Annotated in this window: 51 protein-coding genes and 1 pseudogene (2 of these 52 only partly in view); 20 read left to right on the forward strand and 32 right to left on the reverse strand. The window is 51.5% G+C overall.

Annotation, left to right across the window (positions count from 1 at the left end; translation table 11 throughout):
* The 6 genes from rpoN to yrbL form a co-directional block, all read left to right on the forward strand.
* Window positions 1–309: the 3' end of an RNA polymerase factor sigma-54 gene (gene rpoN, locus BGE37_RS02320; RefSeq protein WP_000809051.1), read on the forward strand. The gene continues 1125 nt to the left of window position 1, outside the view; only the last 309 of its 1434 coding nucleotides appear in the window; its start codon lies beyond the left edge, outside the window; it ends in the stop codon at window positions 307–309.
* A 22-nt stretch (window positions 310–331) separates the two neighbouring features.
* Complete coding sequence (hpf, locus tag BGE37_RS02325; protein ID WP_001176599.1) at window positions 332–619, forward strand: ribosome hibernation promoting factor; 288 nt, start codon at window positions 332–334, stop codon at window positions 617–619.
* 117 nt (window positions 620–736) lie between these two features.
* Window positions 737–1228 carry a PTS IIA-like nitrogen regulatory protein PtsN gene (gene ptsN / locus BGE37_RS02330; RefSeq protein ID WP_000183679.1) on the forward strand — a complete coding sequence of 164 codons (492 nt, stop codon included), beginning with the start codon at window positions 737–739 and terminating at the stop codon, window positions 1226–1228.
* A 45-nt stretch (window positions 1229–1273) separates the two neighbouring features.
* The gene (gene rapZ, locus BGE37_RS02335; protein ID WP_000243741.1) at window positions 1274–2128 is read left to right on the forward strand and encodes an RNase adapter RapZ; all 855 of its coding nucleotides are present in this window, start codon (window positions 1274–1276) and stop codon (window positions 2126–2128) included.
* Complete coding sequence (npr, locus tag BGE37_RS02340) at window positions 2125–2397, forward strand: PTS phosphocarrier protein NPr (RefSeq protein ID WP_000216791.1); 273 nt, start codon at window positions 2125–2127, stop codon at window positions 2395–2397. Before rapZ ends, npr begins: the two co-directional genes overlap by 4 nt.
* A gap of 212 nt (window positions 2398–2609) precedes the next feature.
* Complete coding sequence (gene yrbL / locus BGE37_RS02345) at window positions 2610–3242, forward strand: PhoP regulatory network protein YrbL (RefSeq protein ID WP_032185196.1); 633 nt, start codon at window positions 2610–2612, stop codon at window positions 3240–3242.
* Here the strand turns inward: yrbL and mtgA are convergent.
* From mtgA to BGE37_RS02365, 4 genes are all read right to left on the reverse strand, one after another.
* The gene (gene mtgA / locus BGE37_RS02350; RefSeq protein ID WP_032185197.1) at window positions 3239–3967 is read right to left on the reverse strand and encodes a monofunctional biosynthetic peptidoglycan transglycosylase; all 729 of its coding nucleotides are present in this window, start codon (window positions 3965–3967) and stop codon (window positions 3239–3241) included. The two genes, yrbL and mtgA, sit on opposite strands and share 4 nt — an antisense overlap.
* Window positions 3964–4617, reverse strand: a complete 654-nt coding sequence (gene elbB, locus BGE37_RS02355; protein WP_001352908.1) for an isoprenoid biosynthesis glyoxalase ElbB — start codon at window positions 4615–4617, stop codon at window positions 3964–3966. Before elbB ends, mtgA begins: the two co-directional genes overlap by 4 nt.
* Before the next feature lie 229 nt (window positions 4618–4846).
* Entirely contained in the window at window positions 4847–7183 is a 2337-nt protein-coding gene (arcB, locus tag BGE37_RS02360) for an aerobic respiration two-component sensor histidine kinase ArcB (protein ID WP_032185198.1), read from the reverse strand.
* Between the two features lie 95 nt (window positions 7184–7278).
* Window positions 7279–8208: a TIGR01212 family radical SAM protein gene (locus BGE37_RS02365; RefSeq protein ID WP_032185237.1), complete on the reverse strand. Its 930-nt coding sequence runs from the start codon at window positions 8206–8208 to the stop codon at window positions 7279–7281.
* Between the two features lie 674 nt (window positions 8209–8882).
* Between BGE37_RS02365 and gltB the strand changes: the two genes are divergently transcribed.
* The 3 genes from gltB (at window position 8883) to BGE37_RS02390 (ending at window position 16085) form a co-directional block, all read left to right on the forward strand.
* Window positions 8883–13343 (forward strand): glutamate synthase large subunit, encoded by a 4461-nt coding sequence (gene gltB, locus BGE37_RS02380; protein ID WP_032185238.1) that lies wholly within the window; start codon window positions 8883–8885, stop codon window positions 13341–13343.
* A gap of 12 nt (window positions 13344–13355) precedes the next feature.
* The gene (gene gltD / locus BGE37_RS02385) at window positions 13356–14774 is read left to right on the forward strand and encodes a glutamate synthase subunit GltD (RefSeq protein ID WP_000081681.1); all 1419 of its coding nucleotides are present in this window, start codon (window positions 13356–13358) and stop codon (window positions 14772–14774) included.
* A 183-nt stretch (window positions 14775–14957) separates the two neighbouring features.
* Window positions 14958–16085: a PDDEXK nuclease domain-containing protein gene (locus tag BGE37_RS02390; protein WP_000445121.1), complete on the forward strand. Its 1128-nt coding sequence runs from the start codon at window positions 14958–14960 to the stop codon at window positions 16083–16085.
* 59 nt (window positions 16086–16144) lie between these two features.
* Here the strand turns inward: BGE37_RS02390 and nanQ are convergent, their stop codons facing one another.
* The 6 genes from nanQ to nanR all read right to left on the reverse strand — a co-directional run bounded on the left by nanQ (window position 16145) and on the right by nanR (window position 21619).
* A complete protein-coding gene (gene nanQ / locus BGE37_RS02395) occupies window positions 16145–16609 on the reverse strand; it encodes an N-acetylneuraminate anomerase (RefSeq protein ID WP_000979880.1) in 465 nt (154 codons plus the stop codon).
* Window positions 16606–17481, reverse strand: a complete 876-nt coding sequence (gene nanK, locus BGE37_RS02400; protein ID WP_001559999.1) for an N-acetylmannosamine kinase — start codon at window positions 17479–17481, stop codon at window positions 16606–16608. The genes nanQ and nanK overlap by 4 nt, the downstream gene beginning before the upstream one ends.
* Window positions 17478–18167, reverse strand: coding sequence for an N-acetylmannosamine-6-phosphate 2-epimerase (locus BGE37_RS02405; RefSeq protein ID WP_032185202.1), 690 nt, complete (start codon window positions 18165–18167; stop codon window positions 17478–17480). The genes nanK and BGE37_RS02405 overlap by 4 nt, the downstream gene beginning before the upstream one ends.
* Window positions 18168–18213: 46 nt before the next feature.
* Window positions 18214–19704 carry a sialic acid transporter NanT gene (nanT, locus tag BGE37_RS02410; protein WP_000108455.1) on the reverse strand — a complete coding sequence of 497 codons (1491 nt, stop codon included), beginning with the start codon at window positions 19702–19704 and terminating at the stop codon, window positions 18214–18216.
* 108 nt (window positions 19705–19812) lie between these two features.
* Window positions 19813–20706, reverse strand: coding sequence for an N-acetylneuraminate lyase (gene nanA, locus BGE37_RS02415; protein ID WP_000224714.1), 894 nt, complete (start codon window positions 20704–20706; stop codon window positions 19813–19815).
* Between the two features lie 121 nt (window positions 20707–20827).
* Entirely contained in the window at window positions 20828–21619 is a 792-nt protein-coding gene (gene nanR / locus BGE37_RS02420) for a transcriptional regulator NanR (RefSeq protein ID WP_000523844.1), read from the reverse strand.
* A 379-nt stretch (window positions 21620–21998) separates the two neighbouring features.
* On the opposite strand from nanR, the gene dcuC reads away from it, so the two are divergent.
* Window positions 21999–23366 carry an anaerobic C4-dicarboxylate transporter DcuC gene (gene dcuC, locus BGE37_RS02430; protein ID WP_105287728.1) on the forward strand — a complete coding sequence of 456 codons (1368 nt, stop codon included), beginning with the start codon at window positions 21999–22001 and terminating at the stop codon, window positions 23364–23366.
* Window positions 23367–23409: 43 nt separating this feature from the next.
* Here the strand turns inward: dcuC and sspB are convergent, their stop codons facing one another.
* The 6 genes from sspB to zapE all read right to left on the reverse strand — a co-directional run bounded on the left by sspB (window position 23410) and on the right by zapE (window position 27953).
* Entirely contained in the window at window positions 23410–23907 is a 498-nt protein-coding gene (gene sspB, locus BGE37_RS02435; RefSeq protein ID WP_000366126.1) for a ClpXP protease specificity-enhancing factor, read from the reverse strand.
* 5 nt (window positions 23908–23912) lie between these two features.
* Entirely contained in the window at window positions 23913–24551 is a 639-nt protein-coding gene (gene sspA, locus BGE37_RS02440) for a stringent starvation protein SspA (RefSeq protein WP_000257293.1), read from the reverse strand.
* A 269-nt stretch (window positions 24552–24820) separates the two neighbouring features.
* The gene (locus BGE37_RS02450) at window positions 24821–25615 is read right to left on the reverse strand and encodes a DUF695 domain-containing protein (RefSeq protein WP_105287729.1); all 795 of its coding nucleotides are present in this window, start codon (window positions 25613–25615) and stop codon (window positions 24821–24823) included.
* Window positions 25616–25770: 155 nt separating this feature from the next.
* A complete protein-coding gene (rpsI, locus tag BGE37_RS02455) occupies window positions 25771–26163 on the reverse strand; it encodes a 30S ribosomal protein S9 (protein WP_105287730.1) in 393 nt (130 codons plus the stop codon).
* 15 nt (window positions 26164–26178) lie between these two features.
* Complete coding sequence (gene rplM / locus BGE37_RS02460) at window positions 26179–26607, reverse strand: 50S ribosomal protein L13 (RefSeq protein WP_000847559.1); 429 nt, start codon at window positions 26605–26607, stop codon at window positions 26179–26181.
* Window positions 26608–26825: 218 nt separating this feature from the next.
* Window positions 26826–27953 (reverse strand): cell division protein ZapE, encoded by a 1128-nt coding sequence (zapE, locus tag BGE37_RS02465; protein ID WP_001192355.1) that lies wholly within the window; start codon window positions 27951–27953, stop codon window positions 26826–26828.
* Window positions 27954–28146: 193 nt separating this feature from the next.
* Between zapE and zapG the strand changes: the two genes are divergently transcribed.
* From zapG to degS, 3 genes are all read left to right on the forward strand, one after another.
* Window positions 28147–28545, forward strand: a complete 399-nt coding sequence (zapG, locus tag BGE37_RS02470) for a Z-ring associated protein ZapG (RefSeq protein WP_001295270.1) — start codon at window positions 28147–28149, stop codon at window positions 28543–28545.
* A 153-nt stretch (window positions 28546–28698) separates the two neighbouring features.
* A complete protein-coding gene (gene degQ / locus BGE37_RS02475) occupies window positions 28699–30066 on the forward strand; it encodes a serine endoprotease DegQ (protein ID WP_001316675.1) in 1368 nt (455 codons plus the stop codon).
* Between the two features lie 89 nt (window positions 30067–30155).
* A complete protein-coding gene (degS, locus tag BGE37_RS02480) occupies window positions 30156–31223 on the forward strand; it encodes an outer membrane-stress sensor serine endopeptidase DegS (protein WP_000497723.1) in 1068 nt (355 codons plus the stop codon).
* A 62-nt stretch (window positions 31224–31285) separates the two neighbouring features.
* Here degS and mdh read toward each other — a convergent pair whose 3' ends face one another.
* Window positions 31286–32224: a malate dehydrogenase gene (gene mdh / locus BGE37_RS02485; protein ID WP_001352905.1), complete on the reverse strand. Its 939-nt coding sequence runs from the start codon at window positions 32222–32224 to the stop codon at window positions 31286–31288.
* Window positions 32225–32658: 434 nt separating this feature from the next.
* On the opposite strand from mdh, the gene argR reads away from it, so the two are divergent.
* Window positions 32659–33129, forward strand: a complete 471-nt coding sequence (argR, locus tag BGE37_RS02490; protein ID WP_001257846.1) for a transcriptional regulator ArgR — start codon at window positions 32659–32661, stop codon at window positions 33127–33129.
* A 364-nt stretch (window positions 33130–33493) separates the two neighbouring features.
* On the forward strand, window positions 33494–33757 hold the full coding sequence (gene yhcN, locus BGE37_RS02495; protein ID WP_000695690.1) for a peroxide/acid stress response protein YhcN: 264 nt from the start codon (window positions 33494–33496) through the stop codon (window positions 33755–33757).
* A 55-nt stretch (window positions 33758–33812) separates the two neighbouring features.
* On the opposite strand, the gene BGE37_RS02500 is transcribed toward yhcN, so the two are convergent.
* The 4 genes from BGE37_RS02500 to aaeX form a co-directional block, all read right to left on the reverse strand.
* Entirely contained in the window at window positions 33813–34085 is a 273-nt protein-coding gene (locus tag BGE37_RS02500; protein ID WP_001029013.1) for a barstar family protein, read from the reverse strand.
* A 91-nt stretch (window positions 34086–34176) separates the two neighbouring features.
* Entirely contained in the window at window positions 34177–36144 is a 1968-nt protein-coding gene (gene aaeB / locus BGE37_RS02505; protein WP_105287731.1) for a p-hydroxybenzoic acid efflux pump subunit AaeB, read from the reverse strand.
* 5 nt (window positions 36145–36149) lie between these two features.
* Complete coding sequence (gene aaeA, locus BGE37_RS02510) at window positions 36150–37082, reverse strand: p-hydroxybenzoic acid efflux pump subunit AaeA (RefSeq protein WP_000854033.1); 933 nt, start codon at window positions 37080–37082, stop codon at window positions 36150–36152.
* 7 nt (window positions 37083–37089) lie between these two features.
* Window positions 37090–37293, reverse strand: a complete 204-nt coding sequence (aaeX, locus tag BGE37_RS02515) for a p-hydroxybenzoic acid efflux pump operon protein AaeX (protein WP_000051841.1) — start codon at window positions 37291–37293, stop codon at window positions 37090–37092.
* A gap of 182 nt (window positions 37294–37475) precedes the next feature.
* Here aaeX and aaeR point away from each other — a divergent pair, with 182 nt between their 5' ends.
* Window positions 37476–38405 carry an HTH-type transcriptional activator AaeR gene (gene aaeR / locus BGE37_RS02520; protein WP_000440317.1) on the forward strand — a complete coding sequence of 310 codons (930 nt, stop codon included), beginning with the start codon at window positions 37476–37478 and terminating at the stop codon, window positions 38403–38405.
* Window positions 38406–38532: 127 nt separating this feature from the next.
* Here aaeR and tldD read toward each other — a convergent pair whose 3' ends face one another.
* From tldD to csrD, 8 genes are all read right to left on the reverse strand, one after another.
* The gene (gene tldD / locus BGE37_RS02525; RefSeq protein WP_105287732.1) at window positions 38533–39978 is read right to left on the reverse strand and encodes a metalloprotease TldD; all 1446 of its coding nucleotides are present in this window, start codon (window positions 39976–39978) and stop codon (window positions 38533–38535) included.
* A gap of 155 nt (window positions 39979–40133) precedes the next feature.
* Window positions 40134–43934 carry an AsmA2 domain-containing protein YhdP gene (gene yhdP / locus BGE37_RS02530; protein WP_105287733.1) on the reverse strand — a complete coding sequence of 1267 codons (3801 nt, stop codon included), beginning with the start codon at window positions 43932–43934 and terminating at the stop codon, window positions 40134–40136.
* Between the two features lie 67 nt (window positions 43935–44001).
* Window positions 44002–45471 carry a ribonuclease G gene (rng, locus tag BGE37_RS02535; RefSeq protein WP_000123197.1) on the reverse strand — a complete coding sequence of 490 codons (1470 nt, stop codon included), beginning with the start codon at window positions 45469–45471 and terminating at the stop codon, window positions 44002–44004.
* Window positions 45461–46054 (reverse strand): nucleoside triphosphate pyrophosphatase YhdE, encoded by a 594-nt coding sequence (gene yhdE / locus BGE37_RS02540; RefSeq protein ID WP_105287734.1) that lies wholly within the window; start codon window positions 46052–46054, stop codon window positions 45461–45463. The genes rng and yhdE overlap by 11 nt, the downstream gene beginning before the upstream one ends.
* 8 nt (window positions 46055–46062) lie before the next feature.
* Complete coding sequence (mreD, locus tag BGE37_RS02545) at window positions 46063–46551, reverse strand: rod shape-determining protein MreD (protein ID WP_000179409.1); 489 nt, start codon at window positions 46549–46551, stop codon at window positions 46063–46065.
* Complete coding sequence (gene mreC / locus BGE37_RS02550; protein WP_000802511.1) at window positions 46551–47654, reverse strand: rod shape-determining protein MreC; 1104 nt, start codon at window positions 47652–47654, stop codon at window positions 46551–46553. The genes mreD and mreC overlap by 1 nt, the downstream gene beginning before the upstream one ends.
* A gap of 65 nt (window positions 47655–47719) precedes the next feature.
* Complete coding sequence (gene mreB, locus BGE37_RS02555; protein ID WP_000913396.1) at window positions 47720–48763, reverse strand: rod shape-determining protein MreB; 1044 nt, start codon at window positions 48761–48763, stop codon at window positions 47720–47722.
* A 304-nt stretch (window positions 48764–49067) separates the two neighbouring features.
* Window positions 49068–51008, reverse strand: a complete 1941-nt coding sequence (gene csrD, locus BGE37_RS02570; RefSeq protein ID WP_105287735.1) for an RNase E specificity factor CsrD — start codon at window positions 51006–51008, stop codon at window positions 49068–49070.
* Window positions 51009–51159: 151 nt separating this feature from the next.
* On the opposite strand from csrD, the gene acuI reads away from it, so the two are divergent.
* The 4 genes from acuI to accC all read left to right on the forward strand — a co-directional run bounded on the left by acuI (window position 51160) and on the right by accC (window position 54973).
* The gene (acuI, locus tag BGE37_RS02575; protein ID WP_001148460.1) at window positions 51160–52134 is read left to right on the forward strand and encodes an acrylyl-CoA reductase (NADPH); all 975 of its coding nucleotides are present in this window, start codon (window positions 51160–51162) and stop codon (window positions 52132–52134) included.
* Between the two features lie 36 nt (window positions 52135–52170).
* Window positions 52171–52368, forward strand: coding sequence for a hypothetical protein (locus BGE37_RS02580; RefSeq protein ID WP_000838298.1), 198 nt, complete (start codon window positions 52171–52173; stop codon window positions 52366–52368).
* Between the two features lie 774 nt (window positions 52369–53142).
* Window positions 53143–53613 carry an acetyl-CoA carboxylase biotin carboxyl carrier protein gene (gene accB, locus BGE37_RS02590; protein ID WP_000354622.1) on the forward strand — a complete coding sequence of 157 codons (471 nt, stop codon included), beginning with the start codon at window positions 53143–53145 and terminating at the stop codon, window positions 53611–53613.
* A 10-nt stretch (window positions 53614–53623) separates the two neighbouring features.
* Window positions 53624–54973, forward strand: coding sequence for an acetyl-CoA carboxylase biotin carboxylase subunit (accC, locus tag BGE37_RS02595; protein WP_000884620.1), 1350 nt, complete (start codon window positions 53624–53626; stop codon window positions 54971–54973).
* Between the two features lie 91 nt (window positions 54974–55064).
* Here the strand turns inward: accC and BGE37_RS02600 are convergent.
* The 3 genes and pseudogenes from BGE37_RS02600 to BGE37_RS02610 form a co-directional block, all read right to left on the reverse strand.
* Window positions 55065–56116: pseudogene (locus tag BGE37_RS02600) on the reverse strand (aldose 1-epimerase family protein).
* On the reverse strand, window positions 56113–57075 hold the full coding sequence (locus BGE37_RS02605; protein WP_105287736.1) for a sugar kinase: 963 nt from the start codon (window positions 57073–57075) through the stop codon (window positions 56113–56115). Before BGE37_RS02605 ends, BGE37_RS02600 begins: the two are co-directional and overlap by 4 nt.
* A 21-nt stretch (window positions 57076–57096) precedes the next feature.
* On the reverse strand, window positions 57097–57671 hold the 3' portion of the coding sequence (locus BGE37_RS02610) for an ABC transporter permease (RefSeq protein WP_105287737.1). 415 nt of this gene lie beyond the right edge of the window; the window shows 575 of its 990 coding nt (coding positions 416–990); its start codon lies beyond the right edge, outside the window; the stop codon is at window positions 57097–57099.

Genomic DNA, 57671 nt, shown 5'->3' on the forward strand with positions numbered 1-57671 from the left:
ATGCATGAATCGACGATATCTCGCGTGACCACGCAAAAATACCTGCATAGTCCACGAGGCATTTTTGAACTGAAGTATTTCTTTTCCAGTCACGTCAATACCGAGGGCGGCGGCGAAGCTTCCTCAACGGCAATTCGTGCGCTGGTGAAGAAATTAATCGCGGCGGAAAACCCAGCGAAACCGCTAAGCGACAGCAAGTTAACCTCTTTGCTGTCAGAACAAGGTATCATGGTGGCACGCCGCACTGTTGCGAAGTACCGAGAGTCTTTATCCATTCCGCCGTCAAACCAGCGTAAACAGCTCGTTTGACCCAACCGATAAGGAAGACACTATGCAGCTCAACATTACCGGAAATAACGTCGAGATCACCGAGGCACTGCGCGAATTTGTTACTGCTAAATTTGCCAAACTTGAGCAATATTTTGACCGAATCAACCAGGTCTATGTTGTTCTGAAAGTGGAGAAAGTCACCCATACCTCAGATGCAACACTGCATGTAAACGGTGGTGAAATTCATGCCAGCGCGGAAGGTCAGGACATGTACGCTGCCATTGATGGCTTAATTGATAAGCTGGCACGCCAGTTGACCAAACATAAAGATAAACTGAAACAACACTAATTGTCCGGGCAATTAGCATGTGCATGGCGGCCTGTTGTGCGGCACAACGGGCCATTTGTACAGTTAATGCTCCGAACCTGTTCCACCGTTTGAGTGAGCAGGTTCTTAGGTGAAATTATGACAAATAATGATACAACTCTACAGCTTAGCACTGTTCTTAACAGGGAATGTACGCGAAGCCGCGTCCACTGTCAGAGCAAAAAACGCGCCCTGGAAATCATCAGCGAGCTGGCGGCGAAACAACTTAGCCTGCCGCCTCAGGTGGTTTTTGAAGCTATCCTGACGCGGGAAAAAATGGGCAGTACCGGTATCGGCAATGGTATAGCCATTCCGCATGGCAAACTGGAAGAAGATACTCTGCGCGCCGTTGGCGTTTTCGTTCAGCTCGAAACGCCCATAGCTTTCGATGCCATTGACAACCAACCAGTAGATTTACTGTTTGCGTTGCTGGTTCCGGCTGACCAAACCAAAACGCACCTGCATACTCTGTCGCTGGTGGCGAAACGTCTGGCGGATAAAACCATCTGCCGCCGTTTACGCGCAGCCCAGAGCGATGAAGAGCTGTATCAAATCATTACGGATACCGAAGGTACTCCGGATGAAGCGTAGTTATTCGGTAATGTCTCTTTTAGACGTTGTGAGGAGAAACAGTACATGGTACTGATGATCGTCAGCGGACGTTCAGGTTCAGGTAAATCTGTCGCCCTTCGTGCGCTGGAAGATATGGGTTTTTACTGCGTGGATAACCTCCCCGTAGTGTTGTTACCCGATCTGGCTCGAACTCTGGCCGATCGCGAGATTTCTGCCGCCGTCAGCATTGATGTTCGTAATATGCCGGAGTCACCAGAAATATTCGAACAGGCGATGAGTAACCTACCTGACGCTTTCTCACCGCAACTCCTGTTCCTGGATGCCGACCGTAATACCTTAATTCGTCGTTACAGTGACACGCGCCGCCTGCATCCGCTTTCCAGCAAAAACCTGTCGCTGGAAAGTGCTATCGACAAAGAAAGCGATCTACTGGAACCACTGCGTTCGCGAGCGGATCTGATTGTCGATACCTCAGAAATGTCCGTTCACGAGCTGGCAGAAATGTTGCGTACCCGTTTACTGGGTAAACGTGAACGCGAACTGACCATGGTCTTTGAGTCTTTCGGCTTCAAACACGGTATCCCTATCGATGCAGATTACGTCTTTGACGTGCGCTTCTTGCCGAACCCGCACTGGGATCCAAAACTGCGTCCGATGACAGGTCTTGATAAGCCTGTCGCCGCGTTCCTCGACCGCCACACAGAAGTACACAATTTTATTTACCAGACGCGAAGCTATCTTGAGCTATGGTTACCTATGCTGGAAACCAACAACCGTAGCTACCTGACGGTCGCCATTGGTTGTACTGGCGGGAAGCACCGTTCGGTGTATATTGCAGAGCAGTTGGCAGACTACTTCCGTTCACGCGGTAAAAACGTCCAGTCACGCCATCGTACGCTGGAAAAACGTAAACCATGACCGTCAAGCAAACTGTTGAAATCACAAACAAGCTGGGCATGCATGCCCGGCCTGCAATGAAGCTGTTTGAATTAATGCAGGGTTTTGACGCTGAAGTGCTGTTACGTAACGATGAAGGCACTGAAGCTGAAGCCAACAGCGTTATTGCGCTGCTGATGCTGGATTCTGCCAAAGGACGGCAGATTGAAGTCGAAGCGACCGGTCCACAGGAAGAGGAAGCACTGGCCGCCGTTATCGCTCTCTTTAACTCTGGTTTTGATGAAGATTAATTTTCATCACTTTGACATACAAATCCCTTCAAGCTCCCCCCGACAATAAAAAAAGCGCGTACTGAAATCGTTATTAATGACGGAAATTGTACATTTTGTGCGCTTTTCACTTTCAGAAGAACCTTAAGAAAACCTTAAGAGGCATTGTTTAGGTTTTGTTTAAGTTATTCGACCATACTGGAGATCGTCAGAAAATATTTCCAGGAGATGGTATGATTCGCTTATCTGAAAAAAATCCCCTGGGCACCGGAAGACATCGGAAATGTTATGCGCATCCGGAAGATGCCCAACGCTGTATCAAGATTGTCTACCACCGTGGTGATGGTGGTGATAAAGAGATCCGCCGTGAGTTAAAGTATTACGCGCATCTTGGTCGCCGGTTAAAAGACTGGAGTGGAATACCGCGCTATCACGGTACCGTGGAGACGGATTGCGGAACGGGTTATGTCTACGATGTGATTGCCGATTTCGACGGTAAGCCCTCCGTTACGCTGACCGAATTTGCAGAACAATGCCGTTACGAAGAAGACGTTGCACAGCTGCGCCAGTTACTGAAACAGCTGAAACGTTATTTGCAGGATAACCATATCGTGACGATGTCGTTGAAGCCGCAGAATATCCTCTGTCACCGCATCAGTGAGTCAGAGGTTATCCCCGTCGTCTGCGACAACATTGGTGAAAGCACGTTGATTCCACTGGCGACCTGGTCAAAGTGGTGTTGTCAGCGAAAGCAAGAGCGGTTATGGAAACGGTTTATCGCCCAGCCGGCACTGGCTATTGCCCTACAGAAAGATCTGCAACCACGTGAGAGCAAAACGCTGGCCCTCACTTCGCGCGAAGCTTAATTCAGCTGGTGTTGTTGCATAAACGACTCACCGCCTAACTGATACATCTGCCGTAAAATCCACGCCTGACGGCTACGCACATAGCCCGATGGCGCGGAGACTTTGAAACGCAGTGGATTAGGTAATACGGCAGCCAGTAACGCAGCTTCCGACCGGGTAAGTTTGCTCGCGGGTTTGTGGAAATAACGTTGTGCCGCAGCTTCGACGCCAAACACACCGTCGCCAAATTCGGCGATATTCAGATAAACCGTCAGGATACGCTTTTTGCTCCAGACTGTTTCTATCCCCAGCGTTAATCCAGCTTCCAGCCCTTTTCGAACCCAGCTACGCCCATCCCATAAAAAGAGATTTTTGGCTGTCTGCTGAGAAATCGTTGAAGCACCGCGAATACGGTTTTCATTGCGCTCGTTGTGCGCCAGGGCTTGCTCAATGGAAGCGACATCAAAGCCCCAGTGCTCAGGAAACTTCTGATCTTCTGCGGCAATCACCGCCAGTCCCATCCACGGCGAGATTTGATCCATACTGACCCAGTCAGAATGTGCCACGTAACGAAAATTGCCATTCAGCCAGGCGCTGACTTGTCGCTCGGCCATTACCGCTGAGAAAGGAACAGGCGCAACGCTAAACAACGCGATGCCCCCGCCCCAGAAAATGGCGAGGACAACCATTAACCGTAGAAGAAAACGGCGAACGAAACTAAACACCGTTAAGCGGCTTTTACTCATTCAGTCAGAACCAGCACGCGGGAAACCAGCTTATCAATGCCGCTCGCCGCTTCTGCAATGTTCTGCGCCAGCATATATGCCGGGGTGGTGACAATCTTATTGTCTTCATCAACCACGATATCATCGACAGGACACGGCACATGCTCCGCGCCCATCTCTTCCAGCACTTCTGCGGTATCGATATCAGTACCAATGGTCAAACGCAGCGGGAAATCGAAAATTTTCGGCAGCATCGCCGGGGCAATACACATAAAACCAAGCGGTTTTCCGGCCTGATGCATCGCTTGTGCCAGCGCCTTTAATTCACGGTCAACGGTGCATTCGCTACCAAGACTGGCAAAATTGCTTAAATTCTTCGCCGCGCCAAACCCCCCCGGCACAATCAACGCATCCAGTTCAGCGGCATCGGCCTGAGCCAGAGGACGGATTTCACCGCGCGTTATTCGTGCCGCTTCAATCAGCACATTGCGCGTTTCCGTCATCGCTTCGCCAGTTAAATGGTTGATAACATCAACCTGCTGCTTATCCGGTGCAAAGCAGACCGCCTGCGCACCGCTGCGTGAAATAGCTAACAACGTCAACACCGCTTCATGAATTTCAGAACCGTCATAGACGCCGCATCCGCTCAGAATTACGCCAATTTTCTTCATTGTGATCATCCTTTCGCAATTGACTGAAACACATTAATTTTTTTAATAAAAATGCTACGCATCACACATTTAACTGATTCATGTAACAAATCATTTAAGTTTTGCTATCTTAACTGCGTGCGGCCTGAAAAAAAGTGCTGTGCCCTTGTAACTCATCATAAAAATTTACGGCGCAGCCAAGATTTCCCTGGTGTTGGCGCAGTATTCGCGCACCCCGGTCTAGCCGGGGTCATTTTTTTGTGGCTTTTGCCACCCACGCTTTCAACACGTCTACGTCGTGACGCCACTCTTCTTTCATCTCTTCAATCCATTCACCGACGTTATCTTCCCACGCAGGAAGGTCAGGAGACTGAATTTGCTGACCCAGCTGTTGCAGATGGCGTAACCCCACTGAACCCGCCGCGCCTTTAATTTTATGCCCTTCCTCGACGATGCCTTTTTTATCCTGCGCCGTCAGGTTCGACTCCAGTACACTCACATAGCCCGGCATCATCTTCTCAAACACCGCTAACCCGTCGGTAATCAGCTTCGGTCCTACAAGTTCGAGATATTGTTCCAGCATGGGAATATCGAGTAATGCTTCAGATTTGCTGTTCTCTTCTGTCGTCACCGTGCTCTCCTCATCATCCTGGGTATCCCAGAATTTCTTGATCATCGCGGTTAGCGCCGGAACAGAAAGCGGCTTACTCAGCACATCATCCATTCCAGCATTGAGGTACTCTTGTTTGTCTTTCAGTACGTTAGCGGTTAAGGCTACCAGCGGTGGTAAATCCTCGCGCGGATAACGCTTCGTCAGTTCACGAGAGATATCCAGCCCGGTCATATCTGGCAACTGAATATCCAGCAACACCAGGTCGTATTCGCCCGGTTTAAACATCTCCAGCGCCGTCTTGCCGGTCATGGCGACATCAACGCTGTTACCTAATTTTTCCAGCACAGAGCGTGCGACAATCACGTTCAGTTCAATGTCTTCCACCAGCAGCACATTCAGCGCCGGTAAAGGCATATCGTCTTCATCAAACGCATCATCAACCTCTTCTGCTACCGACGGTGCGTGGATCGTCAACGTAAAGGTGGAACCTTTGCCCTGTTCGCTGGTAACCGTAATATCGCCGCCCATATTTTTCGCCAGACGACGAGAAACGGCCAGACCAATACCGGTGCCAGTGGCGGGCTTACCGCCGTGACTGTCTTTCACCTGGTAATACATGGCGAAGATTTTATCCAGCTCATCCTGCGGAATGCCGATACCAGAGTCTTCCACTTCAAAATGCAGCATATCGCCTTCATCGTAGCGCACGCGCACGGTAACCTGGCCTTGCTGGGTGAATTTGACGGCGTTACTGATGAGATTCCACAGGATCTGCCGTAAACGCGTCCCGTCGGTAATGACCTGATGCGGTAATGGCAGCGTCGGCTCCAGATTAAAGCGCAATCCTTTCTGTTGCGCCTGCAATGCGGAGAGATTTTCCAGATCGGCAAGGAAGCTGGTGAAATCAACCGGCTGATTATCAAGCTGGACCTTGCGCCGTTCCATCTTATCCATGTCGATAATATCGTTGAAGATATTCCCCAGCGTGACGGCAGAAACATGGATGGTTTTGAGATATTTTTCCTGCTCGGCGGTGAGTTCGGTATCCAGCAGAATGCGGCTCAGGCCGACGATACCGTTCAGCGGTGTACGCAATTCGTGACTGATGGTGGAAATAAACGTCGTTTTGTCGCGGCTGGCGCGTTCAAGTGCATCCTGATACCGCTTACGCTCGGTAATGTCGCGACCAAAGCCCATCAAACCGTGACGTTTACCCACGCGGTCGTAGTACGGCACTTTACGGATTTCAAAGCAGGCTTTGCGTCCGTCGGGATAATCCAGCCACTGCTCATAGGTCAGTGACACATTATGACGGAACACTTTTTCATCGGTTTCAATGACTTTCGCAGCGGCTTCCGGTGAGTAAACATCAGCAGGTTTCAGGTGAACCAGTTGTTTTTCGCTTTTTCCGGTCAGCAGCTCCATCGCGCGGTTACAGCCGGAAAACTCTTTATCTTCGTTACGATAAAAAACCAGGTCGGGTGAAGCATCAAGGAAGGAACGTAAGAATGAGGATTGCTGCTCGAGCTGAATTTGTGTCTCTTCGCGCTCTTTAATTTCAATTTTCAGTTGTTCAAAGGTTTCCTGCAGTTCGGCTTCTGCTTTTTCACGAACGGCAATTTCCTGATTTAGCTGGGCAATATTATCTTTTAACTGAACGTTGAGGCTCAAATCGCGCTCGCGCATCTCCTCCAGTTTTTGCACCAGCCGTGACAGACGTTGTCGTGACTCCTCCAGTTGCTCGACGACCACCGATAGAAAGTAGACCGCCCACGGCGTAATCAGCAGACCAAAGAAGATAGAACGAATAACATCAATGCTTTCGACCTGACCATGCAGCACCATGGTCACTGCCATTTGTACCACAATGGCAAGAACGACGAGGGCCAGCGCCAGCAACATTGAGAAGCGCACCAGACCTAACTTCATCATCAGGTCAACATAATACTGCGCCAGCAGACGAATTTGCTTCATTAGGGAATTCCTTCACGACAACCTGCCCCAATAATACCCAATTCTGACAGTTACGTTATAAATTGTGTGAGAAATGCGGAATTCCCCTCAATGGCCTACGCCGTTGGAGGTAGCCACGGACGTCCCAGCGCCGATCCCTGTACGCCATGTTCATTCAGATAGCGATCCAGCTCGACCATTCCCGTCCATCGATTTTCGCACCACAGCGGAGCAAGCAACGTTGGGCGACGGGCGCTGGCGGAAATGCGGTGGTAGATCACTTCCGGTGGCGTATGGCGAATCATTTCTCCGGCAGTGAGCGTGTAATCGTACAGTTCAATACCGTTCAAACGCCCCGCTTCCCAGGCTTTCGCCATAATGCTGCCTTTTACTATATGTAGCGGATGCAGCTTTATGCCGTCCACGCCGGTTTCAACCACTCGCTCCAGCGTTTGCAAACATTCAGTCTGCCCTTCGCCAGGCAGGCCGACAATTAAGTGAGAACACACCTTCAGCCCGCGCTCACGCGCCAGCTGCGTCGTGCGCTGATAGCAGGCAAAATTATGACCGCGATTGATGCGATGCAGCGTTTTGTCGTGGGCGGTTTGTAGCCCCAGCTCCAGCCACACTTCGTAGCCCTGGTCCTTATATTCGCAAAGCAGATCCAGCACCGCATCCGGCACGCAGTCCGGGCGGGTACCAACACACAAACCGACAATATTGGCCTGGCTCACCGCCTGCTGATACATAGAACGCAGCACCTGAACTTCCGCAAAGGTGCTGGTATACGCCTGAAAGTAGGCCAGATAGCGTTTAGCGCGGTTAACTAAATTCGCCTGGTGCGCCAGTTGCTCGGCAATGGAATGATGCTGCTGCGCTTCATCGGCAAACGAGGCAACATTACAGAATGTGCAGCCACCACGCCCGATGGTACCGTCACGGTTAGGGCAGCTAAAACCGCCGTGCAGCGTCAGCTTATGCACCTTTTGCCCATAACGACGGGTGAGATCACCACCAAACATATTGACTAATTTCTGTAACTGCATAATCTGATAGACCGCGCCTTGAAAAGAGGCCAAAGCCTGCCATTTTTAGCTCAATTCGGCGATGACCTGGATCAATCGTCCCAGCCTGCTTTTATCAATTGCATAATAAATCAAAATTACCGAAATTTCATGCATAATCACATAAATCACTTTTGCTTATCTTGTGTCAGATTTTTTTATCTCCTTATGGATTTTAGGCAAAAACAGTAGCATGAAACGTCATTACCAATTAATGCAGTATAAAATACTGCCTTTCTCGTCAGTTCAAGGCAGGATAAGGGTTAACACGCCTTTATGACAGTCAGGAATTGACTGCTTCCCTAACGACGCCTCTTTTCAACTTAATTAACAAATCCTTTTTAATTTCAATAAATTAGTAAAGAATTTTGCGCTAAAGCACATTTCTGTACCAATAAGCTTGCCATTTGACCTGTATCAGCTTTCCCGATAAGTTGGAAATCCGCTGGAAGCTTTCTGGATGAGCAGCCTGCTCATCATATTTATGCAGTAATTGAGATCCCCTCTTCACCGTATTAATCGATGCGAAAAGGACAACAAGGGGGCGAATGCGAGGCGCGCGTATGAAACGCAAACCCCGTCGCCACGCTCTTTCTGTGCCCGTGCGCAGCGGTTCGGAAGTGGGGTTCCCGCAGAGCCTGGGGGAGGTTCACGATATGTTGTACGATAAATCCCTTGAGAGGGATAACTGTGGTTTCGGCCTGATCGCCCACATAGAAGGCGAACCTAGCCACAAGGTAGTGCGTACTGCAATACACGCACTGGCCCGCATGCAGCACCGTGGCGCGATTCTCGCCGATGGTAAAACCGGTGACGGTTGCGGCTTGCTGTTACAAAAACCGGATCGCTTTTTTCGCATTGTTGCGCAGGAGCGAGGCTGGCGTTTAGCGAAAAACTACGCCGTCGGGATGCTTTTCCTGAATAAAGATCCTGAACTCGCCGCGACCGCACGCCGCATCGTTGAAGAAGAGCTGCAACGCGAAACGTTGTCGATTGTCGGCTGGCGTGATGTCCCCACTAACGAAGGCGTGCTGGGTGAAATCGCCCTCTCCTCTCTGCCACGCATTGAGCAAATTTTTGTGAACGCCCCGGCAGGTTGGCGTCCGCGCGATATGGAGCGCCGTCTGTTTATCGCCCGCCGCCGTATTGAAAAGCGTCTCGAAGCTGACAAAGACTTCTACGTCTGTAGCCTGTCGAATCTGGTGAACATCTATAAAGGTCTGTGTATGCCGGCGGATCTGCCGCGCTTCTACCTGGACCTCGCGGACCTGCGTCTGGAATCGGCCATCTGCCTGTTCCACCAGCGCTTCTCCACTAATACCGTACCGCGCTGGCCGCTGGCGCAGCCGTTCCGCTACCTGGCGCATAACGGTGAAATCAACACCATCACCGGTAACCGCCAATGGGCGCGAGCGCGTACCTATAAATTCCAGACACCGCTGATCCCTGACCTGCACGACGCCGCGCCGTTCGTCAACGAAACCGGCTCTGACTCCAGTTCCATGGATAACATGCTGGAACTGCTGCTGGCGGGCGGGATGGATATCATCCGCGCCATGCGTCTGTTAGTGCCACCCGCCTGGCAGAACAACCCGGATATGGACCCGGAGCTGCGCGCGTTCTTCGACTTTAACTCCATGCATATGGAGCCGTGGGATGGCCCGGCGGGCATCGTAATGTCCGATGGTCGTTTTGCTGCCTGTAACCTCGACCGTAACGGTCTGCGTCCGGCGCGCTACGTCATCACCAAAGATAAGCTCATCACCTGCGCCTCTGAAGTCGGTATCTGGGATTATCAGCCTGACGAAGTAGTCGAAAAAGGCCGCGTGGGGCCAGGCGAACTAATGGTTATCGACACCCGCAGTGGGCGTATTCTGCACTCGGCAGAAACCGATGACGATCTGAAAAGCCGCCATCCATATAAAGAGTGGATGGAGAAAAACGTCCGCCGTCTGGTACCGTTTGAAGATCTGCCCGATGAAGAAGTGGGTAGCCGCGAACTGGACGACGACACACTTGCCAGCTACCAGAAACAGTTTAACTACAGCGCGGAAGAGCTGGACTCCGTAATTCGCGTACTGGGTGAAAACGGTCAGGAAGCCGTCGGTTCGATGGGCGATGATACCCCATTCGCCGTGCTCTCCAGCCAGCCGCGCATTATTTACGACTACTTCCGCCAGCAGTTTGCGCAGGTCACTAACCCGCCAATCGACCCGCTACGTGAAGCGCATGTTATGTCGCTCGCCACCAGCATCGGGCGTGAAATGAACGTCTTCTGTGAAGCAGAAGGCCAGGCGCACCGTTTAAGCTTTAAATCGCCGATTCTGCTCTACTCCGATTTCAAACAGCTCACGACGATGAAAGAGGAGCACTACCGCGCAAATACGCTGGATATCACCTTTGACGTCACTAAAACCACGCTCGAAGCGACGGTCAAAGAGCTGTGCGACAAAGCAGAGCAGATGGTGCGTAGCGGCACCGTGCTGCTGGTGCTTTCTGACCGGAATATCGCTAAAGATCGCCTGCCGGTTCCGGCTCCGATGGCGGTTGGCGCGATCCAGACTCGTCTGGTCGATCAAAGCCTGCGTTGCGATGCCAATATCATCGTCGAAACCGCCAGCGCCCGCGACCCGCACCACTTCGCCGTGTTGCTGGGCTTCGGCGCGACGGCTATTTATCCGTACCTGGCCTATGAAACGCTGGGCCGCCTGGTAGACACCCACGCGATTGCCAAAGATTATCGTACCGTGATGCTCAACTACCGTAACGGCATCAACAAAGGCTTGTACAAAATCATGTCCAAAATGGGCATCTCCACCATCGCGTCTTACCGCTGCTCGAAACTGTTTGAAGCGGTCGGTCTGCACGATGATGTAGTGGGCCTGTGCTTCCAGGGCGCGGTTAGCCGCATTGGTGGGGCAAGCTTTGAAGACTTCCAGCAGGATCTGCTGAATCTGTCGAAACGTGCCTGGCTGGCGCGTAAGCCCATCAGCCAGGGCGGCTTGCTGAAATACGTGCACGGTGGCGAATACCACGCCTACAACCCGGACGTCGTGCGCACACTGCAACAGGCGGTACAAAGCGGCGAGTACAGCGACTATCAGGAATACGCGAAGCTGGTTAATGAGCGTCCGGCAACCACGCTGCGCGATCTGCTGGCAATTACGCCGGGTGAAAACGCAGTCAACATTGCCGATGTTGAACCGGCAAGCGAACTGTTTAAACGCTTCGATACCGCTGCGATGTCTATCGGCGCGTTAAGCCCGGAAGCCCACGAGGCGCTGGCGGAAGCGATGAATAGCATCGGCGGTAACTCGAACTCCGGTGAAGGTGGTGAAGATCCGGCGCGCTACGGCACTAACAAAGTGTCGCGCATCAAGCAGGTGGCTTCTGGTCGCTTCGGCGTTACTCCGGCGTACCTGGTCAATGCTGACGTCATTCAGATTAAAGTCGCCCAGGGCGCGAAACCGGGCGAAGGCGGTCAGTTGCCGGGCGATAAAGTCACTCCTTACATCGCCAAACTGCGCTATTCGGTGCCCGGAGTGACGCTGATCTCTCCGCCGCCGCACCATGATATCTACTCTATCGAGGACTTAGCGCAGCTCATTTTCGACCTCAAGCAGGTTAACCCGAAAGCGATGATCTCCGTGAAGCTGGTTTCTGAACCGGGCGTTGGCACCATCGCGACTGGCGTGGCGAAAGCTTATGCGGACTTGATCACCATCGCAGGCTATGACGGCGGCACCGGCGCAAGTCCGCTTTCATCGGTGAAATACGCAGGCTGCCCGTGGGAACTGGGGCTTGTTGAAACACAACAGGCGCTGGTTGCCAACGGCTTGCGTCATAAGATCCGTTTGCAGGTCGATGGCGGCCTGAAAACAGGTGTCGATATCATCAAAGCGGCGATTCTCGGCGCAGAAAGCTTCGGCTTCGGCACTGGCCCGATGGTGGCGCTCGGCTGTAAATACCTGCGAATCTGCCACCTGAACAACTGCGCCACCGGTGTAGCAACTCAGGATGACAAACTGCGTAAGAACCACTATCACGGCTTGCCGTTCAAAGTGACCAACTACTTTGAATTTATCGCCCGTGAAACCCGCGAGCTGATGGCGCAACTGGGCGTAACGCGCCTGGTGGATCTGATTGGCCGTACCGACCTGCTCAAAGAGCTGGACGGTTTCACCGCCAAACAGCAGAAACTGGCGCTGTCGAAGCTGCTGGAGACTGCCGAGCCGCATCCAGGTAAGGCGCTCTACTGCACCGAAAACAACCCGCCGTTTGATAATGGCCTGCTAAACGCGCAGTTGCTGCAACAGGCGAAACCGTTTGTCGATGAGCGTCAGAGCAAAACCTTCTGGTTCGATATTCGCAACACCGACCGTTCCGTGGGTGCATCGCTTTCGGGCTATATCGCCCAGACGCACGGCGATCAGGGGCTGGCAGCCGATCCGATTAAAGCGTACTTCAACGGCACCGCAGGCCAGAGCTTCGGTGTGTGGAACGCGGGCGGCGTGGAACTGTACCTGACCGGTGATGCCAACGACTATGTCGGTAAAGGCATGGCGGGCGGCTTAATCGCCATTCGCCCTCCGGTTGGCTCAGCCTTCCGCAGCCATGAAGCAAGTATTATCGGCAACACCTGCCTGTATGGCGCGACCGGTGGTCGTCTGTATGCCGCAGGCCGCGCGGGTGAACGTTTCGGCGTGCGTAACTCCGGTGCGATTACCGTGGTTGAAGGTATTGGCGACAACGGGTGTGAATATATGACGGGCGGTATTGTCTGTATTCTGGGTAAAACCGGCGTTAACTTCGGCGCGGGCATGACCGGCGGCTTCGCTTACGTTCTCGATGAAAGCGGCGATTTCCGCAAACGCGTTAACCCGGAACTGGTCGAGGTCTTAAGCGTTGACTCCCTGGCGATCCATGAAGAGCATCTGCGTGGTCTTATCACCGAGCATGTTCAGCATACCGGTTCCCAGCGTGGTGAAGAGATTCTGGCGAACTGGTCAACCTTCGCCACGAAATTTGCGCTGGTTAAACCGAAGTCCAGTGATGTAAAAGCACTGCTGGGTCACCGTAGTCGTAGCGCAGCAGAGTTGCGCGTGCAGGCGCAGTAAGGGGTAGTAACAATGAGTCAGAATGTTTATCAATTTATCGACCTGCAGCGCGTTGATCCGCCAAAGAAACCGCTGAAGATCCGCAAAATTGAGTTTGTTGAAATTTACGAGCCGTTTTCCGAAGGCCAGGCCAAAGCGCAGGCTGACCGCTGCCTATCGTGCGGCAACCCATACTGCGAGTGGAAATGCCCGGTACACAACTACATCCCGAACTGGCTGAAGCTCGCCAACGAGGGGCGTATTTTTGAAGCGGCAGAACTGTCGCATCAGACCAATACCCTGCCGGAAGTTTGCGGACGTGTCTGCCCGCAAGACCGTCTGTGCGAAGGTTCCTGCACCCTGAACGATGAGTTTGGTGCGGTGACCATCGGCAACATTGAGCGTTATATCAATGATAAAGCGTTCGAAATGGGCTGGCGTCCGGATATGTCTGGCGTGAAACAGACCGGTAAAAAAGTGGCGATTATCGGTGCAGGCCCGGCGGGTCTGGCGTGTGCGGATGTCCTGACGCGCAACGGCGTAAAAGCGGTCGTCTTCGACCGTCACCCGGAAATTGGCGGCCTGCTAACCTTCGGTATTCCGGCTTTCAAGCTGGAAAAAGAGGTAATGACGCGCCGCCGTGAAATCTTCACCGGCATGGGTATTGAATTCAAACTCAATACCGAAGTGGGCCGCGACGTGCAGCTGGACGATCTGCTGAGTGATTACGATGCGGTGTTCCTTGGCGTCGGGACTTATCAGTCAATGCGCGGCGGACTGGAAAACGAAGACGCCGATGGCGTGTACGCAGCGCTGCCGTTCCTTATCGCCAACACCAAACAGTTAATGGGCTTTGGTGAAACCCGCGAAGAACCGTTCGTCAGCATGGAAGGCAAACGCGTGGTGGTACTTGGCGGTGGCGATACCGCGATGGACTGCGTACGCACGTCTGTGCGCCAGGGGGCGAAACACGTCACCTGTGCCTATCGTCGTGATGAAGAGAACATGCCGGGTTCCCGCCGCGAAGTGAAAAACGCGCGGGAAGAAGGTGTTGAGTTTAAATTCAACGTCCAGCCACTGGGTATAGAAGTGAACGGCAACGGCAAAGTCAGCGGCGTAAAAATGGTGCGTACCGAAATGGGCGAACCGGATGCCAAAGGTCGTCGCCGCGCGGAGATCGTTGCAGGTTCCGAACATATCGTTCCGGCAGATGCGGTGATCATGGCGTTTGGTTTTCGCCCACACAGCATGGAATGGCTGGCAAAACACAGCGTCGAGCTGGATTCGCAGGGGCGCATTATCGCCCCGGAAGGTAACGAAAATGCCTTCCAGACCAGCAATCCGAAAATCTTTGCTGGCGGCGATATCGTCCGTGGTTCTGATCTGGTGGTAACCGCCATCGCCGAAGGCCGTAAAGCGGCAGACGGTATTATGAACTGGCTGGAAGTTTAAGCTCTGTCCCAGCGCCGCCTCCTCAGAAAAGAGTCGGCGCTGAAATTCTCCTTTCGTTCTGGAAAGCGCCTCGCATAATCTGAAGAAAACCAATGTAATACGCACATCTGGATTGTTACCGGCAGATGCCCGGCGTATAGCTGATTCCATTATTCAACACTGCGCCATATAAAGGGAAAGATAATGGAATCGCTCTCAGAAGGAACCACAGCAGGCTACCAGCAAATCCACGACGGCATTATTCATCTGGTCGATAGCGCCCGAACGGAAACGGTACGTAGCGTTAACGCGCTGATGACCGCGACATACTGGGAAATTGGCCGACGAATTGTCGAATTTGAACAAGGTGGCGAGGCCAGAGCTGCGTATGGTGCGCAGCTAATCAAGCGACTATCAAAGGATTTAAGTCTAAGGTATAAGCGTGGGTTCTCTGCAAAAAACTTACGCCAAATGAGGCTTTTTTACCTCTTTTTTCAACATGTTGAAATTCGCCAGACAGTGTCTGGCGAATTAACACCATTGGGAATTCCGCAGACACCGTCTGCAGAATTCCCATCGGCAAAGATTTGGCAGACGCTGTCTGCCAAATCTTTCCCACTGCCCTGGTCCACCTACGTCCGTCTACTTTCCGTTAAAAACGCTGACGCCCGCAGCTTTTATGAAAAAGAGGCGCTCCGCTGTGGTTGGTCTGTCCGCCAGCTAGAGCGGCAAATTGCGACCCAATTTTATGAGCGGACACTACTGTCATATGACAAATCAGCCATGCTGCAACAACACGCCCCTGCCGAGACGCATATTCTTCCGCAACAGGCGATACGCGATCCCTTTGTGCTCGAATTTTTGGAATTGAAAGATGAATACTCAGAATCCGATTTTGAGGAGGCGCTGATCAACCACCTGATGGATTTCATGCTGGAACTTGGGGATGATTTTGCCTTTGTTGGTCGGCAGCGAAGGTTACGCATTGATGACAACTGGTTTCGTGTCGATCTGCTGTTTTTCCACCGCCGTTTACGCTGCCTGCTAATCGTCGATCTAAAAGTGGGCAAATTCAGCTATAGCGATGCCGGACAGATGAATATGTATCTCAACTACGCCAAAGAGCACTGGACGCTACCGGATGAAAATCCGCCCATCGGTCTGGTTCTCTGTGCAGAAAAAGGAGTCGGAGAAGCACATTATGCACTGGCTGGTTTGCCTAACACCGTTCTGGCAAGCGAATATAAGATGCAACTACCTGATGAAAAACGACTCGCGGATGAACTCGTTCGAACACAGGCGGTGCTAGAGGAAGGCTATAGACGCCGTTAATTTCAGCGGTTTCGAATTCTGCAGACAGTGTCTGCAGAATCTTTAAAACGAACTAAGTTTTAAGCCATTAAATCAGCCTTAACCTTCACGACCACCTTTTTAATCTCACCAGGTTCGCCGACAACGCATCCCGGCTTATGCGGTTCTCCAGGCATAAACACGGCGAACATTCCCGGTTTCAGGATGATGGTTTGCTCATTCTCAATGGCGCTGCAAAGCTGGTAATCATCTTCATGGTGGAACTCTTCACACTGACGCGCAGTGCCTGCCATGCCAAACAGGATCCGTTCCTCACCGTTTAATAACAGCTGGATATCAATGTACTGCTCGTGCAATTCCGCTTTTTTCTCGACGGGCGATTGAGTGTTAAACGTCATGACATTCATAAAGATATTATCGCCCTGTAATTCGTAACGACCCGGCGCTTTTTCTTGCGGTCTGGCAGCTAATGCCAGCGTTAACGCGTCCTGTAACGCAGGATGTAATCCGGCAGACGGTAATGACTGTACTTCACCCATCATCATAATTTTTCTCCCTGGGCCAACAGCGCAGCCCCAAGTAAACCTGCATCATGGCGGTAGTGCGCCGCCAGTAAATCAACATGAAATGCCGCTGGCTCCTGCGCCAGATACGTTTCCACCAACGCCAGATACCCTTCTGCCAGACCAACGCTGCCACCGACCACTACGCACTGACAATCAGTTGTGGCTTTAATATCAGCGATCAGCCTTGCCAGCACATGTGCGGAGCGGTGAATCAGTTGCTGCGCCTGCTCATCGCCCTGCCCGGCGTGCGTGAAAATAGTTTTCGCATTCGCACCAGCCAACTCTCCTTGCGCTGCCGCCGCAATGCCGCGACCAGAAGCAATCGCCTCCACGCAACCTGTGCGTCCACAGCCGCAGACTGGACCATGCGGATCGGCAAGCGTATGCCCGATGTGCCCCGCCAGACCTCCAGGGCCGGTAAGCAGTTTGCCGCCGCTCACTACACCGCCGCCGACGCCAGTGGAAACAGTGATAAATACCATCTCGGTTATATCGCCTTCCAGCGCCTGATACTCTGCCCATGCTGCGGCCTGCGCGTCGTTAATGGCAATGGTCGGCAAATCAGTAAGCTGCTCCAGTGTTTTGACTAACGGAAAGTGTAGTAATCCACCAAGATTATGCGGATTTAGCGCCAATAAGCTGCCGTCGCGAATAATTCCGGTTGAAGCGATAGCAACCCTCTGCGCATGCGCTTGCAACGGAGAGACTAATGCGGATAAGGCATCACGCAAGGCTTCTGGTGTCTGGCTGGCTGGCGTAGGAAGTTCACGACGATCGCGGATCTGCCCGTCAGCGCCAATCAGCGCGGCGGCAAGTTTAGTACCGCCGATATCAATCGCCAGTGTAGTCATAGCACCGCCTTTTTCATCGCTGTGTTGTACCACTGACAAATGTGTTCAAGACGCGTGATAGCAGAACCGACCGTTACCGCCCATGCACCGTGGCGCATCGCATCCGCCGCCTGAGCAGGCGAGTTGTAACGCCCTTCGGCAATCACCCGACATCCGGCGTCGCTCAACGTTTTCACCAGCGCCAGATCCGGCTCTTCTGGCGTTTCAGGTGTGGTATAGCCAGAAAGCGTAGTGCCAATAATTTCGGCTCCCAGCTTTTGGCATGCCAGGCCGTCTTCCGGCGTTGAGCAGTCGGTCATCGCCAGTAAACCGTGATGGTGGATACGTGCCAGTAGCGTTTCAACAGGCACCGGACGCGGTCGGTCGGTGCCGTCAATCGCGATGATATCCGCGCCTGCCTGCGCCAGCGCATCGACATCTTCAATATATGCCGTGATGCGTACCGGAGAATCCTCTAGATCGCGTTTCACAATCCCGATAATCGGCACACTCACCACCGCACGCGTGGCTTGCAGATTTGTCACACCTTCAATACGAATGGCAACCGCTCCCGCCTGCTCTGCCGCTAATGCCATGGCGGCGACGATTTCAGGTTTATCGAGTGGGCTGTCCGGAACCGGCTGGCAGGAGACAATCAGGCCACCGTTAGCAGCGATTTTTTGATCCAGTTGTGCAAGTAACGACATACATCTTCCCTTAGCGAAAGGCCCGGTAGAAGACCGGGCAACAGGATTAACTTTTGGTTTTGACTAAATCGTTTTTAGCGCTGCCAAACGGCACGGCACCGCTAAATGGTTTGCCGTCGATAGCGTCATGAGTACGCAACGCTTCCGGGCGCAACCAACGCTGAACGCGAGAAGGCATATCCAGCCCAATCAGCAGGATCACCACGAACGTCAGGCTAAACGAAAGCGATGCCAGCGCAGTACCCAGATCCAGACGTTGAGCGATCAACGCGCCGATGATTGGGGCCAGTGCGCCGCCCAATGCGCCAACGTTGTAGGTAAAGCCCAGGCCCGCTGCACGCTGGTCGGTATCGAAATAACCGCCAATCAGTTTCGGTAAGATCCCGGCGATCCCTTGTCCAAGCATTTGCTGGAAGAACAGTAACAGACCGAGCACCCAGACGTTTGCGCCACCAATCGCAAATACCGGAATAATCAGCAGCTGTGAGGCCAGCAGACTGCAAACGTACGCTTTGCGGGTTCCCAGCCAGTCACCGAGGAAGCCACCGACGCAGCACCCCACCGCCGCACCAAAGCCACTAAAGAACAGCACATTGGCGACAGTATGCGGGTCATAAGCAAGATCGGTTTTCAGATACGTTGGCAGCAGTGCCTGAATCGGCCATGAGTAGAGGAAAGCAAATAACACAACCACCATCAGCATTACGCCCGTTGGCCAGCGTTTGCCCGTACTCTGAACCATAAAGCTGATAAAGATTGCGGCACATAACAGCCCGAGAACAGCGACGATTGCGGCATTTTGCAGGTTACCAGCGAAGCAGAACCACAGCGCAGTAGCCGCCGCCAGCGTCATTACGATATTGGCAATGCGATGTTCACCACGGTAAAGAATGTCTACCATCGTGCGTACTGGTGCTTTACCTGCGTGTTTCTCTTTCCAGTCTTCCGCTTCCGGAATGTTTTTACGCAGCCAGAGAGCAAAGATGATTGGCAAAATGCCGATAAAGAACAGCGCTCGCCAGCCCCAGACCGGAACCACCAGGCTGTAGACCTGAGCGGCAACGACGGCACCCACCGAGAAGCCGGAAATCAGAAAGCCACTGGCTTTGTTACGCAGATGTTTTGGCCAGCTTTCAATGACATAGGTGGCGCTGGAGCCGTATTCTCCCGCCATCCCCATGCCGATGACCAGACGAGCAATAAACATGGTGATGTAGCCTGGCGCAAAGCCGCAGGCCAGCGTCCCGGCCGAGAAGAGAACGATACTGGTAACCATTGCCAGACGACGCCCGTAGCGGTCGCCCATAGCGCCAAGCATCAGGCCGCCGAACCAGCGAGAGATAAAGGCTGCGGAGATCAGACTTGCCGCCTGTACCGTCGTCAGCCCGAATTCACCTTGTACTTCGGTGAGTACCAGGGCGATTAAAACGAAATCAAAACCGTCAAGCAGATATCCCAACCAGGCAGCGGAAAATGCGCGCCATTGTGCGCGGTTGAGATGGCGATACCACGGGATATTCTGGGTTGTAGTACTCATTGTGAGTCTCCCGCGGTGGGCGATGCCCACACGCTTTGGTATAAAAATTGTAGGGTACAGATGCGTTTATTTCCCCTCACCCGGTAGGGGCGAGCGAGGGGAAACAACTCACCCGCGCTCTTGCATCAACTGCTGGGCTAGCGCCTTCAGTTCTGGCAGATATTTTTCATCGACCGGACCAAACGGTTTGCGGCACAGCGGCACAGAAACGACATCCATATAGTGCAGGACCGTTTTCAGGCCGCGGAATACGCCCGTTTTGATCAGTAAATCAATGACTTTATTACATTCGGTTTGCAGCTTCTGCGCGGTCTGGATATCGCCTTCTTTCAGCGCCTTCACGATACCCTGATAACGCCAGCCCATAATGTTGTAAGTACTACCGATACCACCATCAGCGCCCGCCAACAAACCAGAAGCAAAGATTTCGTCGTAACCGTTATAGAGCACCAGATCCGGATGTTCACGACGGATCTGCTCCATCTGATAGAGATCGCCAGAGGTCTGTTTCAGCGCGCCGACACCAGGCAACGTAACCAGAGTGTTAATCTGATCCAGGGTCAGTTTAACGCCGCTTAACGCCGGAATGTTGTACACCACCATCGGCAACCCATCCGCCGAATCAATAATTGCCCGATAGTGATCGCAGTGTTCTTCAAAACTGAAAGGATAGTAGAACGGCGTGACAGCGGAGACGGCATCGAAGCCATAACGTTTAGCCGATGCCGCAAGTTGTTGGCTTTCAGCAGTGCTGACGCAACCTACATGAGCGATGAGTTTAATCTTGCCTTTCGCCTCTTCGGCGACGATTTCCAGTACCTGTTCACGCTCGGAAAGGCTTTGTACAAAGGCTTCGCCGGTCGACCCCCCGACATATAAGCCGTCAATGCCCTGCTGAATATTGAACTGAACCAGGCGACGCAGACTCGCTTTATCCAGTGCTTGTTGTTGATCAAAAGGAGTCAGGAGTGCAGCCATTACGCCACGTAAATTCGTTGCCATAAATACCTCTGAAGTGATGCTTGTCTGATAAACGATATACCTTTATACCTGTTATACCAGATCAATTAAGCAACACCCCATACAGAAAGCTTATAATGCGATCTGCTTCACTAAAGTGGCATTATTTCTTTTTGTTTGTGGTCTGACCGAAGGCGTGCCAGGTAGCAGAGACGCTGTTGAGATGCGATTGCAACGCGCGATCGGCTTCGTCAGGATCATGACGACGGATCGCGTCAACGATCGCAATATGCTGTTGATAGCTAACGTTGTTATGCTCGTGCAGAGCCTGATCAGCCACGGTTGGACGTGCGGCGATCAGCCAGTCGAGCAGGGCAACGTGGATCGCCATGAAGATTGGGTTACCGGGGATCTCCGCCAGCACGCGGTGGAAATCAACGTCTGAACGAATGAATGCCGCGTTGTTATCAAGCGACTGACTGTTGATTTCCAGTGCTTTTGCCAGCAAATCAATTTGCTCATCGGTGGCATGTTCAGCCGCATAGCGCACCAGGCTGGATTCAAAGAACAGACGTAATTGTTCGAAATGGGCAATTCCGCCAGGATGAGAAAGGAAATCTTTCGCCATGCCGGAAAGCTCGCCGATGATGGTGTCCGCAGAAGGACGTGAGACGCGAGCGCGTTCGCCGTTGTTTATTTGCACCAGACCTTTACGTTTTAACGCTGCCAGCGCTTCACGCACCGAAGGACGCCCGACGTTAAAGAACGCCATCAGTTCGCGTTCAGACGGTAATTGTTCACCTTCGCCAAATTCACGACGGCGGATCATCTGTTCCAGCTCTTCTTCCACCATTTCGGAGAGTTTTTTACGCGCCAGCGGGCGGCTGCGCAAGTTGCGACCAATTGCAGGTGAAGAATCTTCGGTTTGCGAATCAAATGCGTTCATAAGGCCCATTCTGTAAGGTCAGTGTGATTAACATCATCAGTGACATCCTATCACAGGATTGAAAGTAGGGGGAAATGGCGGGGTTTTCTCTTTGTGCCTCATCATTACTATAATTAACTGAATAATTAACCATTGCGAAAAATTAATGTAACACAGATAAAAACATCCCGATTGAATTATTCATAAGACTATTAACAAGTATTATGAATATTATGAATGTGTTCTTACAAAATAATCATAAGCGCATATTTTTTAATGAAAAATCACCTCATCCACAATTAAAAACACGACATCCGCACCATAAATAGCCTTGTAAAAAATATAACATCATTGTTTTCAATCTGCCGTTTATGGGATTGACCGTTTTCTTTTGACACGGAGTTCAACAATGTTCGGCATAATTATATCTGTCATCGTATTAATTACGATGGGCTATTTGATCCTGAAAAACTACAAACCTCAAGTGGTGCTGGCTGCCGCAGGTATCTTCCTGATGATGTGCGGTGTCTGGTTAGGGTTCGGTGGAGTACTCGATCCCGCCAAAAGCAGCGGCTACTTGATCGTCGATATTTATAATGAAATCCTACGCATGCTGTCCAACCGCATTGCCGGGTTAGGGTTGTCGATTATGGCGGTGGGCGGGTATGCCCGCTACATGGAGCGCATAGGAGCCAGTCGGGCGATGGTGAGCTTGTTAAGCCGCCCGTTAAAACTCATTCGCTCGCCGTATCTTATTCTGTCGGCAACTTACGTTATCGGCCAAATCATGGCGCAGTTTATTACCAGCGCCTCCGGTCTGGGTATGTTGCTGATGGTCACCTTATTTCCAACACTAGTGAGTCTGGGAGTAAGTCGCCTCTCTGCGGTGGCAGTTATCGCAACCACGATGTCCATTGAGTGGGGGATTCTGGAAACGAACTCCATTTTTGCTGCCCAGGTAGCAGGAATGAAAATTGCCACTTACTTCTTCCACTACCAGCTTCCGGTCGCCTCTTGCGTCATTATCTCGGTGGCGATCTCCCACTTTTTCGTGCAACGCGCTTTCGACAAAAAAGATAAAAATATCAATCACGAACAGGCAGAGCAAAAAGCTCTCGATAATGTCCCGCCGCTCTATTACGCCATTTTACCGGTGATGCCGTTAATCCTGATGCTCGGCTCGCTGTTCCTCGCCCACGCTGGACTGATGCAGTCAGAACTGCATCTGGTGGTGGTGATGTTACTGAGTTTGACGGTGACGATGTTTGTTGAGTTTTTCCGCAAGCATAACTTGCGCGAAACAATGGACGATGTGCAGGCGTTTTTTGACGGCATGGGTACGCAGTTTGCCAACGTGGTAACGCTGGTGGTCGCGGGTGAAATATTTGCGAAAGGCTTAACGACGATTGGCACTGTCGATGCGGTTATCAGGGGTGCGGAGCATTCTGGTCTGGGCGGTATTGGCGTGATGATTATTATGGCGCTGGTCATTGCCATTTGTGCCATTGTGATGGGCTCAGGCAATGCGCCATTTATGTCATTTGCCAGTCTTATTCCGAATATCGCAGCCGGACTACATGTACCAGCGGTTGTAATGATTATGCCGATGCATTTTGCCACGACGCTAGCGCGCGCTGTTTCGCCGATTACTGCGGTGGTGGTCGTTACATCAGGAATTGCAGGCGTTTCGCCTTTTGCAGTGGTGAAGCGGACAGCGATCCCCATGGCAGTCGGTTTCGTGGTGAATATGATTGCCACAATCACGCTATTTTATTAAGCGATAAAGAAGACAAAACAGGCCGCCAGGGCCTGTTTTCATTTTACTTCACAACGCGTAATGCCGGTCGACCACCGCGTGGTGGCTGCGGTGGTTCATCGTCAGGATGAGTGTCATCATCGTGATCTGGCTTGTCGCCATCAATAACCGACATAACGGTTTCGTTGTCTGCCGATGCCTCTTCATCATTCATGATGCTGGCATCTTCATCGTAGGCAGCTTCAGGTTCAAACATCGTGCCTGCGCCATTTTCACGGGCGTAGATAGCCAGCACGGCAGCCAGCGGCACAGAAACCTGACGCGGAATGCCACCAAAGCGCGCGTTAAAGCGCACCTCATCATTCGCCAGTTCCAGATTGCCGACAGCACGCGGCGCAATGTTGAGTACGATTTGCCCGTCACGCGCATATTCCATAGGAACCTGCACGCCAGGGAGCGTCACATCCACCACCAGGTGCGGCGTGAGCTGGTTATCCAGCAACCACTCATAGAATGCACGCAGCAGATAGGGACGACGTGGTGTTAGCTGTGACAAATCCATACAGATTAACTCCGGCCCAGACGCATTTCACGTTCTGCTTCAGTTAAAGAAGCAAGGAAAGAGTCACGTTCAAAGACGCGGGTCATATAGCCTTTCAGCTCTTTCGCACCCGGACCGCTGAACTCGATGCCCAGTTGCGGCAGACGCCACAGCAGCGGAGCAAGGTAGCAATCGACCAGGCTGAACTCATCGCTCAGGAAATACGGCTTCTGACCGAAGACCGGCGCAATCGCCAGCAGTTCTTCGCGCAGTTGCTTACGTGCGGCATCTGCTTCAGAAGCTGAACCGTTGATGATGGTGTTCATCAGCGTGTACCAGTCTTTTTCGATGCGATGCATGTACAGACGGCTTTCACCGCGAGCTACCGGGTAAACAGGCATCAGTGGCGGATGCGGGAAACGCTCATCCAGATATTCCATAATGATGCGAGATTCCCACAGGGTCAGCTCACGATCCACCAGGGTCGGAACGCTCTGATTCGGGTTGAGGTCAATCAGATCCTGAGGCGGATTGTCCTTTTCCACGTGTTCGATCTCGAAACTTACACCTTTCTCAGCCAGCACAATGCGGACCTGATGGCTATAGATGTCAGTAGGACCGGAAAACAGCGTCATTACCGAACGTTTGTTGGCAGCGACAGCCATGAAAACCTCCAGGTATAGTCAGAATTTTTACTGCTACCAGCCACCAGGTGGCCAGTCAGAAGTTGTGTTACCCAGTAAGGAACGACTCTCTTTGTTCGAAAATCAAACAAAAAATGAGCAATACCCGACATTTGGGCAGAAAATTGGATGATAGTTTACCAGATTTTGTGACCTTTGTGGTGAGTCGATGCCGGAAATGGGGAAAAAGAGATGCGCTTTAGTCTGAAATGCTTGACTTAATCCCCCACCGGGAATGTTGTTTTAAACCATTATGCCGTTGCTATCGGTGCGCCCCAGCCATCAAAACTACCTCCATGCTTTTCCGCCAAATCGGTAAGCTGACATGTGATATCGGTCATATGCCATTGTTCCGGAGCATCAGTGTTAACCAATGACGCCATATACTCCAGTTGTTGGTCGTTCATCCGAATGCTCACCAGCGTGATGCCATATGGCAATTTCGTCACGTCCTCCACAAAGGCGTGGGCCGCAATTTCTGTCGGCAATGTCGCGTAATAATCGATGGTGCGTGGGAGAGTCAAATCGTCACCATGCTCCAGTAACCCGCGGCATACTCGGGAATCGTGTATCCAGTTCCAGTCGTATTTGGTTGGATACAAAAACTGGCGGTAGTAATTTCCGTGGTCGTTTTTACTCTCATTAAAGCTGCAAGCTAGCTCCGGGCCACCTGGCAACAATTTATCCAATGTCTTTTCCCAGTCCAGGTCTTTTTCTGACTGGAAAACAAAATCGCGTGAACCTTGTTGCGTAACCACACCCACTAGCCAGATCGGTAGTGTTTTACCCTGCGCCTCAAGCCAGTCCTCAATACGATTTAAGCGCTGTGTTTCATCAGGTTGCGGAAAACCGTTTTCATAACAGTGAGTATAACGGACACGTAAAAACCATGTGTGGATAAGGCGATCAAATTTTTCGTCCTCAATTGCGCCAATATCTACACGTATGCCCGTTACATTATCTTCCACCGTGGTAATAAAGAATTCCCATTTATTCGACAGCGTTAATGATTCTTTCTTATTAAACAATGTATTAAAAAATCCCATCGCGATATCCTTTTCTATAGTGCGAGGAAAATACCGTTTACAGAGAATAATGCTGTAGTGAGAAGGAAAAGAGGCTGGATTCGGACTTAGGCCATAAAAAAACCCGCCGAAGCGGGTTTTTTTCGCAAATTGTTTTCTGCCGGAGCAGAAGCCAATTAACGTTTGGAGAGCTGCGGACGACGACGTGCTTTACGCAGACCGACTTTCTTACGTTCAACCTGACGAGCGTCACGAGTAACGAAGCCAGCTTTACGCAGTTCAGAACGCAGGGACTCGTCGTATTCCATCAGAGCGCGGGTGATACCGTGACGGATCGCACCAGCCTGACCAGAGATACCACCACCTTTAACGGTGATGTACAGGTCCAGTTTCTCAACCATGTCGACCAGTTCCAGCGGCTGACGAACTACCATGCGGGCAGTTTCACGACCGAAGTACTGTTCCAGAGAACGTTGGTTGATTACGATTTTACCGTTGCCCGGTTTGATGAAAACGCGAGCTGCGGAACTTTTGCGGCGACCAGTGCCGTAGTATTGATTTTCAGCCATTGCCTATAATCCCGATTAGATGTCAAGAACTTGCGGTTGCTGTGCCGCGTGGTTGTGCTCGTTACCCGCGTAAACTTTCAGTTTACGGAACATAGCACGACCCAGCGGGCCTTTTGGCAACATGCCTTTAACCGCGATTTCAATCACACGCTCAGGACGGCGAGCAATCATCTCTTCAAAGGTCGCTTGTTTGATACCACCGATGTGGCCGGTGTGGTGATAGTACACTTTGTCAGTACGCTTGTTGCCGGTTACAGCAACTTTGTCAGCGTTCAGAACGATGATGTAATCACCGGTATCTACGTGCGGAGTGTATTCCGCTTTGTGCTTACCGCGCAGGCGACGAGCCAGTTCAGTAGCCAGACGGCCCAGAGTTTTACCGGTCGCGTCAACAACATACCAGTCGCGTTTTACGGTTTCTGGTTTAGCTGTAAAAGTTTTCATTAAAAGCTTACCCAATAAATAGTTACACGTTGGTGAACACCCAAACGTCTTCAATTGTTGAGGTTCACACGACAAAGTCCGGCAAACCTACCCCTTCGAATAGCCTATGCCAGCACACAAAAAGTTTTGGGAAAAAAACTTTCTTGTAACGTGGGGTCGCAGGATTATAGAGAAGTCGGGGTCAAAGATCGACCCCTTTTTGTGATTTGTGGCAGGTTTTAACCCGCTAAATGCTCGCGCTTCAGATACTCTTCGCTTTGCATCTCTTGCAGACGTGACAGGCAACGCTGGAACTCAAACTTCAGCCGATCGCCCTGATAAATTTCATACAGCGGCACTTCTGCACTCACCACTAATTTGACATGGCGCTCGTAAAACTCATCCACCAGCGCAATAAAGCGCCGCGCCTCGCTCTCCATCAACCGCGTCATGACCGGCACATCAAACAACATGACCGTGTGAAAGAGACGTGAGAGCGCAATATAGTCATGCTGACTGCGGGCGTCGACGCACAGCGTAGTAAAAGAGACCGCCAGCGTCTGGTTCTCGACGCCCATTGTCGCCAACGGCCGATGGTTGATTTCTAACGTCGGTGAATTTTCTCGTTTCGCCCCCGCCAGCGCCAACCATAGTTTGTCCATTTGCGTCCGGGTTTCATCGTTGAGTGGCGAAAGCCACAGGTGCGCCTGAGTGAGCGTACGCAGTCGATAATCAACACCGGCGTCCACGTTCATTACATCACAATGCTGTTTAATGGCATCGATTGCAGGCAAAAAACGCGCACGTTGCAGGCCATTTCGATAAAGTTCGTCCGGCGGAATATTTGACGTCGCTACCAGGGTAATACCGCGGGCGAACAGGGCTTTCATCAGGCCGCCAAGTAGCATGGCATCGGTAATATCAGAAACAAAAAATTCGTCAAAACAGAGCACGTCAGTTTCTGCTTTAAAGCGATCGGCAATGATTTCCAGCGGATCGGTCTGCCCCTGCAAAGCAGTTAGCTCTTCATGTACCCGCAGCATAAAACGGTGAAAGTGCAGACGCTGTTTCCGCTCTCCCGGCAGGCTTTGATAGAAAAGGTCCATCAGCCAGGTTTTCCCGCGTCCTACCCCGCCCCACATATATAAGCCACGCACTGGCGTATGCTGTGTGTCTTCGCGTTTACCCCACAGCTTACCGACCCGCGCCATTAGCCCACTCGTCCTGGGGGCTGGAGGCGTACTATTGATGAGTTCCTGATAAATAATTTCCAGGCGGCTGACGGCCTCTTTTTGAACGTCGTCGGGTTGATGGCTGCCTTCATTGAGCGCCTTCAGGTATTGCGATGTTGGGGTAACGCTTTGCATGATCTTATTGTTATTCCTTGAATAATCGGTGCGCCGTTGTTCACGGTTGACGAAAAAAAGGCCGTTCTACACTACGCGATATGCAGTCGGGATTCCACTTCTGTGGAATTAACGGTTATAGTGGCATAATCAGCCGCAGGCATGGAGCCTGAAGCCAACACCCTACGGAAACAAAAGACAACGGGAGATGTTCATGACCTGGGAATATGCGCTAATTGGGTTAGTCGTCGGCATCATTATTGGTGCTGTGGCCATGCGTTTTGGTAATCGTAAACTACGCCAGCAACAGGCGTTGCAGTACGAACTGGAAAAGAATAAAGCTGAACTGGACGAGTATCGCGAAGAGCTGGTTAGCCACTTTGCCCGCAGCGCGGAATTACTGGATACCATGGCGCACGACTATCGCCAGCTGTATCAACACATGGCGAAAAGCTCCAGCAGCCTGCTGCCGGAACTGTCTGCTGAAGCAAACCCGTTCCGTAATCGTCTGGCAGAGTCTGAAGCCAGCAACGATCAGGCACCGGTGCAAATGCCACGCGACTATTCTGAAGGCGCGTCAGGCCTGCTGCGTACTGGCGCGAAGCGCGACTAATTTATTTTTCGGGCGCAGCCATTGCGCCCTCCTCTTCTTTCCCTCCCCGACTATCATTTAATCTGGTGTCTCATTGTTAGCCGTCTGAAAATTCAATAACATCAAACTGTTTTGAATCTCTTTTCTTATCATTCAGGTACGAGAGCAGGAATAATGAAAAAACAAACCCAGCTGTTGAGTGCATTAGCGTTAAGTGTCGGGTTAACTCTCTCGGCGTCATTTCAGGCCGTTGCGTCGATTCCAGGCCAGGTTGCCGATCAGGCCCCTCTCCCCAGTCTGGCCCCAATGCTGGAAAAAGTGCTTCCGGCAGTGGTGAGCGTACGAGTGGAAGGAACGGCCAGTCAGGGACAGAAAATTCCGGAAGAATTCAAAAAGTTTTTTGGTGATGATTTACCGGATCAACCTGCACAACCTTTCGAAGGTTTAGGCTCCGGTGTCATCATCAACGCCAGTAAAGGCTATGTGCTGACTAACAACCATGTGATTAATCAGGCACAGAAAATCAGTATTCAGCTCAATGATGGGCGCGAGTTTGATGCAAAACTGATTGGTAGCGATGACCAGAGCGATATCGCCCTGTTGCAAATTCAAAACCCGAGCAAATTAACGCAAATCGCTATTGCCGACTCCGATAAATTGCGCGTCGGTGATTTTGCCGTGGCGGTCGGTAACCCATTTGGCCTTGGGCAAACCGCCACCTCTGGCATTGTTTCCGCATTAGGCCGCAGCGGGTTGAATCTTGAAGGTCTTGAAAACTTTATCCAGACAGATGCTTCCATTAACCGCGGTAACTCCGGCGGTGCACTGTTAAACCTTAACGGTGAGTTAATTGGCATCAACACTGCAATCCTTGCGCCTGGCGGTGGGAGCGTCGGGATTGGATTTGCCATCCCCAGTAATATGGCGCGAACACTGGCGCAGCAGCTTATCGACTTTGGTGAAATCAAACGCGGTCTGTTAGGCATCAAAGGCACCGAGATGAGTGCCGATATCGCCAAAGCCTTCAACCTTGACGTGCAGCGTGGCGCGTTTGTCAGCGAAGTGTTGCCAGGTTCTGGCTCGGCAAAAGCGGGCATCAAAGCGGGCGATATTATTACCAGCCTCAACGGCAAACCGCTGAATAGCTTTGCTGAGTTGCGCTCTCGTATCGCAACCACCGAGCCGGGCACGAAAGTGAAGCTTGGCCTGCTGCGTAACGGCAAACCACTGGAAGTAGAAGTGACGCTCGATACCAGCACCTCTTCGTCGGCCAGCGCTGAAATGATCACGCCAGCGCTTGAAGGTGCAACGTTGAGCGATGGTCAGCTAAAAGATGGCGGCAAAGGTATTAAGATCGATGAGGTTGTCAAAGGAAGCCCAGCTGCTCAGGCAGGCTTGCAAAAAGACGATGTGATCATTGGCGTCAACCGCGATCGGGTGAACTCGATCGCTGAAATGCGTAAAGTGCTGGCGGCAAAACCGGCCATCATCGCCCTGCAAATTGTACGCGGCAATGAAAGCATCTATTTGCTGATGCGTTAATGTCGTAAACCGGGCATCAGGCTGACGTGTGATGTCCGGTTAACTCGTGGTATGCTGCTGCCGTTCCCTTTTTTAATGACGCCTCCATCATGTTTGTGAAGCTCTTACGTTCCGTTGCGATTGGATTAATTGTCGGCGCTATTCTGCTGGTTGCCATGCCTTCGCTGCGCAGCCTTAACCCGCTTTCCACTCCGCAATTTGACAGTACCGATGAGACGCCTGCCAGCTATAATCTGGCGGTTCGCCGCGCCGCGCCAGCGGTGGTTAACGTTTACAACCGTGGTTTGAACACCAACTCTCACAACCAGCTTGAGATCCGCACCCTGGGATCCGGTGTAATCATGGATCAACGCGGTTATATCATCACCAATAAACACGTCATCAACGACGCCGATCAGATCATCGTCGCCTTACAAGATGGACGTGTATTTGAAGCATTGCTGGTGGGATCTGACTCTCTAACCGATCTGGCGGTACTTAAAATTAATGCCACTGGCGGTTTACCTACCATTCCAATCAATGCACGTCGCGTACCGCACATTGGTGACGTGGTACTGGCGATCGGTAACCCGTACAACCTCGGACAGACCATTACCCAGGGGATTATTAGTGCCACGGGTCGAATTGGTCTGAACCCGACCGGGCGGCAAAACTTCCTGCAAACCGATGCTTCCATTAACCACGGTAACTCTGGCGGCGCACTGGTGAACTCGCTGGGCGAACTGATGGGCATTAACACGCTGTCGTTTGATAAGAGTAACGATGGCGAAACGCCGGAAGGTATCGGCTTTGCGATTCCTTTCCAGTTAGCAACCAAAATTATGGATAAGCTGATCCGCGATGGTCGCGTGATCCGCGGCTACATTGGTATCGGCGGACGTGAGATCGCACCACTGCATGCGCAGGGCGGTGGCATAGATCAACTGCAAGGGATCGTGGTTAATGAAGTGTCACCTGACGGCCCGGCGGCGAATGCGGGTATTCAGGTCAATGATTTGATTATTTCGGTGGATAACAAACCGGCCATCTCTGCTCTGGAGACGATGGATCAGGTGGCGGAAATTCGCCCTGGCTCGGTGATCCCGGTTGTAGTGATGCGTGATGATAAGCAGTTAACGCTGCAGGTCACCATTCAGGAATATCCGGCAACCAATTAAGTCGTGCGCTCAAAACAAAAAACCGGAGTCTGTGCTCCGGTTTTTTATTATCCGCTAATCAATTACTTATTAACGAACTCTTCGCCCAGGGCGATATCTTTCTTCAGCGTATCCAGCATACCTTCCAGCGCGTTCTGTTCAAATGCGCTCAGGGTGCCGATAGATTTACGCTCTTCCACGCCGTTTTTACCCAGCAGCAGCGGTTGAGAGAAGAAACGTGCGTACTGACCGTCGCCTTCAACGTAGGCACATTCGACAACGCCTTGTTCGCCCTGTAGTGCGCGAACCAGAGACAGACCAAAACGTGCGGCTGCCTGGCCCATAGACAGGGTTGCAGACCCGCCACCGGCTTTCGCTTCAACCACCTCAGTACCCGCGTTCTGGATACGTTTGGTCAGTTCAGCCACTTCCTGCTCGGTAAAGCTAACGCCAGGAACCTGTGACAGCAGCGGCAGAATGGTAACACCAGAGTGACCGCCAATTACCGGCACTTCAACTTCGCCCGGCTGTTTGCCTTTCAGTTCCGCAACAAAGGTGTTGGAACGAATGATATCCAGCGTGGTAACGCCGAACAGTTTGTTTTTGTCATAAACACCGGCTTTTTTCAGCACTTCAGCAGCAATCGCAACTGTGGTGTTAACCGGGTTAGTGATAATACCAATGCACGCTTTTGGGCAGGTTTTCGCAACTTGCTGTACCAGATTTTTCACGATGCCGGCGTTAACGTTAAACAGGTCGGAACGATCCATACCCGGTTTACGCGCTACACCTGCAGAGATAAGAACGACATCTGCGCCTTCCAGCGCCGGAGTCGCATCTTCACCAGAAAAACCTTTGATTTTCACAGCAGTAGGGATATGGCTCAGATCGACAGCCACACCGGGAGTCACTGGAGCGATATCATACAGAGAGAGTTCTGAACCTGAAGGCAGTTGGGTTTTTAACAGTAGTGCAAGCGCCTGGCCAATACCGCCAGCAGCGCCGAGGACTGCGACTTTCATCCTAAACTCCTTATTATATTGATAAACTAAGATATGTTGCTCCGCTGCCGCGACCTTAATCCACAAAATTGCCGTTTACAATGACCACATCTCAAGAATGTGTAGTCACGCAAGTTTAGCGTTTATGCATTTAATTGCCGTAATCAGGAACCTAACTTACGTAATTAACAGTCGCTTATGCATTAGCGCAACATTCCAACAGGTGGTGACAATATACCCTACCGTTCAGCCAAAACAACATCAATTTGATAACAATTAATTTACTTTTAAGCAGAATTTGCATGCCGTGACGCAGGCATGTTTCTCAATAACGAAATTTGATAAAATCCCGCTCTTTCATAACATTATTTCAGTCATCTTCAGGGCTGACTGTTTGCATAAAAATTCATCTGTATGCACAATAATGTTGTATCAACCACCATATCGGGTGACTTATGCGAAGCTCGGCTAAGCAAGAAGAACTAGTTAAAGCATTTAAAGCATTACTTAAAGAAGAGAAATTTAGCTCCCAGGGCGAAATCGTCGCCGCGTTGCAGGAGCAAGGCTTTGACAATATTAATCAGTCTAAAGTCTCGCGGATGTTGACCAAGTTTGGTGCTGTACGTACACGCAATGCCAAAATGGAAATGGTTTACTGCCTGCCAGCTGAACTGGGTGTACCAACCACCTCCAGTCCATTGAAGAATCTGGTGCTGGATATAGACTACAACGATGCAGTTGTCGTGATTCATACCAGCCCTGGCGCGGCGCAGTTAATTGCTCGCCTGCTGGACTCACTGGGCAAAGCAGAAGGTATTCTGGGCACCATCGCTGGCGATGACACCATCTTTACTACCCCTGCTAACGGTTTCACCGTCAAAGACCTGTACGAAGCGATTTTAGAGCTGTTCGACCAGGAGCTTTAATCTCTGCCCCGTCGCTTCTGGCGGCGGGGAAAATGTTGCTTTTCCCTCTCATCCCCCTGCTTTCTTCTACGATTAATTTAACGAATAGTGCGTTTTAGCGCGACATATCATTCACATAATGAATACATGAGTTAAAAAAAGCACATTATGCAAAATTCATTATCTAATTGAAAATAATAGAATTAATAATAAATAACCGTGTTTTTAATTCTTTTTTGTTATTAAAACTCACACTTTTAACACTTAGTATCAACTGAAACAGTTAGCGTGGTATTAATTAGTTCAATAATTAGTGTATACTTGATTTTGTGATATGGGTCACGAAACAAAGGCCCAGCTAAAAGATTATGTCGAGGTAAAAATCATGAAAATCAAAACCACTGTTGCTGCATTAAGCGTACTTTCTGTTCTCTCTTTCGGTGCATTCGCTGCCGACTCCATTGATGCTGCACAAGCACAAAATCGTGAAGCAATCGGGACCGTATCCGTAAGTGGTGTGGCGTCTTCGCCAATGGATATGCGTGAAATGCTGAACAAAAAAGCGGAAGAGAAAGGCGCAACGGCCTACCAGATTACTGAAGCTCGTAGCGGTGACACCTGGCACGCTACGGCTGAACTGTACAAATAAACCCTCATCGTCTTGTCCGACGATATTGCCCCCGGTTCGGGGGCTTTTTTTTGCGCTAATGACGAACATTAAAACGCAAATGCCCTTCCAGCTCTTCCTCTGCCTCATCAAACAGCAATATTAATGCGCCAAAACGCCGACGCGTTTTCTCTCCCAGATGAACAAATTCAATCTCAAGTGGTAGCGGCAGGACATCGTTCATTAACACATCCCATAGAGAGTCGAGATCGCGTACTTTATCTTTTGCCAGACCAAAGGTTTGGCTAAAGTCGCGATAAAAATCCTCCTGACTCTCAATCTCATCAAAATCAAAGGTATAAATATTCATCTGTTGCCACCGTCACGTTTCGCGGCGAGTTCTGCCGTTCATTGCTAAGTATAGCCATGAAAAAACCGACGCTTTTGGCGTCGGTTTTGACTTAACTATCGGTCAACGCATGTTGATACTTATGGAGCATACCCGTAAGCCGATGTACTGGTTCCGTCACCTGCGGTGGCGCTTGCCAGATGCGTAGCTTTTCCTGGTAGATTTCCAGTTCTTCCAGCAACTGGCCAAAGTACCGACGACGTTTATCATCGCTACGGGCAGATATCACATGGTCTGCTGTGCGGCGCATTTGCCGGTGAAACGCCGATAAATCCTCGTTAACCGGGATCGGCGCATCACGCAGGCGCTGGTGCGCGATAATCATCGTCAGTGCCAGGCGAAATTTCGGCAAATCCCCTGGGAACTTATTCATCAGCAAAAACAGCTGCTGATAAAGTGCCGGGAGGTGATTCTCTTTACGACGTGCCACATTGGTAGTCATCGCGGAAACAGCGGCAGAAACAAACTGATTAAGCAGTACACGTCCAGTCCTGTCGCGCGATTTATCCCGCACCAGCAAAATAACGGTGAACGCGAGCACACAGCCGACGATTTGCCCTAATGCGCTGTCGAGAAACTGACTGAAATGGAAAGTCATCGGGTTATCCAGCACGATAATGTTTATGGTGCTGGCCAGCGCCCCCATCGAGCCCAATCGCCGTTTCTGTACTTCAATGCCAAGGAAGAATCCCAGCACTGCCAGGCTAATACACAGCAATAACATGCTTTGTTGGGTATTAGGGATAATCACCAAAAAGTAGAGTAGCCCTAACGGCAGCGCCGCCAGCGTCCCATAAATAAAGTCGATCGCCACCATGCGTGGATTCGGCAAACGCATTGCCAGTGACGTCACTACCGCAATCATCACCATTGCACCACTGCCGGAAGTCCAGCCCGTCCACAGCCAGAAAAGCGTCCCCAGAATGCAGGAAAGTGTGGTTCGCCAGAAGTTAACCATCGCATGATGACGTTCGGCTGACTCTACTTTGACTTCCGGTTCGCCTTGCAGGATCTCTTCTTCAGTAGCGTTGATTTTTGTGTTACTGATAACGCCGCGCTTGAGAAGCTGATAACGCGTTGCCGCCGCGACCCAGCTATAAATGGTGACAGGCGTTTCCCGTTCCCCGGTCCAGGCGATAACTCTCCGCAGGCGTTTGAGCTGCTTGTGGACGTCCTGCGCGGTTTCTACCGGCATGTCAAAAAATTCGCGGAAAGTATCAGTGATCAATTCCGGGCGCGTATTCTGAATAAGATAAGTTTCGCAGGATTGGGTAATCAGCGTCAGCGATAGCGTATTGATCGCTTTTAAACGTCGATTGGCCCGCGCCCAGCGGGAAGATTCCATATTCAGGTTGCTGCGCATACCTTGTAACGCCGTGGTGCGTCGCACCAGATCGCCCCAGGCTTTATCGACAACTTCACCATCGCCATGCTTGATACAGAGTTGCATTAATTGATATTGCGCAACCAGCAAACTTTCCAGCTCTCGATCCACTTCTTGTTTGATCGATCGCGGAGAAAAGAGCAAATCCGCCATAATTGCACACACAATACCGATAACGATCTCGCTACAACGTTCGACGGCAAACTGCGGCGTAAGCAATGGTTCCGGCTGAATGGTGATCACAATGATCAGCGCGGTATAACCGGCCAGCCCCCACGCATACGAGTTTTCTATTCGTACCAGCGAGGATATCCAGGTACAAAAACCGGCCCAGATACAGCACACCAGAATCATCAATAATGGTGCGCGGATCATCGCAATGATGATCACCAGTCCGGCAATACAGCCAATAAATGTGCCGATGATGCGCAAAAAGCCACGATAGCGAATAGCGCCAGAATACGGTTCACCTCCCGCAGCAAAGGCCGGACCGGCGGCAACAATCGCCGCTGTCAGTACCGCCCAGCGTGGCGTTTCCAGCTGGAAGTGAAAGCCAACAAACAGCGCCAGTACAATGGCGGTCGCCAGTTTTACCGCAAAGCGAATATGTTGGTTAGCAATGGAGAAAATACCCATCGTGATTAACCAAACTCACGCAGGCGATGGGCCATTTTACGGAAGAACGAATCCTGGCTTTCGTCGCGATCTTGTTTGCCAGTGACCACCACTGTAGCAGTGGTGCCCGCAGGCCAGATGTTCTCTTGCTGGTTGTCGAGACGAATACGAACCGGAACACGTTGCGCCAAACGCACCCATTCAAGGTTAGAGTCGATGGTCGCCATCCCTTTGTCGTCACGCGTGCTGCTGGCGTTGGTGACCCCAGCGGCAACACTATCAACAGTCCCTTTCAGCACTTTGTTACTGCCAAGCGGCGTGATCTCTGCACGATACCCAGGGCGCACCCCTTCCAGCTTAGTTTCTTCCATATAGGCCAGTACATAGAAGGAGTTCTGTTTCACCAGCGCAACCGCCGTTGATCCACGGGTAATAAACTCACCGGTATAGACGTTGAGGTTGGTCACCCAGCCATCTGCTGGCGCGCGGATCACCGTGCGTTCAAGATCCAGTTTTGCCAGATCGCGGGTCGCCTGCGCTTTCGCTAACTGATGCAGAACCGTTTGTAGTACGTTGTTGGCCTGATCGATCTCTTCGCGAGACATCGCCTGCACACCGAGACGGTTACGACGTCCGGCCTCCTGGCGTTTCTCCTGTGCCAGTACCTGATAATAAGCAACATCGGCTTGCGCTTCCTCAAGCGCCTTTTGATAACGCGGCTGGTCGATGGTGAACAGTACCTGTCCTTTTTTCACCAGCTGGTTATCATGAACATTCACCTGGGTAATGAGTCCAGAAACGTCCGGCGCGATCGCAACGACGTCAGCGCTAAAGCGCGCGTCACGCGTCCACGGGGATTCGGTGTAATAGACCCAGGCATTAAAAATTGCGATGAAGGCCAGAATGACTAATACGACCGTGATGGCCGTACGGGAGAATTTTCTTATTAGTGTTTTCACTTCAACCTCAAACGAACAGTCGCGATATCAAATAAAACAAGCAGCAATAGAGCGCGGTGTTGAACAACGCCGGATGCCAGACAAAGTCGTAGATACCTGTTGGCACAAGTACCCGGCGCACCAGCCAGAAAATCGCCAGTGATAAAAGCAATTCGAAAAATATCGGTGGGAAGGACAGCCCAAACACCACGATAACGGGAAACAGACTCATGTTGACCTTGGTTGTATAGAGAGAGCAGGCGTTATTATTTTCAGCATCTGTCGCCGCAGAGAAAGGCATGGAAAGCCGGGCGAGAGCAACATTGCTGTAGATTGATATTTAATATATTAACGTAACTGTTATGCTGTTATCTATATTATGTGATCTAAATCACTTTTAAGTCAGAGTGAATAATGGAACGACTAAAACGCATGTCGGTGTTTGCCAAAGTAGTTGAATTTGGCTCTTTTACCGCCGCCGCCAGACAGCTACAGATGAGCGTTTCGTCCATCAGTCAGACGGTGTCAAAACTGGAAGATGAGTTGCAGGTAAAGCTGTTAAACCGTAGCACACGCAGCATTGGCCTGACCGAAGCCGGTAGAATTTACTACCAGGGCTGCCGTCGGATGCTTCATGAAGTGCAGGATGTTCATGAGCAACTGTATGCCTTCAATAACACCCCCATCGGGACGCTGCGCATTGGCTGTTCTTCAACTATGGCACAAAATGTTCTCGCCGGGCTAACAGCCAAAATGCTGAAAGAATACCCAGGTTTGAGCGTTAATCTGGTTACCGGAATTCCTGCCCCCGACCTGATTGCCGACGGTCTGGATGTGGTGATCCGCGTCGGCGCGTTGCAAGATTCCAGCCTGTTTTCCCGCCGTCTGGGCGCGATGCCAATGGTGGTGTGCGCCGCAAAAAGCTATCTCACACAATACGGCATACCGGAAAAACCCGCCGATTTAAGTAGCCATTCATGGCTTGAATACAGCGTGCGGCCCGACAATGAATTTGAACTGATCGCACCGGAAGGGATCTCGACTCGCCTGATCCCGCAAGGGAGATTTGTGACTAATGATCCGATGACGCTGGTGCGCTGGCTGACTGCAGGCGCTGGGATCGCCTACGTGCCGCTGATGTGGGTGATCAACGAGATTAATCGCGGGGAACTCGAGATCCTGCTGCCGCGTTACCAGTCAGATCCACGCCCGGTTTATGCGTTGTATACCGAAAAAGATAAGCTGCCGCTGAAGGTACAGGTCGTGATCAACTCACTGACGGATTATTTTGTTGAGGTCGGTAAATTGTTTCAGGAAATGCACGGGCGCGGGAAAGAGAAGTAATTCATATTGTACTGTTACGTTGTACAAACCTGTGCCAACGGGTTCCCCTAACCTTCTCCACAGAGGGGCAAGGGGACCGTTCGTACACGGAGAAGGATTAATTATCCTTCTGAAAATACTGAAATTATTACGCGGTACCGCCAACAGTCAGGTTATCAACTTTCAGCGTTGGCTGACCCACGCCAACCGGTAAACTTTGCCCTTCTTTACCGCAGACACCCACGCCGTTATCCAGTTTCAGGTCGTTGCCCACCATCGAAATCTGCTGCATGGTTTCGATACCGGAACCAATCAACGTTGCGCCTTTCACCGGTTTAGTTACTTTACCGTTTTCAATCAGATACGCTTCTGAGGTGGAGAAAACGAATTTGCCGGAGGTGATATCCACCTGACCGCCACCAAAGTTCGGTGCATAGATACCGTACTCAACGGATTCAATAATTTCCTGCGGGGTCGATTTACCCGGCAGCATATAGGTATTGGTCATACGCGGCATCGGCAGATGAGCGTAGGATTCACGGCGACCGTTGCCAGTCGGCGTCATCCCCATCAAACGCGCGTTGAGTTTATCCTGCATGTAGCCTTTCAGGATGCCATTCTCAATCAGCACGTTGTACTGTCCTGGCGTACCTTCGTCATCAATCGCCACCGAACCACGGCGATCGACCATCGTGCCGTCATCAACCACGGTACACAGTTCAGAAGCCACCAGCTCCCCGACCTGACCACTAAAGACCGAAGTACCACGGCGGTTGAAGTCGCCTTCCAGACCGTGACCCACCGCCTCATGTAACAGTACGCCCGGCCAACCTGCGCCCAGAACCACCGGCATGGTGCCCGCAGGCGCTGCTACGGCTGAAAGATTGATCAGCGCCATACGCACCGCTTCTTTCGCCCATGCGTCCGCACGGACTTCACCGTCGAGATCGGCAAGGAAGAACTCATAACCAAAACGACCGCCGCCGCCACTGGCACCGCGTTCGCGTTTGCCATCTTCTTCGACCAGAACGCTCACGGAAAGACGCACCAGCGGACGAACATCCGCCGCTAGTGTGCCGTCGGTGGCCGCAACCAGAATTAATTCATAGACACCACTGAGGCTGGCAGTCACTTCCTGTACGCGCTTGTCCGCTTCGCGGGCAACCTTATCGACGCGACGCAGGATATCCAGCTTCTCTTCACGGCTCATGCTTTGCAGCGGATCTACCGAGGTATATAACGGGCTATGCTCTACCGCGCCCAGCGTCTGTACTTTGCCATCACCACTATCACGGACGATGGTGCGCGCCGCTTGTGCACTCTGTTCCAGCGCCAGCAGGCTGATTTGGTCTGCGTAAGCAAATCCGGTTTTTTCACCGCTGATTGCACGCACACCAACACCCTGATCGATGTTGTAAGAACCATCTTTAATAATGCGGTCTTCTAAAACCCAGGATTCGTGATAGCTCGACTGAAAATAGAGATCGCCATAATCAAGGCGACGTTCGGCCAGTTGACCGAGGATCGCGAACAAGTCCTGATGTTTCAGGCCGTTCGCCGCTAGCAATTGTTCACTTACCAGGTTCAGACTCATCGTTTTTGCTACTCGTTAGTTACTGCAGTAGAGGATTTTTTACGGCTGCCGGATGCGGCGTGAACGCCCTATCCGGCCTACGGTTATGTTCCGGCTCGTTGGCCTTTGGCAACGATTATCATATGAGATTGGGGCAATTACGCGCCCTCGTCAAATCATTGCGCTTTTTCTTTACGCGGTTGGCGCAACACTTCGTTGATTTGCGGATCGTCCAGCGGACCCGAAATGTGATAGCGCAAAATGGAGACTTTGCTCCACAGCGGCCCCAGCACTTTACTGGCTGCAAATACTGCCGCTCCAACAATGGGGTTAACCGCAAAAGCCGCAGCCACGCCCACCGTCGCAGAAATCTCTGGTGCGACAACCGCTTCCATATTCAGGTCGCGACGTACCAGATTTACCGACCCTTTCATGGCGATATCCGCCTCCAGGCCATCCACCAGCGTGTCGTCGGTGTGCATAACGCCGTCTTTAATCCACGCGGTGCTGCGAATGGAGTCAAAATAGAACCCTTCGCCAAAAGTGTCTCTGAAATCAAAACGCAGCTTACGCATCAGGGCATCTACGCTCAATAAGCGCAGCAATTGCCCGGCATGTCCGGTATTGATTTCGGTAATTTCGCCTTTACCCAGTTGAGTATGAATGATGCCATTCAACGTCGCCTCATCTGGCTGCCACGGTGCTTTACGCCAGTGTAAATCGTAATCCACATTAAATGACGACTGGCGTATGGGCGTCGTGACACCAAAAAATTCTGCGGCGGCATCAATTTTCTGCCCGCGCAGTTTTCCTTTCAGCGAGGTACGTTCATTCCCCGGATTATTAACCCATTCACCATCGGCAGTGAGCCGCGAGAAACCGGTATCAATCAGTCCATTGGTCAGCGTTAATGTATCGCCAGAAATGGTGAGATCACTGTCAATACGACCGAATTTTTGCCCCCAGAACCAGCACTCTGCGCATCGTATTTGTGCGTCCGGCCAGCCACGGAAGTTAATGCGCTCCGTTGTCGGGAAAGGTGATGACGGCGTTGAATCACCACGAGTTTTCGCCTCGCTCGGGTTGTAATAAAGATATTTGATATTCGCCAGCCACGGCGCGTTATTACGCATCGCCAGCGTGGCGTTGATTTCACGCCCTTGCGCCTCAACCTGGGTGCCATTTGCCGTCGGTTGCGAAACAATACTCAGGTTATTCCATTGCTGATTTCCCAGCGACAACATAGGCGTACGTAACGTTATGTGTTGTGGGAAACTCGCTGCACCACCGACACTCTCCGCCGCACCTTTCTGGAACAGGGCCAGCCACTCGGCACCATTCATCGGCGGCATATTGAGTTCAACGCCACTTTGTTCCGGCAACGGCGGGAGCGTTTTACTGTCTGCCGCCCAAATAGCACGATCGAGCGTCAGCTTTTGACCAAGCAACCAGCGGCTATTGAAATGGTTATCCGCACCAGCCTGTCCGGTTAAATCAAAACTGTTGAGATTGCCATCAACCTTAACGTTTACCGGCAGTGGTTCACCCGCAGGTTTGGCTAACGGTGAAGGTAAGTGACTGCTCACATTCTTCAAATCGCCGTTTAGCTCTACGTTATACGTCGCGCCAGCTTGATAAGGCAGCTCAATGCCCACTTTACCATCCCACGCCACGCTGCCACTTAATGCTTCGTTCACCGCTGCAGGCAGAACGCCGGTTTTCGCTGGTTGCCAGTTACCGTTGAGATTCAACGCGACCTGGTAGGCTTTTGCCCCTTCTTTGGTGGAGAAATCCACGTTCAACGGCTGATTAAACCAGCTTGCTGTCAGTGGTTCACTTTGCAGATCGCCATTGATAAAGCTGAATTTACCGCTCAAATTTTTCAGGGTGCTGTCGAGTGGTTTGATAAACAGACTGTTATTACGCAGCGTCACTTCCCCTTTCGCGGTTACCAACTCGCCGTTCAGCGGGATATCAAGATGTAAGCGAGCATTCACATCGCCGTCGAGCTGGAGTTCTTGCAGGGTCGCACCCAGGGAATCTTTCAGCGGTGTCTCATCAAAGTAAGGGCCAACGGCTTTACCCGGACCTTTAATGTCAGCGTCAATCAGCAGTTTTTCTTTTGAGTAGTCAGGGATCACTGCGGTGAGATTACTCGCGCGCACGCCGCCCAGATTAACGCCATCGGTTTTCATCCATAAACCGTCGTTAATAAAATCCAGTTCAATATCAAGGTTAGTTAATGCAGGCCAGTCCGGCTGGAAGGCAAACTTCGCGTTGCGTAGCGGCACCAGCACTTCAAACTGACCTTCGTTGTGTTTATAGGGGAAGAGTTGCGGATTGCCACCATAAACCAGCGTCGCGTTATCCGCTTCACCGCCCTGAATCGCGCCACTTAAGTAATCAACCAGGTCTTTACCCATCAGGTTTTCCGGGAAATAGCGCCAGGCTTGTGAACCATCATCGGTACTGATGCCAGCCAGAATACCCAGCCAGGGTTCATCGTTAGCAGGTTGCAGGTAACGAAAACCGCCGCGCGCATGGACGGCTTTAGCTTTAACGTCAATATTACGCCCATCCAGCTGGAAACCTTTGTCATTGTTCAGCCAGCTTATCGTAGCCTGGCCGTCGGCGATTTCCAGTGGCGCACGGAATACCGTTTCGTAAGGCATCTTTGCCTGCTTCATCGACGCGGTAAGCAAACCATTTTCTACGCTGCCGGAAAGCGTCCCGGAGAAGTGTTCCGCACCCGGTAATAATTTCCATTGCTTCCAGGCCAGATCGCTCCACGATGCCTGAAAACGGGTCTTGTCTGCCGCCTGAAGCGGGATATCCAGCGCCAGCGTGTTTATCTTGCCGCTCGGTTGTGTGGAGCGCCAAACATCACCAAGTGCAGGTGAAAGTTTCGCGGCCAGCGGGCGTACGCCCTCCAGGCCTGCCAGCTCCAGATTACTGGCGCGAATCCGGAGTTCGTCACTGCGTTTATTGTCTTTGCCGCCAACGTTCTGTTCCGGTATCCAGGCCAGCGTCAATGCTCCGCTCGGCCAGGGTTTGCCGTCCATCGTGATCCGTGTGTCGGGAATAGAGAACTGCCAGCCCGGGTTTTCACGCGTAATATGCGCGGTCAGATTATCCACCGACAGCGTATGCGTTTGCTTCTCGCCCAACCAGCTGGCACCGCCCTGTTTCAGCCAGACGTCACCGCCGGTTACATCGCCTTTGTCGATCGTCATCCAGCCTTCAAGGGAGAACTGTGCCGTTTCCAGCGCAATATTGTCCTGCATCCATTTACCGAGCCACGGCTTCAGGTCGATGTCATCCGCCTGGAGCCAGACGCGACCATTGCTTAACAACCCCTCATCATCGCGCAAATCCATGCGCACCTGCATCACGCCGTGCTGTCCGGTAAGGCTGGAGAGGCTTACCAGGCCTTCCGCACGGTGTCGACGTGGATCGTTCAGCCAGGTGAGTTGTGGGATCGCCAGCTCGGCGCGCTGACCGGATGGCGTCAGGAAACTGACTTCACTGTCGCGGAGATCGAAATGGTCGAATTGACGAAGAAACAGATCGCTGATGTGACTGGCTTCCAGGCTATCATTACCACCACCGCTGGTGATAGGAGTGTTGGTGCGAAAGCGCAGCTGCCAGAAAGTGAGATCACGAAACTGCCAGCGCATATGTAACAGGCTTTGCCAGACATCCAGCGCCAGAGTAACGCGTTTAACCGAAAATTCGCCGCCATCTTTTAGTTCTGCACGGATGTCGTGCGCTTCAAGCGTCGGGCCAAAATTCTGCCAGCTGGCTGAGAGCTGACTGGCTTCAACCGGCATGCCAGTCGCGGATTCTATTTTGTTGAGGATTTCCGGACGCCAGGCGTCAAGATGCGGTAAAGCAATACGCAGGCCGCTAACCAGCAGGGCAGCGATCACAACGAGCGCGGCTCCAGTAAGCAGTAAAATCCCCGGCAATCGCCTCACCCGTCACTCCTTGTCTGCTAAAAATGTGACTCAAAAACCCTTTGCCGGATGGCGGCCCAGCATCTGTTTACATCATTACGACGTCAAACTGCTCCTGGTTATAGAGCGGTTCAATTTGTACTTTAACCTGTTTGCCAACGAAAATTTCCACTTCCGCCAGCGAGTGTGACTCTTCGCCTTTCAAGGCTTCGGCTACTGCCGGAGAAGCATAGACCAGGAAACGGTCGGAATCGTAAGCATGGTGTACACGAACAATCTCGCGCATGATTTCATAGCATACCGTTTCCACGGTTTTCACCGTTCCGCGACCGTGACAGGTTGGGCATTCGTTACATAGTACGTGCTCAATGCTTTCGCGAGTGCGTTTACGCGTCATCTCCACCAGCCCCAGCGCCGAAAAACCATTAACGCTGGTTTTCACCCGGTCTTTGCTCAACGCCTGCTCCAGCGAATGCAACACGCGGCGACGGTGATCTTCATTATTCATGTCGATGAAATCAATAATGATGATCCCGCCCAGGTTACGCAACCGTAACTGGCGAGCAATAGCCTGCGTCGCTTCAATATTGGTATTGAAGATGGTGTCGTCCAGATTGCGATGACCGACAAACGCCCCGGTATTGATGTCCACGGTGGTCATCGCTTCGGTCTGGTCGATAATCAGATAGCCACCGGATTTTAGTTCAACTTTGCGTTCCAGCGCCCGCTGGATTTCGTTTTCAACATCAAAGAGATCGAAAATCGGCTGGCGGCCTGTGTAATGCTCCAGCTTGCTGGTCATCTCGGGAATGTACTCCGAGGTAAACTCCAGCAATGCTTCGTAAGTCAGGCGCGAGTCAACGCGAATGCGGTCCAGCTCGGCGTCGGCGAAATCACGCAGAACACGCTGCGCCAACGCCAGTTCGCCGTATAGCTGATAACGGGTCTGCGGGCGCTTTTTACGCTCCATGACTTTGGTCCAGACACGTTTCAGATAAGCGGCATCGGAGGCCAGTTCAGCCTCACCAACACCTTCCGCTGCAGTACGGATGATAAACCCGCCCTGCTCGTCGCAATACTCCGCGACCACTTTTTTCAGGCGCTCACGTTCGGATTCGCTTTCGATACGTTGGGAAACCCCAACATGAGAAGCACCTGGCATAAAAACCAGATAGCGAGATGGCAGAGTGATATCGGTGGTCAGGCGCGCACCTTTAGTACCAAGCGGATCTTTCACCACCTGCACCATCAGATCTTGCCCCTGACGGACCAGTTCCGAGATGTCGCGCACCGTGAATTGCTTTTGCTCTTCACCCGCCACACACTCAGTATGCGGCATGATGTCGGATGCATGAAGAAACGCGGCTTTATCCAGCCCAATATCTACAAAAGCCGCCTGCATACCCGGAAGTACACGACTTACACGACCCTTGTAGATATTGCCTACTATTCCGCGTCGCGCCTCACGTTCAATATGAATTTCCTGCAGAATACCGCCATCAATATACGCCACTCGCGTTTCCGAAGGCGTTACGTTTACCAACAATTCAGCCGTCATGTTTATCCCTTTTCTCACGCAGTGCGTTAAAATTACTTAATAATTCATACGTTTCAACCAGCGGTAAGCCGACTACGGCGTGATAGCTGCCATTTATCTTCCTGACAAAACAGCCACCCAACCCCTGAATACCGTATGCACCTGCTTTATCTAACGATTCTCCGCTGGCGACATAGCCCGCGATGTCTTCGTCTGTTAACGTTCTGAACGTCACATCGGTGACCACCAGGCAATCGAGAATGTGCTGACTGTCGGCCAACGCCACAGCCGTCATCACCTGATGGGTCTGGCCCGATAATTTGCGCAACATCTGCGCCGCATGTTCTGCGTCGCGCGGTTTCTCCAGCACTTCTCCATTCAGGATAACGATAGTATCCGCACCCAGCACCGGGAGATCCTGCGCCGTGTGCGTGACACCCGCCTGTGCTTTCTCGCGCGCCAGACGCACAACATATTGCTGCGCGCTCTCCTGCGGCTGACGCTGCTCCTCAATGCCCGTAACAATACGTTCAAAGGTCACGCCAAGTTGCGCAAGTAACTCCTGACGACGCGGAGAACCGGAAGCTAAATACAGAGAAGTCATAGAAACCTTTATTGCACTGCAAACTGCTGACGGACTTTACGCATCAGCAAGAAAATCCACGGCCAGAGCACTCCATTGACTACACTACTCCAGAACACTTCCGGTCTGAAAGAGACGTTAATCACTAAAAACTCTGCCCAGAAAACAATAATATCCACCACCAGCGAAAGCAACATGACGACCAGCGCCTGCTGCCATAATGCGAGGTTGCGGAAAAGCTGATATTTCAGCGCCACCAGGTAAGCAATGATGCTCATCGCCAACACGCGTACGCCAAGCGTCGAGCCGCTAATCAGATCCAGTATGGCACCCATCACAAAACCTGTGCCCACATTTACGCGATGGGGCAAGGCCAGGATCCAATACAACAGAATAAGCAACACCCAGTTTGGCCGGAAAACAATCAGGTTGTCCGGCCAGGGCATGATTTGCAGCAACAGCGCAATGAGGAAAGAGAGCCAGATTACCCAGCGTCCCTGGCTACGATAGCTCGCCACTATTGCCCTCCCGGCGCACGCGCAGGCGGTTGAGCACCACTTTGCGGCGGCGTAGCCCTTTGTGGAGAGCGATTAGCAGCAGGCTGTGTCGGCGCAGCAGGCGCAGTAGCTGCATTTCCTGTCGCCGGTTGCTGCGGAGTCGGCTGAGCGATCCCCGTTGCCGGTTCAGGTAACTTTGGCCCCATCGCGTCTGGCGAAGGCAATACCTGCGGCATCATCTGCATCAGACGTTCATTAGCAACACGATGCACCTCTTCCGGCGTCATCGGGTTAGCGCCGTTACGATCCGCGCCCCACAGCAGCAGCAGATAACGCAAACGTTGCAGTCCCGCAGTCGGACGCGCCTGAATCACAGTATAAGCGCGCTGGGTATCGAGTTTTACGGAAGAGACAACAGCCACCGGATAGCCTTCCGGGAAACGACCGCCCAGACCGGAAGTCACCAGCACATCACCAACACGAATATCCGTATTCGCTGGCAGATGCTCAAGCTGCAAATCATCCGTACAACCGTTACCGGCTGCAATTACGCGGATATCGTTGCGCAGCACCTGGATTGGCAGCGCGTGGGTCGCATCACAAATCAGCAGCACGCGACTGGTCAGTTTAGCGACGGCCACCACCTGACCAACAACACCTTTGTCGCTGATGACCGGCTGGCCTTCATAAACGCCATTAACGCTACCTTTATCGATAACAACTTGATCGCTATAAGGATCGTTAACCGTAGAGATAACCTGAGTCACCATTTTCTGCTCATCCTGACGCAGCGGGGAACCCAGCAGCTCGCGCAGACGCGCGTTCTCCTGTTTGTATTGTCCAAGCATCAGCAGTTCACTGTTTTTCAGCAACAGTTCCTGACGTAACGCCCGGTTTTCAAGTTCTAGTTGGTCACGCGAGGCCAGCGTCTGCGATACGCCATCCAGCAATTCACGAGGAGCATTGGAAACAAAGTAGAAAGGACTGACGGCGGTATCCATATAAGTACGGATTTGACTGAACGTCCCCAGGCGGCTGTCGGCAATAATAATGCCGAGCGCCACCAGCACCGCCAGAATAAGGCGAATCTGTAGCGACGGGCCACGGCTAAAAATTGGCTTCATAAGTTATGCGTATTCTCGTATCAGACCAGGCAGGGTAAACAGACGCTTCCCCTGCCTGTATCCGATTACTCTTCGCTGAACAGGTCGCCGCCGTGCATGTCGATCATTTCCAGCGCTTTGCCGCCACCGCGCGCCACACAGGTCAGCGGGTCTTCAGCAACAACGACTGGAATGCCGGTTTCTTCCATTAACAAACGGTCAAGGTTACGCAGCAGTGCGCCACCACCGGTGAGCACCATGCCGCGCTCGGAGATGTCGGAAGCCAGTTCCGGCGGACACTGTTCCAGTGCAACCATTACTGCGCTCACAATACCGGTCAGCGGTTCCTGCAGTGCTTCGAGGATTTCGTTGGAGTTCAGAGTAAAACCGCGTGGAACACCTTCTGCCAGGTTACGGCCACGAACTTCGATTTCACGGACTTCATCGCCCGGGTAAGCCGAACCGATTTCATGCTTGATACGTTCTGCGGTGGCTTCACCGATCAGAGAACCGTAATTACGACGCACATAGTTGATGATAGCTTCATCAAAACGGTCACCACCAATGCGCACGGAAGAGGAGTAAACCACGCCGTTCAAGGAGATAACAGCAACTTCAGTGGTACCACCACCGATATCAACCACCATAGAACCGGTCGCTTCAGAAACCGGGAGGCCAGCACCAATTGCGGCAGCCATCGGTTCTTCAATCAGGAACACTTCACGGGCACCAGCGCCCTGCGCGGATTCACGAATTGCGCGGCGTTCAACCTGGGTTGCGCCAACCGGCACACAAACCAGAACGCGCGGGCTTGGACGCATAAAGCTGTTGCTGTGCACTTGTTTGATGAAGTGCTGGAGCATTTTTTCAGTCACGAAGAAGTCGGCGATAACGCCGTCTTTCATTGGGCGAATAGCAGCAATATTGCCCGGCGTACGGCCCAGCATCTGCTTCGCGTCATGACCTACTGCAGCTACGCTTTTCGGTGAACCGGCACGATCCTGACGAATGGCCACCACGGAAGGCTCATTCAATACGATGCCTTGTCCTTTTACATAAATGAGGGTATTCGCAGTACCCAGGTCAATGGACAAGTCATTGGAAAACATGCCACGAAATTTTTTCAACATACTAAGGGATAATCCTGAAAGCTGGGGCGGAAAAGAAAATCCGCTTACTTTACCAACCACACGCAGCAGCGACAAGGCGCAAAAATCATCTGCTACGGTGAAAATTAGTGCAGTTCGTTTCCTTTGTTACAAATCTCTGCCTGAGTCCAGAAAGGCTTAATGCATCAGCAGCATTCCTCGCCTGTTTGCAACCGCGTAAGGTCATTCATCTGCATATGTGCTGCAACAATCTGGCGAGCAGACAAGCACACTCCCATGAGACGCAGCGCGCGTTATTCTACGTGAAAACGGATTAAACGGCAGGTTAAACCGAGTATCTTTGTGAATATTTTTTCACGTTAGTATCAAGTGGCTGTGAGGACGCGAAAAAATCCCCTTGCCCACCTGTAACACCGCGCTGCATCAGGGTCTGCCACTCGCTTCGCGAACGCACGCCGGTGGCGTAAACCTGGGTGCTGGTCCCGGAGCAGGCTTCCACCAGGCTTTGAACCAGCAGCTGATTCTCCGTTCGCTTCTCAATGTTTCTGACCAGCCCCGGATGGAGCTTGAGTAACTCAACATTAAGTTCTTTGATCCAACTGGTGCTTACCAGCGTCAAACCAGCCTGGTTGACGGCTACCCGTACCCCTAAAGCATTCACTAAACGAATAACAGGTTGTAAACGACTGATATGTTGACCTACATCGGCCTCTGCAAGTTCAATAATTATGCGTTTTCGTTGCGATCTTTCACATTGCATTAACGTATCGCGCAGCCAACGCTGAAAACGCGGGCGAATCAGCGACTCAACGGTAACCTGAATCGCCAGATTTTCCTCCGGCCAGTAACGCAATAGTGGAATCAGACGGCTGATTTGCAGGCGGTCATACTCTTCCGATAAGCCAAATTGTAAGACCATCGGCATATACTCCGCCGAGCTAACCTCTTCATTACCATCGAAGATGCGGCACATGAGTTCGCGATGATGAACCTGACCTTCGCGAGTAACCGCCGGTTTTTGATAAAGGCGCGGGCCGCCGCGACTGAGCATTTGCTCGATAAGCGTACGCCAGCGAACATTACCGCGTCCTTTTTCAGGCAACGAGTCATCGTAAATAGCCCAGCTATTGCCGCCCTGCAATCCCGCATTACGCGTGGCAGACTCTGCATGTTCCATTACCTGCTCGGTATCCTGACCACTACGCCAGGCACAGATACCAATGTGGATCATATCGTCGCGATCGAGCATTTTATTGTTCGGCAAGGTATCGACGGCTTTGATTAACTGACTGGCTATGCTCTCAGCCTCTTTTAACGTCCGGTGCGGCAACAGCGCAGCAAAATCACTGCGGTGGTAACGCGCCAGCAGTGCGCCAGGGTAGCGCATCATAAATGTCGACAGCAGATTCGTCAGAGTGAAGAACTGTTCTTCAACCTGGCTGTGCCCCCAGGTATCGCTCAACATATTGAAATCCGGTAGACGAATCATCATCACGATCCCGTGGGTACCTACTTTCTCCTGATCTTCCAGTAACGTTGCTAACTGATTATCGAAGAAGAGTCGGTTATTGAGGCCGGTTTTCATGTCCTGGGCGGCATAAGAGCGGATCAGCGTATCAAGACGGCTGTGTTGTTCGCGTGCGTTCTGAATTTCACGAAGCAGCGTATCCAGCGCACTGCTGGTTCTGGGCGGCCATTCATAGATGGTTCCCAACACATTAGAGCCACGCTCACCGTTTAAGATACGAGTAGCCCGGGTTTCCAGCAATTCTTGCCCGGCAAGTTGCCGTTGTAACCAGCGTACCGCCAGGAAGAGCATAAGAATGATAAAGCCAATCGCCCCCGTGAGCGGCGCGGTGGTCATCAACGAATGGAAATAGTTGCCCATCGGATCCTGATAAACCAGACGCAGCGACATCCCCGGATGCTTTATCAACGGAACGCTCAGTTCGCGAAACAGATCGCTGGTGCCAACCGGACGATAACTACCATTTCTGGCGAGGGTATAAACCTGTTTATCACCATGCAGCAGGTCTACACGAACGATATCTGCTGACATCATTAATTCGGTAATTTGTGGCCTTAATGCGCTGAAGTCATTCGACACAAGGTGGGTATCAATCGCCGTCGCCACCGCCTGAACGCGATGACTAAACTTATACTGAATGGCGTTGTAGAAACTTAGCGAACAGCCCAACAAAGTCACAAAAATTGTTAACCCGGTGAGCAGCGTAACAAAGGCCGAAAATTTCGTCGTTAATCTCATCCTTGTGTTAACTCCGATAGTGAGGAAGCGGGCATACTAGCAAATCAGATTTATCTCGCAATTTATTGCGCTTCATCGGCTTTGCTTTTCCATTAGCGAGTATAGTCTTCAGAAATTATTTTCCAATCCATCATGCACATGAGGACCACTTATGCAGGCGTTACTTTTAGAACAGCAGGACGGCAAAACTCTCGCATCGGTACAGACTCTGGACGAAAGTCGCCTGCCGGAGGGCGATGTCACGGTTGATGTTCACTGGTCGAGCCTGAACTACAAAGATGCGCTGGCAATTACCGGTAAGGGAAAAATCATCCGTAATTTTCCGATGATTCCTGGGATCGATTTTGCCGGAACTGTACGCACCAGCGAAGATCCGCGTTTTCATGCCGGTCAGGACGTATTACTCACTGGCTGGGGCGTTGGTGAAAACCACTGGGGTGGGCTGGCGGAGCAGGCGCGAGTGAAAGGTGACTGGCTGGTTGCCATGCCGCAAGGGCTGGACGCGCGTAAAGCAATGATTATCGGTACTGCCGGTTTTACCGCCATGCTGTGTGTGATGGCGCTGGAAGATGCCGGTGTTCGCCCGCAGGACGGCGAGATTGTCGTAACGGGTGCCAGTGGTGGCGTCGGCAGTACCGCCGTGGCGCTGCTGCATAAGTTGGGTTATCAGGTCGTTGCCGTTTCCGGTCGCGAAAGTACCCATGAATATCTGAAAAGTTTAGGTGCCAGCCGTATTCTCCCTCGCGATGAGTTTGCCGAATCCCGTCCTCTGGAAAAACAACTCTGGGCTGGGGCAATTGACACCGTTGGCGACAAAGTGCTGGCGAAAGTGCTGGCGCAAATGAATTACGGCGGCTGCGTGGCGGCCTGTGGTCTGGCGGGTGGTTTTACTCTGCCAACCACGGTCATGCCATTTATTCTGCGTAATGTCCGTTTACAGGGGGTGGATTCAGTGATGACGCCACCAGCACGCCGCGCACAAGCCTGGCAGCGACTGGTCGCCGATTTACCGGAATCATTCTATACCCAGGCGGCAAAAGAGATATCTCTGGCAGAGGCACCGAAATTTGCCGAGGCCATCATTAATAACCAGATCCAGGGTCGCACGCTGGTGAAGGTTAACTAACCATTTAGCAGGGAATAATAAGAGAGGGAACTCATTTTGAAATCATTATTCAATCGGTTAACGGGAAAAGCGGTTAGCCGGACAGCTTTCGTCGAACATCTTGGTCATGAAGTTGTACAACATCATCCAAACTGGAAAGTCATGATTTCGACTGACCATAAATTGATGCGCATTGATACGGGTCACCAAACGGTGGAAAACCCCCTTGATACTCCACTAAATAGTCATTATTGATACGTCCCGTCGTCTGTTAGGTTTAAGGCGCTTTGCCTGGGTGACGCTACGCTTAATCTGTACCTTAACTCGGATCCCAGGGGTGAATAATCTGATTTTATTTGATTATAAATTAACCACTCAAAGCTATTTGATGCTGAGCATTGTCAGTTTGTTGATTTTGCGTGCTTTAGCATTGACGTTTATCCAGACGATGCAGTGAAAATTGAGTAATCACCAGCAACCGCTGCGTAATGTCGTCTATCTTGCCGCGATCCTGACATCCCTACATTATTTGTGGTCTGTGAAGATTATCTCATTGCAGCCCCTCATCTTCGCAGGGCTGGCTTTACAGCTTTTAGCCTTACGTTATAAGAAGTTCCGTCGACGATAGCGCTAATTTCGTGAATTGTGCGGCTTGTTGCAAATTACACGGTGTTGAAGGTTATTTACATGTTAGCTGTTGATTATCTTCCCTGATAAGACCAGTATTTAGCTGCCAATTGCTACGAAATCGTTATAATGTGCGACCTCGTCCTCCCTGACGCAGTTTTTGCGCTGCGGAAAAGGTGACATTGGCGCAACGAAGGTATATTTTGTTTTTTGCCGGAGGATAACAGCAGATCGCTGCACAATGTCCGTCAAGTCTAACATTGACACTCTGGGGCAAAATAGACCGGCGTCCCGGCCTGCTGGAATTTATCGCTATGCATACAGCTGTCGGGGCATACGCTTTACAGACGGCGGTGAAACGCCTGTCACAATCACACTAAACAAAGAGTACGGAACCCACTCATGGATATTCGTAAGATTAAAAAACTGATCGAGCTGGTTGAAGAATCAGGCATCTCCGAACTGGAAATCTCCGAAGGCGAAGAGTCAGTACGCATCAGCCGTGCAGCTCCTGCCGCAAGTTTCCCTGTGATGCAACAAGCTTACGCTGCACCAATGATGCAGCAGCCAGCTCAATCTAACGCAGCCGCTCCGGCGACCGTTCCTTCCATGGAAGCGCCAGCAGCAGCGGAAATCAGTGGTCACATCGTACGTTCCCCGATGGTTGGTACTTTCTACCGCACCCCAAGCCCGGACGCAAAAGCGTTCATCGAAGTGGGTCAGAAAGTCAACGTGGGCGATACCCTGTGCATCGTTGAAGCCATGAAAATGATGAACCAGATCGAAGCGGACAAATCCGGTACCGTGAAAGCAATTCTGGTCGAAAGTGGACAACCGGTAGAATTTGACGAGCCGCTGGTCGTCATCGAGTAACGAGGCGAACATGCTGGATAAAATTGTTATTGCCAACCGCGGCGAGATTGCATTGCGTATTCTTCGTGCCTGTAAAGAACTGGGCATCAAGACTGTCGCTGTGCACTCCAGTGCGGATCGCGATCTAAAACACGTATTACTGGCAGACGAAACGGTCTGTATCGGCCCTGCTCCGTCAGTAAAAAGTTATCTGAACATCCCGGCAATCATCAGCGCCGCTGAAATCACCGGCGCAGTAGCAATCCATCCGGGTTACGGCTTCCTCTCCGAGAACGCCAATTTTGCCGAGCAGGTTGAACGCTCCGGCTTTATCTTCATCGGCCCGAAAGCAGACACCATTCGCCTGATGGGTGACAAAGTATCCGCAATCGCCGCGATGAAAAAAGCGGGCGTTCCTTGCGTACCAGGTTCTGACGGCCCGCTGGGCGACGATATGGATAAAAACCGCGCCATTGCAAAACGCATTGGTTACCCGGTGATTATCAAAGCCTCCGGCGGCGGCGGCGGTCGTGGTATGCGTGTAGTACGCGGCGACGCTGAACTGGCACAATCCATCTCCATGACCCGTGCGGAAGCGAAAGCTGCTTTCAATAACGACATGGTTTACATGGAGAAATACCTGGAAAATCCTCGCCACGTCGAGATCCAGGTACTGGCGGACGGTCAGGGCAACGCTATCTATCTGGCGGAACGTGACTGCTCTATGCAGCGTCGTCACCAGAAAGTGGTCGAAGAAGCGCCAGCACCGGGCATTACCCCGGAACTGCGTCGCTACATCGGTGAACGTTGTGCTAAAGCGTGTGTTGATATCGGCTATCGCGGTGCAGGTACTTTCGAGTTTCTGTTCGAAAACGGCGAGTTCTATTTCATCGAAATGAACACCCGTATTCAGGTAGAACACCCGGTTACTGAAATGATCACCGGTGTTGACCTGATCAAAGAACAACTGCGTATTGCTGCTGGTCAACCGCTGTCGATCAAGCAAGAAGAAGTTCACGTTCGCGGCCATGCGGTGGAATGCCGTATTAACGCCGAGGATCCTAACACCTTCCTGCCAAGCCCGGGCAAAATCACCCGTTTCCATGCACCTGGCGGTTTTGGCGTGCGTTGGGAGTCTCATATCTACGCGGGCTACACCGTACCGCCGTACTATGACTCAATGATCGGTAAGCTGATTTGCTACGGTGAAAACCGTGACGTGGCGATTGCCCGCATGAAGAATGCGCTGCAGGAGCTGATCATCGACGGTATCAAAACCAACGTTGATCTGCAGATCCGCATCATGAATGACGAGAACTTCCAGCATGGTGGCACTAACATCCACTATCTGGAGAAAAAACTCGGTCTTCAGGAAAAATAATTTGTGACGCGCGGTGTTTTCATCGCGCTTAGCAAAGAACGTAATCAACGCCGGGCCTGTTAACGCTGCCCGGCGTTTTTATTGCCGTTAGCTAACGGTAGCTTGCAATTTCCGCTTTCAACGCGCTAATTTCAGCATCGCCATCAACAATTCCCAGCTCAAAGCAGTATGTCTTTGTTTCCCCTGGCTCTATAAAGGGCAGACGCCCCTGCGCTCGTTCTTTATCACGACCGTCAGGAAAACTATTGCTGACCTCCAGCCCCATAACATATTCACCCGCGCCTAAATTTTTCCACTGGATAAAGTTGGGTAGCTGCATGGTGTCGAATTTCTCGTAAATTCCCCACCCCAGTTCGGCGTTCACCAGCGCAACTTTACTCATCCCCTGACTGTCGCTATTCAACGTGAGATAGTAAACCTGCTCGTCAAAACCGGGCTGTGGGGTACAAATCTCCAGATGACTGGTTAACCCTTCCGCCGCATGCGGGGTTCGTGGCGTTACGCTTTTAGCCGACAGCAAGATTTCTGCCTGTGGCGATAATAAAGGCCAGCCGTAATTAAAGTGATAAAGAATTTGCAGCGGCTGGCGGGTGAAACCATGATTAGTCACCTTGTCTTCAATGCGCAGCACATTTTCGCCATAACGGCAGCGAATGGTCCTTTCCAGCGTCAGATTTTCACCGAACAATCGTGTTTCCCGTACTTTGCCATTGATGACAAATTCAATGCCGTCGTCGGTCCGGTCCGTTCTGTGCGATACCCCACCTCTTCTGCTGGAGTCGCAGCCAAACGCCCGTGTAACCCCAGCGTTTCTCCGTTATCCTCACAGGGCGTGCCAATGTAGCTAAGTCCGCAGGTAGTCAGTAACCCCGCGTAGAAGCTACGTAAAAACCCGTTGCCCTGAGACTCAAAAAAAGCGGGGGCGACAATGCCGTTGGGGGTGATAAAAGAGAGCGCAGTGTCCTTGTAGCTGGCCCATGCAATATCCAGCGCGCGATCTTTTACCACCGTAAATGCCAATCCCGCACCAGTACGGACATCAAACGCTTCTGTCCCCTTTGATCTGCCACTGCGTAACTCATAGTGTTTAATTCCGGCAACCTGCGAGAGATCGCCAATCCACGACCAAATTTCGTTTTTCATTGTGCTGCTTCCCGAATGGACATGTCATGGCGCTGGATGAACGCTTCGATTTCCGCAAGGCGAGACGTTCCCTCCATTGGGCCACGTCGGGTTACCGCCAGTGCACCGCAGGCGTTGGCATATTGTAATGCCCGATGGGCGTCAAACCCTAGCTGGCGGCAGGCAATCCACGCGCCACCAAAGCAGTCTCCCGCACCGGTCGGGTCAACTTCTTCCACCGGATAGCTCTCAACATGAAACTGCTCATTCGCGGAGTAGTAACTGGCACCTTGATTGCCGCGCTTCACAATCACCTCTTTAACACCTTCTTCAAGAAAACCAGCGATTGCACGCTCCGGTGTCGAGTGTGGCGACAAGAGCAACACTTCTCCCTCGCTGGGCATATAGATATCTGTTAACTCAAGAACAAAGTGGAGGGCGTCACGCATTTCTGGAATATCGAGCATCTCTTTACGAATATTAGGGTCGAAAGAAATAACGCCACCATTTGCTTTAACGATGGTTACTGCTTTTTTTACTGCGTCTACCATATGGAATGAAAACAGGGATGAACCCATAATATGAAAATGGGTACAGTCCTTCAGAATATTTTCATCAACATGCTGCGCCGATAATTTACCGCAAGCGGCATTCTTGATATTAAAAATAAAATCACGATCGCCAGAGTTATGATAAGTAACAAAGGCGCTACCGGTGGCTTCCAGAGGTAAGACTGAAATCCCCCTAATATCCACACCATCAGCAGCCAAACGATGTATATTAATATCACCAAAGCCATCATTCCCCACACAGCTAATGATGCCGCACGGAACGCCAAGACGTGTCACTTGATCGATAAAAATAGCGGGCGCGCCACTGGGATAAGGACCTTTCCAAATTCCGGGTTGATCAAATGGCTGGCCGATTTTACTCGCCATAATTTCAACCAGAATTTCTCCAATTGTGAAGACCTTACTCATATAATTAATTCCTTGAAATGATTAGCTACGTTTTCTTTTATTTCTTACGTCAAAATAAACGGCTACAAGAATGACTAATCCTTTAACCACCATCTGATAGAAATAGGGAACATTCATTAAGTTCATGCCATTATTAATAACGCCGATGGTTAATGCCCCGATTACCGTCCCCACCACCGTTCCATAGCCGCCGTTCAGGCTGGTGCCTCCCAGTACAGCCGCGGCAATAGCATCCAGTTCGTAGCTCAACGCGGAATTCGGTTGCCCGGAATAGAGGCGTGAGGCGAGGATCATCCCGCTGATACCTGCCAGCACGGCTGTAATCATAAAGACTTTAATTTTCAAGCGGGTGACATTTATCCCTGAATAAACTGCCGCTTCTTTATTACCACCAGTGATATAAATTTTTCGTCCAAAGGTTGTTTTAGTAAGAATGAAGTGGTTAATCAGCAATAAGATGATTAATATCCAGATAGGAATCGGTATATAGAGAAATTCTCCATTCCCCAGCGCCAGAAAGGCATCATCTTTAATCATGATGGGCATACCATCGGTCACTATATAAGCGATACCACGGAAGATCCCCATTGTAGCAA

Origin of the sequence: Escherichia sp. MOD1-EC6300 (assembly GCF_002965045.1) — a bacterium.
Classification (GTDB): domain Bacteria; phylum Pseudomonadota; class Gammaproteobacteria; order Enterobacterales; family Enterobacteriaceae; genus Escherichia; species Escherichia coli_F.

What these genes read in the sequence shown, in the direction of transcription:
- hpf (WP_001176599.1), top strand. Translation starts at nt 332, where the DNA reads ATGCAGCTCAACATTACCGGAAATAACGTCGAGATCACCGAGGCACTG.
- ptsN (WP_000183679.1), top strand. Translation starts at nt 737, where the DNA reads ATGACAAATAATGATACAACTCTACAGCTTAGCACTGTTCTTAACAGG.
- rapZ (WP_000243741.1), top strand. Translation starts at nt 1,274, where the DNA reads ATGGTACTGATGATCGTCAGCGGACGTTCAGGTTCAGGTAAATCTGTC.
- npr (WP_000216791.1), top strand. Translation starts at nt 2,125, where the DNA reads ATGACCGTCAAGCAAACTGTTGAAATCACAAACAAGCTGGGCATGCAT.
- yrbL (WP_032185196.1), top strand. Translation starts at nt 2,610, where the DNA reads ATGATTCGCTTATCTGAAAAAAATCCCCTGGGCACCGGAAGACATCGG.
- mtgA (WP_032185197.1), bottom strand. Translation starts at nt 3,967, where the DNA reads ATGAGTAAAAGCCGCTTAACGGTGTTTAGTTTCGTTCGCCGTTTTCTT.
- elbB (WP_001352908.1), bottom strand. Translation starts at nt 4,617, where the DNA reads ATGAAGAAAATTGGCGTAATTCTGAGCGGATGCGGCGTCTATGACGGT.
- arcB (WP_032185198.1), bottom strand. Translation starts at nt 7,183, where the DNA reads ATGAAGCAAATTCGTCTGCTGGCGCAGTATTATGTTGACCTGATGATG.
- BGE37_RS02365 (WP_032185237.1), bottom strand. Translation starts at nt 8,208, where the DNA reads ATGCAGTTACAGAAATTAGTCAATATGTTTGGTGGTGATCTCACCCGT.
- gltB (WP_032185238.1), top strand. Translation starts at nt 8,883, where the DNA reads ATGTTGTACGATAAATCCCTTGAGAGGGATAACTGTGGTTTCGGCCTG.
- gltD (WP_000081681.1), top strand. Translation starts at nt 13,356, where the DNA reads ATGAGTCAGAATGTTTATCAATTTATCGACCTGCAGCGCGTTGATCCG.
- BGE37_RS02390 (WP_000445121.1), top strand. Translation starts at nt 14,958, where the DNA reads ATGGAATCGCTCTCAGAAGGAACCACAGCAGGCTACCAGCAAATCCAC.
- nanQ (WP_000979880.1), bottom strand. Translation starts at nt 16,609, where the DNA reads ATGATGATGGGTGAAGTACAGTCATTACCGTCTGCCGGATTACATCCT.
- nanK (WP_001559999.1), bottom strand. Translation starts at nt 17,481, where the DNA reads ATGACTACACTGGCGATTGATATCGGCGGTACTAAACTTGCCGCCGCG.
- BGE37_RS02405 (WP_032185202.1), bottom strand. Translation starts at nt 18,167, where the DNA reads ATGTCGTTACTTGCACAACTGGATCAAAAAATCGCTGCTAACGGTGGC.
- nanT (WP_000108455.1), bottom strand. Translation starts at nt 19,704, where the DNA reads ATGAGTACTACAACCCAGAATATCCCGTGGTATCGCCATCTCAACCGC.
- nanA (WP_000224714.1), bottom strand. Translation starts at nt 20,706, where the DNA reads ATGGCAACGAATTTACGTGGCGTAATGGCTGCACTCCTGACTCCTTTT.
- nanR (WP_000523844.1), bottom strand. Translation starts at nt 21,619, where the DNA reads ATGGGCCTTATGAACGCATTTGATTCGCAAACCGAAGATTCTTCACCT.
- dcuC (WP_105287728.1), top strand. Translation starts at nt 21,999, where the DNA reads ATGTTCGGCATAATTATATCTGTCATCGTATTAATTACGATGGGCTAT.
- sspB (WP_000366126.1), bottom strand. Translation starts at nt 23,907, where the DNA reads ATGGATTTGTCACAGCTAACACCACGTCGTCCCTATCTGCTGCGTGCA.
- sspA (WP_000257293.1), bottom strand. Translation starts at nt 24,551, where the DNA reads ATGGCTGTCGCTGCCAACAAACGTTCGGTAATGACGCTGTTTTCCGGT.
- BGE37_RS02450 (WP_105287729.1), bottom strand. Translation starts at nt 25,615, where the DNA reads ATGGGATTTTTTAATACATTGTTTAATAAGAAAGAATCATTAACGCTG.
- rpsI (WP_105287730.1), bottom strand. Translation starts at nt 26,163, where the DNA reads ATGGCTGAAAATCAATACTACGGCACTGGTCGCCGCAAAAGTTCCGCA.
- rplM (WP_000847559.1), bottom strand. Translation starts at nt 26,607, where the DNA reads ATGAAAACTTTTACAGCTAAACCAGAAACCGTAAAACGCGACTGGTAT.
- zapE (WP_001192355.1), bottom strand. Translation starts at nt 27,953, where the DNA reads ATGCAAAGCGTTACCCCAACATCGCAATACCTGAAGGCGCTCAATGAA.
- zapG (WP_001295270.1), top strand. Translation starts at nt 28,147, where the DNA reads ATGACCTGGGAATATGCGCTAATTGGGTTAGTCGTCGGCATCATTATT.
- degQ (WP_001316675.1), top strand. Translation starts at nt 28,699, where the DNA reads ATGAAAAAACAAACCCAGCTGTTGAGTGCATTAGCGTTAAGTGTCGGG.
- degS (WP_000497723.1), top strand. Translation starts at nt 30,156, where the DNA reads ATGTTTGTGAAGCTCTTACGTTCCGTTGCGATTGGATTAATTGTCGGC.
- mdh (WP_001352905.1), bottom strand. Translation starts at nt 32,224, where the DNA reads ATGAAAGTCGCAGTCCTCGGCGCTGCTGGCGGTATTGGCCAGGCGCTT.
- argR (WP_001257846.1), top strand. Translation starts at nt 32,659, where the DNA reads ATGCGAAGCTCGGCTAAGCAAGAAGAACTAGTTAAAGCATTTAAAGCA.
- yhcN (WP_000695690.1), top strand. Translation starts at nt 33,494, where the DNA reads ATGAAAATCAAAACCACTGTTGCTGCATTAAGCGTACTTTCTGTTCTC.
- BGE37_RS02500 (WP_001029013.1), bottom strand. Translation starts at nt 34,085, where the DNA reads ATGAATATTTATACCTTTGATTTTGATGAGATTGAGAGTCAGGAGGAT.
- aaeB (WP_105287731.1), bottom strand. Translation starts at nt 36,144, where the DNA reads ATGGGTATTTTCTCCATTGCTAACCAACATATTCGCTTTGCGGTAAAA.
- aaeX (WP_000051841.1), bottom strand. Translation starts at nt 37,293, where the DNA reads ATGAGTCTGTTTCCCGTTATCGTGGTGTTTGGGCTGTCCTTCCCACCG.
- aaeR (WP_000440317.1), top strand. Translation starts at nt 37,476, where the DNA reads ATGGAACGACTAAAACGCATGTCGGTGTTTGCCAAAGTAGTTGAATTT.
- tldD (WP_105287732.1), bottom strand. Translation starts at nt 39,978, where the DNA reads ATGAGTCTGAACCTGGTAAGTGAACAATTGCTAGCGGCGAACGGCCTG.
- rng (WP_000123197.1), bottom strand. Translation starts at nt 45,471, where the DNA reads ATGACGGCTGAATTGTTGGTAAACGTAACGCCTTCGGAAACGCGAGTG.
- yhdE (WP_105287734.1), bottom strand. Translation starts at nt 46,054, where the DNA reads ATGACTTCTCTGTATTTAGCTTCCGGTTCTCCGCGTCGTCAGGAGTTA.
- mreC (WP_000802511.1), bottom strand. Translation starts at nt 47,654, where the DNA reads ATGAAGCCAATTTTTAGCCGTGGCCCGTCGCTACAGATTCGCCTTATT.
- mreB (WP_000913396.1), bottom strand. Translation starts at nt 48,763, where the DNA reads ATGTTGAAAAAATTTCGTGGCATGTTTTCCAATGACTTGTCCATTGAC.
- csrD (WP_105287735.1), bottom strand. Translation starts at nt 51,008, where the DNA reads ATGAGATTAACGACGAAATTTTCGGCCTTTGTTACGCTGCTCACCGGG.
- acuI (WP_001148460.1), top strand. Translation starts at nt 51,160, where the DNA reads ATGCAGGCGTTACTTTTAGAACAGCAGGACGGCAAAACTCTCGCATCG.
- accB (WP_000354622.1), top strand. Translation starts at nt 53,143, where the DNA reads ATGGATATTCGTAAGATTAAAAAACTGATCGAGCTGGTTGAAGAATCA.
- accC (WP_000884620.1), top strand. Translation starts at nt 53,624, where the DNA reads ATGCTGGATAAAATTGTTATTGCCAACCGCGGCGAGATTGCATTGCGT.
- BGE37_RS02605 (WP_105287736.1), bottom strand. Translation starts at nt 57,075, where the DNA reads ATGAGTAAGGTCTTCACAATTGGAGAAATTCTGGTTGAAATTATGGCG.